51 protein-coding genes (1 of these 51 running past the window's edge) are annotated in these 57395 nt (G+C 60.8%); 23 read left to right on the forward strand and 28 right to left on the reverse strand.

The window, feature by feature from the left end:
- Nucleotides 1-118 carry the final stretch of a lipopolysaccharide kinase InaA family protein gene (locus J2W17_RS07720; RefSeq protein WP_307331743.1) on the forward strand. It extends 596 nt beyond the left edge of the window, so the window shows 118 of its 714 coding nt (coding positions 597-714); its start codon lies beyond the left edge, outside the window; its stop codon occupies nt 116-118.
- Nucleotides 119-120: 2 nt separating this feature from the next.
- A complete protein-coding gene (locus J2W17_RS07725; RefSeq protein ID WP_307331746.1) occupies nt 121-348 on the forward strand; it encodes a hypothetical protein in 228 nt (75 codons plus the stop codon).
- 185 nt (nt 349-533) lie between these two features.
- On the opposite strand, the gene J2W17_RS07730 is transcribed toward J2W17_RS07725, so the two are convergent.
- The 7 genes from J2W17_RS07730 to J2W17_RS07760 all read right to left on the reverse strand — a co-directional run bounded on the left by J2W17_RS07730 (nt 534) and on the right by J2W17_RS07760 (nt 12717).
- Nucleotides 534-3572 carry a multidrug efflux RND transporter permease subunit gene (locus tag J2W17_RS07730; RefSeq protein WP_307331749.1) on the reverse strand — a complete coding sequence of 1013 codons (3039 nt, stop codon included), beginning with the start codon at nt 3570-3572 and terminating at the stop codon, nt 534-536.
- A 13-nt stretch (nt 3573-3585) separates the two neighbouring features.
- Nucleotides 3586-4734, reverse strand: a complete 1149-nt coding sequence (locus J2W17_RS07735) for an efflux RND transporter periplasmic adaptor subunit (RefSeq protein ID WP_307331752.1) — start codon at nt 4732-4734, stop codon at nt 3586-3588.
- 330 nt (nt 4735-5064) lie between these two features.
- Nucleotides 5065-6165, reverse strand: coding sequence for a DUF1513 domain-containing protein (locus tag J2W17_RS07740; protein ID WP_307331755.1), 1101 nt, complete (start codon nt 6163-6165; stop codon nt 5065-5067).
- A gap of 14 nt (nt 6166-6179) precedes the next feature.
- Complete coding sequence (locus J2W17_RS07745) at nt 6180-7244, reverse strand: imelysin family protein (protein ID WP_307331758.1); 1065 nt, start codon at nt 7242-7244, stop codon at nt 6180-6182.
- A 27-nt stretch (nt 7245-7271) separates the two neighbouring features.
- Nucleotides 7272-8699 (reverse strand): di-heme oxidoreductase family protein, encoded by a 1428-nt coding sequence (locus J2W17_RS07750; RefSeq protein ID WP_307331762.1) that lies wholly within the window; start codon nt 8697-8699, stop codon nt 7272-7274.
- A 361-nt stretch (nt 8700-9060) separates the two neighbouring features.
- Nucleotides 9061-10413: an imelysin family protein gene (locus J2W17_RS07755; RefSeq protein ID WP_307331765.1), complete on the reverse strand. Its 1353-nt coding sequence runs from the start codon at nt 10411-10413 to the stop codon at nt 9061-9063.
- 240 nt (nt 10414-10653) lie between these two features.
- The gene (locus J2W17_RS07760) at nt 10654-12717 is read right to left on the reverse strand and encodes a putative bifunctional diguanylate cyclase/phosphodiesterase (RefSeq protein WP_307331768.1); all 2064 of its coding nucleotides are present in this window, start codon (nt 12715-12717) and stop codon (nt 10654-10656) included.
- Nucleotides 12718-14097: 1380 nt separating this feature from the next.
- Here J2W17_RS07760 and J2W17_RS07765 point away from each other — a divergent pair.
- Nucleotides 14098-14361: a DUF6124 family protein gene (locus tag J2W17_RS07765; protein ID WP_150785892.1), complete on the forward strand. Its 264-nt coding sequence runs from the start codon at nt 14098-14100 to the stop codon at nt 14359-14361.
- A gap of 277 nt (nt 14362-14638) precedes the next feature.
- Here the strand turns inward: J2W17_RS07765 and J2W17_RS07770 are convergent, their stop codons facing one another.
- The 3 genes from J2W17_RS07770 to J2W17_RS07780 all read right to left on the reverse strand — a co-directional run bounded on the left by J2W17_RS07770 (nt 14639) and on the right by J2W17_RS07780 (nt 16421).
- A complete protein-coding gene (locus J2W17_RS07770) occupies nt 14639-15235 on the reverse strand; it encodes a superoxide dismutase (protein WP_150798187.1) in 597 nt (198 codons plus the stop codon).
- Nucleotides 15236-15411: 176 nt separating this feature from the next.
- A complete protein-coding gene (locus J2W17_RS07775; RefSeq protein WP_307331774.1) occupies nt 15412-16014 on the reverse strand; it encodes a LysE/ArgO family amino acid transporter in 603 nt (200 codons plus the stop codon).
- A gap of 5 nt (nt 16015-16019) precedes the next feature.
- A complete protein-coding gene (locus J2W17_RS07780) occupies nt 16020-16421 on the reverse strand; it encodes an ACT domain-containing protein (protein ID WP_307331776.1) in 402 nt (133 codons plus the stop codon).
- Between the two features lie 90 nt (nt 16422-16511).
- Here J2W17_RS07780 and J2W17_RS07785 point away from each other — a divergent pair, with 90 nt between their 5' ends.
- From J2W17_RS07785 to J2W17_RS07795, 3 genes are all read left to right on the forward strand, one after another.
- Nucleotides 16512-17417: a LysR family transcriptional regulator ArgP gene (locus tag J2W17_RS07785; RefSeq protein ID WP_307332395.1), complete on the forward strand. Its 906-nt coding sequence runs from the start codon at nt 16512-16514 to the stop codon at nt 17415-17417.
- A gap of 96 nt (nt 17418-17513) precedes the next feature.
- Nucleotides 17514-18506, forward strand: coding sequence for an NAD-dependent epimerase/dehydratase family protein (locus tag J2W17_RS07790; RefSeq protein WP_307331779.1), 993 nt, complete (start codon nt 17514-17516; stop codon nt 18504-18506).
- 107 nt (nt 18507-18613) lie between these two features.
- Nucleotides 18614-19486 (forward strand): ATPase, encoded by an 873-nt coding sequence (locus J2W17_RS07795; RefSeq protein ID WP_307331784.1) that lies wholly within the window; start codon nt 18614-18616, stop codon nt 19484-19486.
- Between the two features lie 95 nt (nt 19487-19581).
- On the opposite strand, the gene J2W17_RS07800 is transcribed toward J2W17_RS07795, so the two are convergent.
- The gene (locus tag J2W17_RS07800; RefSeq protein ID WP_307331786.1) at nt 19582-21099 is read right to left on the reverse strand and encodes an MDR family MFS transporter; all 1518 of its coding nucleotides are present in this window, start codon (nt 21097-21099) and stop codon (nt 19582-19584) included.
- A 318-nt stretch (nt 21100-21417) separates the two neighbouring features.
- On the opposite strand from J2W17_RS07800, the gene J2W17_RS07805 reads away from it, so the two are divergent.
- Nucleotides 21418-22314 carry a helix-turn-helix domain-containing protein gene (locus J2W17_RS07805; RefSeq protein ID WP_307331789.1) on the forward strand — a complete coding sequence of 299 codons (897 nt, stop codon included), beginning with the start codon at nt 21418-21420 and terminating at the stop codon, nt 22312-22314.
- Between the two features lie 9 nt (nt 22315-22323).
- Here the strand turns inward: J2W17_RS07805 and J2W17_RS07810 are convergent, their stop codons facing one another.
- Together J2W17_RS07810 and J2W17_RS07815 are read right to left on the reverse strand one after the other, a co-directional pair.
- The gene (locus J2W17_RS07810; RefSeq protein ID WP_307331792.1) at nt 22324-22500 is read right to left on the reverse strand and encodes a hypothetical protein; all 177 of its coding nucleotides are present in this window, start codon (nt 22498-22500) and stop codon (nt 22324-22326) included.
- Nucleotides 22501-22787: 287 nt separating this feature from the next.
- On the reverse strand, nt 22788-23669 hold the full coding sequence (locus J2W17_RS07815) for a LysR substrate-binding domain-containing protein (RefSeq protein WP_307331796.1): 882 nt from the start codon (nt 23667-23669) through the stop codon (nt 22788-22790).
- A gap of 159 nt (nt 23670-23828) precedes the next feature.
- On the opposite strand from J2W17_RS07815, the gene J2W17_RS07820 reads away from it, so the two are divergent.
- From J2W17_RS07820 to J2W17_RS07845, 6 genes are all read left to right on the forward strand, one after another.
- Complete coding sequence (locus J2W17_RS07820; protein WP_307332398.1) at nt 23829-25466, forward strand: 5-guanidino-2-oxopentanoate decarboxylase; 1638 nt, start codon at nt 23829-23831, stop codon at nt 25464-25466.
- A complete protein-coding gene (locus J2W17_RS07825; protein WP_307331801.1) occupies nt 25463-26911 on the forward strand; it encodes an aldehyde dehydrogenase family protein in 1449 nt (482 codons plus the stop codon). Before J2W17_RS07820 ends, J2W17_RS07825 begins: the two co-directional genes overlap by 4 nt.
- Before the next feature lie 295 nt (nt 26912-27206).
- Nucleotides 27207-28310 carry an ABC transporter substrate-binding protein gene (locus J2W17_RS07830; protein ID WP_307331804.1) on the forward strand — a complete coding sequence of 368 codons (1104 nt, stop codon included), beginning with the start codon at nt 27207-27209 and terminating at the stop codon, nt 28308-28310.
- 193 nt (nt 28311-28503) lie between these two features.
- Nucleotides 28504-29412, forward strand: a complete 909-nt coding sequence (locus tag J2W17_RS07835; protein WP_307331807.1) for an ABC transporter permease — start codon at nt 28504-28506, stop codon at nt 29410-29412.
- Entirely contained in the window at nt 29409-30257 is an 849-nt protein-coding gene (locus J2W17_RS07840) for an ABC transporter permease (RefSeq protein WP_307331809.1), read from the forward strand. The genes J2W17_RS07835 and J2W17_RS07840 overlap by 4 nt, the downstream gene beginning before the upstream one ends.
- Nucleotides 30258-30413: 156 nt before the next feature.
- On the forward strand, nt 30414-31469 hold the full coding sequence (locus J2W17_RS07845) for an ABC transporter ATP-binding protein (RefSeq protein ID WP_307331812.1): 1056 nt from the start codon (nt 30414-30416) through the stop codon (nt 31467-31469).
- 152 nt (nt 31470-31621) lie between these two features.
- Here J2W17_RS07845 and J2W17_RS07850 read toward each other — a convergent pair whose 3' ends face one another.
- Nucleotides 31622-32551 carry an AraC family transcriptional regulator gene (locus tag J2W17_RS07850; RefSeq protein ID WP_307331815.1) on the reverse strand — a complete coding sequence of 310 codons (930 nt, stop codon included), beginning with the start codon at nt 32549-32551 and terminating at the stop codon, nt 31622-31624.
- 430 nt (nt 32552-32981) lie between these two features.
- Here J2W17_RS07850 and J2W17_RS07855 point away from each other — a divergent pair, with 430 nt between their 5' ends.
- Entirely contained in the window at nt 32982-33335 is a 354-nt protein-coding gene (locus J2W17_RS07855) for an antibiotic biosynthesis monooxygenase family protein (RefSeq protein ID WP_307331818.1), read from the forward strand.
- Between the two features lie 41 nt (nt 33336-33376).
- Nucleotides 33377-33607, forward strand: coding sequence for a hypothetical protein (locus J2W17_RS07860; RefSeq protein ID WP_307331819.1), 231 nt, complete (start codon nt 33377-33379; stop codon nt 33605-33607).
- On the opposite strand, the gene J2W17_RS07865 is transcribed toward J2W17_RS07860, so the two are convergent.
- From J2W17_RS07865 to J2W17_RS07890, 6 genes are all read right to left on the reverse strand, one after another.
- A complete protein-coding gene (locus J2W17_RS07865; RefSeq protein ID WP_307331821.1) occupies nt 33608-34237 on the reverse strand; it encodes a flavin reductase family protein in 630 nt (209 codons plus the stop codon).
- A gap of 266 nt (nt 34238-34503) precedes the next feature.
- On the reverse strand, nt 34504-34698 hold the full coding sequence (locus tag J2W17_RS07870) for a hypothetical protein (RefSeq protein WP_307331824.1): 195 nt from the start codon (nt 34696-34698) through the stop codon (nt 34504-34506).
- 109 nt (nt 34699-34807) lie between these two features.
- Nucleotides 34808-36127 (reverse strand): MFS transporter, encoded by a 1320-nt coding sequence (locus tag J2W17_RS07875; protein ID WP_307331827.1) that lies wholly within the window; start codon nt 36125-36127, stop codon nt 34808-34810.
- A gap of 321 nt (nt 36128-36448) precedes the next feature.
- On the reverse strand, nt 36449-37783 hold the full coding sequence (locus J2W17_RS07880; RefSeq protein ID WP_307331830.1) for a sigma-54-dependent transcriptional regulator: 1335 nt from the start codon (nt 37781-37783) through the stop codon (nt 36449-36451).
- Entirely contained in the window at nt 37777-39543 is a 1767-nt protein-coding gene (locus J2W17_RS07885) for an ATP-binding protein (RefSeq protein WP_307331835.1), read from the reverse strand. The genes J2W17_RS07880 and J2W17_RS07885 overlap by 7 nt, the downstream gene beginning before the upstream one ends.
- 222 nt (nt 39544-39765) lie before the next feature.
- On the reverse strand, nt 39766-41289 hold the full coding sequence (locus J2W17_RS07890) for a fumarate hydratase (protein ID WP_045058265.1): 1524 nt from the start codon (nt 41287-41289) through the stop codon (nt 39766-39768).
- Between the two features lie 352 nt (nt 41290-41641).
- Here J2W17_RS07890 and J2W17_RS07895 point away from each other — a divergent pair, with 352 nt between their 5' ends.
- From J2W17_RS07895 to J2W17_RS07905, 3 genes are read left to right on the forward strand one after another with little or no spacing between them, the layout of a single operon-like run.
- Entirely contained in the window at nt 41642-41797 is a 156-nt protein-coding gene (locus tag J2W17_RS07895; protein ID WP_307332423.1) for a hypothetical protein, read from the forward strand.
- On the forward strand, nt 41797-42738 hold the full coding sequence (locus J2W17_RS07900) for an iron-sulfur-binding ferredoxin reductase (protein ID WP_307331840.1): 942 nt from the start codon (nt 41797-41799) through the stop codon (nt 42736-42738). Before J2W17_RS07895 ends, J2W17_RS07900 begins: the two co-directional genes overlap by 1 nt.
- Nucleotides 42739-42760: 22 nt before the next feature.
- Nucleotides 42761-43510 carry an enoyl-CoA hydratase-related protein gene (locus tag J2W17_RS07905; RefSeq protein ID WP_307331843.1) on the forward strand — a complete coding sequence of 250 codons (750 nt, stop codon included), beginning with the start codon at nt 42761-42763 and terminating at the stop codon, nt 43508-43510.
- A 197-nt stretch (nt 43511-43707) separates the two neighbouring features.
- Here J2W17_RS07905 and pyk read toward each other — a convergent pair whose 3' ends face one another.
- On the reverse strand, nt 43708-45159 hold the full coding sequence (gene pyk, locus J2W17_RS07910; RefSeq protein ID WP_150798165.1) for a pyruvate kinase: 1452 nt from the start codon (nt 45157-45159) through the stop codon (nt 43708-43710).
- Between the two features lie 175 nt (nt 45160-45334).
- Here pyk and J2W17_RS07915 point away from each other — a divergent pair, with 175 nt between their 5' ends.
- Together J2W17_RS07915 and J2W17_RS07920 are read left to right on the forward strand one after the other, a co-directional pair.
- Complete coding sequence (locus J2W17_RS07915; RefSeq protein WP_307331847.1) at nt 45335-45709, forward strand: tetratricopeptide repeat protein; 375 nt, start codon at nt 45335-45337, stop codon at nt 45707-45709.
- Nucleotides 45710-45937: 228 nt separating this feature from the next.
- Complete coding sequence (locus tag J2W17_RS07920) at nt 45938-46297, forward strand: PilZ domain-containing protein (RefSeq protein WP_307331850.1); 360 nt, start codon at nt 45938-45940, stop codon at nt 46295-46297.
- A 184-nt stretch (nt 46298-46481) separates the two neighbouring features.
- On the opposite strand, the gene J2W17_RS07925 is transcribed toward J2W17_RS07920, so the two are convergent.
- Both J2W17_RS07925 and J2W17_RS07930 read right to left on the reverse strand, forming a co-directional pair.
- The gene (locus J2W17_RS07925; RefSeq protein ID WP_307331852.1) at nt 46482-47813 is read right to left on the reverse strand and encodes a DUF58 domain-containing protein; all 1332 of its coding nucleotides are present in this window, start codon (nt 47811-47813) and stop codon (nt 46482-46484) included.
- Nucleotides 47810-48811 (reverse strand): AAA family ATPase, encoded by a 1002-nt coding sequence (locus tag J2W17_RS07930; protein WP_307331855.1) that lies wholly within the window; start codon nt 48809-48811, stop codon nt 47810-47812. The genes J2W17_RS07925 and J2W17_RS07930 overlap by 4 nt, the downstream gene beginning before the upstream one ends.
- A 215-nt stretch (nt 48812-49026) precedes the next feature.
- Between J2W17_RS07930 and J2W17_RS07935 the strand changes: the two genes are divergently transcribed.
- Entirely contained in the window at nt 49027-49326 is a 300-nt protein-coding gene (locus tag J2W17_RS07935) for a hypothetical protein (RefSeq protein WP_307331859.1), read from the forward strand.
- Nucleotides 49327-49633: 307 nt separating this feature from the next.
- Nucleotides 49634-49879, forward strand: coding sequence for a hypothetical protein (locus J2W17_RS07940; protein WP_307331862.1), 246 nt, complete (start codon nt 49634-49636; stop codon nt 49877-49879).
- Nucleotides 49880-50081: 202 nt separating this feature from the next.
- On the opposite strand, the gene J2W17_RS07945 is transcribed toward J2W17_RS07940, so the two are convergent.
- From J2W17_RS07945 to J2W17_RS07965, 5 genes are all read right to left on the reverse strand, one after another.
- Nucleotides 50082-51002, reverse strand: coding sequence for an Abi family protein (locus J2W17_RS07945; protein ID WP_307331865.1), 921 nt, complete (start codon nt 51000-51002; stop codon nt 50082-50084).
- A 310-nt stretch (nt 51003-51312) separates the two neighbouring features.
- Entirely contained in the window at nt 51313-52476 is a 1164-nt protein-coding gene (locus tag J2W17_RS07950; protein WP_307331868.1) for a DUF4350 domain-containing protein, read from the reverse strand.
- On the reverse strand, nt 52473-53993 hold the full coding sequence (locus J2W17_RS07955) for a DUF4129 domain-containing protein (protein ID WP_307331871.1): 1521 nt from the start codon (nt 53991-53993) through the stop codon (nt 52473-52475). The genes J2W17_RS07950 and J2W17_RS07955 overlap by 4 nt, the downstream gene beginning before the upstream one ends.
- Entirely contained in the window at nt 53980-54957 is a 978-nt protein-coding gene (locus J2W17_RS07960; protein WP_307331874.1) for a stage II sporulation protein M, read from the reverse strand. The genes J2W17_RS07955 and J2W17_RS07960 overlap by 14 nt, the downstream gene beginning before the upstream one ends.
- Nucleotides 54954-55679: an RDD family protein gene (locus J2W17_RS07965; protein ID WP_307331876.1), complete on the reverse strand. Its 726-nt coding sequence runs from the start codon at nt 55677-55679 to the stop codon at nt 54954-54956. Before J2W17_RS07965 ends, J2W17_RS07960 begins: the two co-directional genes overlap by 4 nt.
- A 185-nt stretch (nt 55680-55864) precedes the next feature.
- On the opposite strand from J2W17_RS07965, the gene sbcB reads away from it, so the two are divergent.
- Nucleotides 55865-57295 (forward strand): exodeoxyribonuclease I, encoded by a 1431-nt coding sequence (gene sbcB / locus J2W17_RS07970; protein ID WP_307331879.1) that lies wholly within the window; start codon nt 55865-55867, stop codon nt 57293-57295.
- The last annotated feature ends 100 nt before the right edge of the window (nt 57296-57395 follow it).

Below are 57395 nucleotides of genomic sequence, written 5' to 3' on the forward strand. Positions count from 1 at the left end.
CGCGGCCGCGCACGACCTGAAGCAATTGCGTCGCCACTCGTCGTTCAGCACGACGGACTGGCAAAAACTCGTCTACTTTTATGAGAAGGCGTTTGGCAGCGCTATCAAGGGTTTATAGCAATGAAACTCGAAATTGCACGAGGTTTGTTTTTGATAGGAGCCTTGGCAGTTGCCTCACTGGCGCTGGCGGTTTGGGAGCAGCCTCGCCCGCGCGTCCTCAGTTCGATGAATGCTGATGCGCGTTGTCCATTGCCACGGGTCGCGAAGGAAACCGTGGTCACCCAACCCGATCATGATTTATTGCTGTTCATGTTCGGACTTTCTCAAGGACTGAGGCCAAAGAGTTGAACAGATTGAAGCCCAAATAAAAGGCCTCGCAAATGCGAGGCCTTTTTTATTCCCGTGTCTCAAGACTAGCGCCAAACCCTGTAGGAGCGAGCTTGCTCGCGATGGATTCAAGAACACCGCGTGTTATCCAGCAAACACGCGTTATCGTTGGCGACCATCGCGAGCAAGCTCGCTCCTACAAGGGGTTACGGGTGCTCTTCAGGTTTGTCGGGTTTTGCCAGCAGTGTGTACACGCACGGCAACACAAACAGCGTAAATAGCGTCCCGATCGACATCCCCGTGGCGATCACCGTGCCGATGTCGAACCGGCTGACAGCGCCCGCACCGGTGGCGATGATCAACGGCACCATGCCGAACACCATGGCTGCGGTCGTCATCAACACCGGACGCAGGCGAATGGCGGCGGCTTCCTCAACCGCCTCGCGGGCTGTCAGCCCTTTGTCCTTGCGTAGCTGGTTGGCGAATTCGACGATCAGGATCCCGTGTTTGCTGATCAACCCGATCAAGGTCACCAGGCCGACCTGGGTGTAGATGTTCATGCTCGACCAGCCCAAAAACAGCGGGATCAACGCGCCGCAGATCGACAGCGGCACGGTGACCAGAATCACCAGCGGATCGCGGAAGCTTTCGAACTGGGCGGCCAGTACCAGGAAAATGATCGCCAGCGCCAGGGCGAAGGTGATCCACAGCGCACTGCCTTCCTGGACGTATTGCCGGGAAGCGCCGGCATAGTCGAAGGCATAACCCACGGGCGCTTCCTCTTGGGCGATCTGGCGCACGGTCTCGATGGCTTCCCCCATGCTGACCAGCGGCACGCCGGAAAGAATGGCTGAGTTGAGTTGCTGGAACTGGTTCAGCTGCCGTGGACGCGCCCGGTCGGTCACGGTGATCAGAGTCGACAGGGCCAGCAGTTCACCCTGGGTATTCTTCACGTAATAGTTGTTCAGCCAGTCGGGGTTGTCCCGGAAAGGCCGCTCGACTTGTGCGATGACTTTGTAGCTGCGTCCTTCGATGGTGAACCGGTTGATCTCCGCTTCACCGAGCAGGGTTGCCAGAGTGCCGCCCAGATCCTGCATGGACACGCCCATCTGCGCGGCCTTGGCGCGATCGATATCCACCACCACTTCGGGCTTGTCGAACGCCAGGTCGAGGTCGACGAAAGCGAACTTGCCGGACTCCATCGCCCGCTTTTTCACCCGGTCAGACACCTGCAGCAGCGACTCGTAATCGTTGGCGGAGTTGATCACGAACTGAAACGGCAACCCCTCACCGGTACCGGGCAGGGAGGGCAGGTTGAAGCCGAAGATCTGCAGCCCGGAAATGCTCTCCAGTTTGCCCTGGACCTCGGGCAGGATTTCCATCTGCGTACGGCTGCGTTCGTTCCACGGCTTGAGCAGGAAGCCGCCGATGCCCGATTGCACCCCGTTGAAACCATTGATCTGGAACGAGGAGTAGTACTCGGGAAACGCCTTGAAGATGTCGATGAATTCATCCGTATAAGCGCTCAGATAGTCGAGGTTGGCCGTTTGCGGGGCATTGGCCATCATGAAAATGATGCCCTGGTCCTCATCCGGGGCCAGTTCCGACTTGGTGAACTTGAGCAATACCGGAATCAGGCACAGCACGATCACCGCGAACACCAGCACCACCGGCCGCGTATTGAGCGTGCCGTGCAGCAGGCGCTGGTAACGGCGCTTGAGCCCTTCAAAAATGCGGTCCAGGCGATGGGCCAGTCCGCTGGGGTTTTCGTCGTGGCGCAGCAAGAAGGCGCACATCATCGGCGACAGGGTCAGGGCGACAATGCCGGAAATGACCACCGCGCCGGCCAGGGTCAGCGCAAATTCCTTGAACAGTGCCCCGGTCAGCCCCGTCAGGAACCCGATCGGCGCATAGACCGCGGCCAGGGTGATGGTCATCGAGACCACCGGCATGGCGATTTCCCTGGCGCCTTCGATGGCCGCATCCAGCGGCGTCTTGCCTTCTTCGATGTGTCGGTGAATGTTTTCCACCACCACAATGGCGTCGTCCACCACCAGGCCGATGGCCAACACCATTGCCAGCAGGGTCAGCAGGTTGATCGAGTAACCCATCATCTGCATGAAGAACATCACGCCGATCATCGACAGTGGAATAGTCACCACCGGAATCACCACCGAACGCAGCGCACCGAGGAACAGGAATACGACCACGATCACGATCAGCACCGCTTCGAACAGTGTTTTCACCACTTCGTCGATCGAGGCCTGGATGAACAGCGTGGCGTCGTAGGCGATTTCACCCTTGAGGTTCGGCGGCAGCTGGGCCTCCAGATCCGGCATGATCTTGCGCACTTCCCTGATCACATCCAGCGGGTTGGCGCCGGGGGTGGCCTTGATGCCGATGTACACCGAGGGCGTGCCGCCGAAGGAGCTGACGGAGTCGTAGTTTTCCGCGCCCATTTCAACTCGCGCCACATCGCTGAGCAGCACCCGACTGTCGCCGTCGACCTTGAGTGCAATCGCGGCAAAGGCTTCGGCAGATTTGAGCTCGGTATTGGCATTGATGCTGGTGACCACGTACTCGCCTTTCACTTCGCCAGCGGCTGAAAGGAAGTTGTACTTGCGCACCGCATCGGTCACATCGCTGGCGCTAAGGCCGAAACCGGCGAGCTTCACCGGGTCCAGCCACAGGCGCATGGCGAACACCTGGTTGCCGAGAATTTCGGCTTCGGCCATGCCCGGCAGGGTTGCCAGTTTTGGCTGGATGACCCTCGACAGGTAATCGGTAATCTGCGGATTGCTCAACTCCTTGCTGAAGAAGCTGATGTACATCAGCGCCGAGGCGTCGGCGGCTTCCTTGCTCAGTACCGGGTCTTCGGCGTCCTGGGGCAACTGGTTCTTGACCTCGTTGGCCTTGGCCAGCAGCTCGGTGAACAGGCGGTCGCTATTGGCGCCGATGCGCGCGTAGATCGAGATCACAGAAAAATTCTGGCGACTGACCGAGGTCATGTAGTCGATGCCCTCGGCACTTGCCAGGCTCTGCTGCATCGGTTGGGTGATGTAGCCCTGGATCGTTTCGGCGTTGGCTCCGGGGTAAGCGGTGGTCACCGTGATCAGGGCGTTTTCCATTTGCGGGTATTGGCGCAGCGGCAGTTTGCTCCAGGCCTGAAAGCCCAGGAGCACAATCAACAGGCTGACCACGGTGGCAAGCACCGGACGGCGGATGAACGGGTCGGTAAACGCCATGGGGGTTCCTTGATCAGTCCGCGCGCGGCGGGCTGTTCTTCTCGGCTAAAGTCTTGTCGTCGCTGATGGCAATGTGGGCGCCGTTGTCCAGTTTGATCTGGCCGGCCGTGACCACTTTTTCGCCGTTCTGCAAACCCTTGATGATCATCACCTGCCCGTCGCGGCGTTCACCGGTTTCAATGAAACGCCGTTCAGCGATCAGGATCGGCTGGCCCTTGTCGTCTTTTTCGAGGCTGCCGTCTTCGGCTTTTTTCTGCGCGACGACGTAGAGCGAATTGCCGTATAGCGTGTAGGTGATCGCACTTTCCGGCACGACGATGCGCGGCTGAGGGTCGGGCAGCATCACCTGCAGGCTGGCGAACATCCCTGGCAGCAGCTTGCCATCGGGGTTGGCCAGGGTGGCGCGGACCTGAACGTTGCGCGTGCTGTTTTCGACTTTCGGGTTGATCGCACTGATGGTGCCGGGGAAGGTTTGTGTCGGGTAGGCCGCGACAATGATCTGCACCGGTTGGCCGAGGGCGATCTTCGGGATCGATTGCTCGGGTACGAAGAAGTCTACATAGAGGCTGCTGAGGTCTTGCAGGGTGGCAATCATGGTGCCGCTGGCGAGATAGTCGCCGATGTCCACCTGACGAATGCCGATGGTCCCGCTGAAAGGCGCGACGATGCTTTTTTTGCCGAGCGCGGCCTTGAGTTGATTGACCGTGGCCTTGCTCTTTTTCTGCACCGCCGAGAGTCGGTCGAATTCCCCTTTGGAAATGGCCTGGCTGCCGACCAGTTGGCTACCGCGCCCGTAATCGAGTTGGGCCAACCCAAGGTCGGCCAGCGCCGTTTCCAGCAAAGCACTTTCCACGGCGCTGTCGAGTCGCAGCAGTGGTTGACCGGCCTTGACCTTCTGTCCTGACTCGAACTGCAAGTCGATGACGGTGCCGTCGGTCTCCAGGCTCAGGTCCACGCCTTGCAATGCCTTGAGCGTGCCAACAGTGGGCAGGCGGGCTTGCCACGGCTGTTCGGTGGCCGTGGCCACGGCGACGCTGATCGGCGGTTTCGGCGCGGAAAAGCCCTGAATCATCGTGTAGATGGAGAAGGCTTTGTAACCGGCCAGGCCCAGCACGATCAGCAGTACAACACCCAACATGATCAACATGCGGCGACGCAGCATATTTCCACTTCCTTGGAGAAAATCAGGGCATATAGTCCGGCACATTACTCCGAGTGCGAGGGTGATTCCAATGGATGTTTCCGGGCTACCCCGATCCCCTGTAGGAGCGAGCTTGCTCGCTCAGAAGCTGAGAACACCACGAGGTGCCAGGCATCCAGCGTTATCGTTAACGTCCATCGCGAGCGAGCTCGCTCCTACAGGGGAATGCATTCCAATGTAGGAGCCGGCTTGCCGGCGAAGGGGCCGCTGGATTTTGCGGTGATCTGAAGATCGCCTTCGCTGGCAAGCCAGCTCCTACAGGGGAGAGCGTAAGCCCTGGGCGTCGTGGGCTTAGGCCATTAAATGCAGGTGGTTGTCCCAGAGCCCCGATGGCAGGTCGAGGGGTTTTGCAACCAGGTCTGTCTGGCGGCAATCGTAGTACCGACACCGTCCTTGACCCGAGGTCACGACAAACCCGTCAGCCACCGCGCCGACCCCGGCGCAATCGGGGAGTGGCGCATCCAGGCGCACCTCGCCACTGTCCAGGTCCCAGATGAAAAACCGGTTGCCCCGGGGCGCGGTCAAGGCGACCAGCCGCAGTTCGCCATGCACCGCGACACTGGCGGTGTAATGCCCCATGGCCTGCAACTGGTGCTCGGGCACCGGGAAGGCCACGAACGGCTGCCCCGGCCGCTTGATTGCCAGCAGCTCCGACGATTCGTGGGACGGGCCCATGAATTGCTGGCCGGCGACGATGGTGCCGTCGCTGGCGATCCCCAGGTGGCGCACGCTGTTCATCTGCTGGGCCAGGGTTTCCTTGCTCAACAAAGTGCCATCGCGTTGCATCAGCACCAGGCTCGGTTCCATGGCATCGAGGTTCATCTCGACCCGGCTTTCGGCCTCGGTACGGATGCCGCCGTTGGCCACCACCAGGGTTTCGCCATCGGGCATCCACGACACCTGATGCGGGCCGATGCCATGGGTCGACAGCTCGCCGCTGTGCACCAGCCGTTCACCTTCGAACCTGTACACGCCGAGCAAGCCACGTCCCGGATCGGCGGTGTCGTTTTCGGTGGCATACAGCCAGTCGCCGCTGTGGTGAATCACCGCGTGGCCGTAGAAGTGCCGGTTCGGCTGCGAAACCACGGTTTGCAGCAGCGTACCGTCGCGCAGGTCGATCAGGTAGCTCTCGGTGCCCGGGCGGCGGGCGACGAACAATGCAATCGGCAGCGTCGGGTGATTGATGATGTCGTGGCAGCGCTGGCCGACCCGGGTGGCGAACACCCGGGTGCCGTCCAGGCGAAAACCGACGGCGTAGTGCTTGCCGTCGCCATCGTCCCGCGCCGAGAGCAGCAGCGGGCTTTTGTCCTTTTGCCGGAACAGCGTCCAGCCGCCCAGGCTCACTGCTCCCAGCAGCAAACTACCTAACGTCAGCGCCTGTCGTCGCAGCATGGCACTTGCCCTCATCAGTCACCGTCGTTGGCGTTGAAGCCCAGTTGGATGCCCAGCGCCTTGGCCAGTTCGCCTTCGTGCAGGCGGTGGACGACGTTGAGGCTGTCGTAGATATCGTTGAGTTGCTGGCGCCCGGCATCGTCATTGAGCATTTCGGTCAACGAGCGCTGGTTGCTGGCGAACAGTTTCAGGGACGCGGCATAAGCGGCGTCGATCTTGTCGGCCAAGGGTTTCTGCTCGCTCGGCAACAGGCCGCGCAGGCCTTTGTTGTCGACGCCTTCCCACACGGTCCTGGCGGCGGCGAGGCTGGCTTCCAGGCCCGTCAGGGAAGACTGGCTGCGCCATGCATCGGCCTGGAACGGTTGCGGCACACCCTTGCTCTGGCGGCCCATCGGTGTGCCGAGCTTTTTCTTCAGGCTGTCGAGGGCGGTGACCTGCACCCGCAGCAAGTCGGCGATCGCTTCGTGGGAGTCGGCGTAACGCGGGTTCGGGAACTTGCTCATCTGCGCGAGCATGCCGTCGGTCGTGTTCCAGCCTTTGAGAATGTCTTCGGCCAGTTGTTTCTGATGTTCGCCAATCGCGATCAACAGTGGGCAGTAACGCGACTTCTGCGCGTCGTTGGCCACGTCGGGCTTGCTGTCGAACAGGATGTATTCGTAGGCGGAAAGGCCCTGGACGACGACGCTGGATTTGGCCAGCGCGGCGGCATCGATCTGCGGCTGCGCGGTGACCAGTTGCTCGACCTGACGGCCTACCAGGTTTTTCTTGTCCGGCCAGAACTGCACCGACCAGGCGCGATTGCCTTCGGCCAGCGGTCCGATCAGCAGCGGTTGCAGTTCGGCCCAGGCTTTTTGCGCGTGCAGGAAGTCGGCGCGAGCGGTGTCGAGGTCGGACTTGCCTTCGCAGTAGGCCAGGGCACTGACGGCCAGTTGGCGGTCGGCTTCAACCCAGCGGGTGTAGGTCGGCAGGATCACCGACTTGGCAATGGCCGCCGAGGTGACGGCCTGCGGGTCCTGGGGCGAACAGGCGCCCAGGACTAGTGCGGCAAGGCTGGTGAACAATAATTTGGGTCGGAACATGTCGGGCTCCCGCTTGAGGAATAGGTACTAAAGGGAATTCAGAAACGCCAGCAACGCAGCACGCTGCCCGGCATCGAAAGACAAAACCTGTTGCTGCGCCGCCTTGGCTTCGCCGCCATGCCAGAGCACGGCTTCGAGCAGGTTGCGGGCGCGGCCGTCATGCAAAAACTGGGTGTGGCCGCTGACTGTCTGCGTCAGTCCGATGCCCCACAACGGCGGCGTGCGCCAGTCGCGGCCGCTGGCCTGGAACTCGGTACGGTTGTCGGCCAGGCCGTCGCCCATGTCATGCAGCAGCAGATCGCTGTAGGGGCGAATCACTTGATTGGCCAGTTCAGGTTCGGCGGCGTTGGCGGCGGTGGTGTACCTGGGTGTGTGGCAGGATTGGCAACCGGCCTGGAAAAACAGGTTCTTGCCGGCCAGCACTTCAGGCGTACCGACATCGCGGCGCGCCGGCACGGCAAGGTTTCGGCTGTAGAACAGCACCAGGCGCAGAATGTTATCGCTGACTTCCGGCTCGCCCTCCGGGCCATTGCCATTGGGCGCCTGCTTGCAAGCGGTCTGCCCGTCGGTGCAGTCGTCGACAGGGCGCAGGCTGGTCGTCAGGCCCATGTCGCCGGAAAACGCGTGGGCATTCTGCTGGTTAAGGTTCGGCTGCCCGGCTTTCCAGCCAAAGCGTCCGAGGACGGTTTTCTGCTGCGCGTCATCCCAGACCCGGTTCGGGCGTCCGGCGATGCCGTTTTTCTCGCGGGCCTGGGCTTCGGCATTGGCCAGGATCGCCTCGTCGGGAATCGCTTCGAGCAAACCCAGGCCAATCATCGGCGGCGCCACCCTGGCCGAGAAACGGGCATCGGGATGCATCGGTCCGTAACCGAGCTGGGTGATCTGCAGCCTCGGTTTGCGCAACTCGACTTCGGTGCCGTCCTTGAAGCGGACCGGCACCGGCGTGTACTCGACCCGCACCTTGCCTTCCGGGACGATGCCGGGCACTGCCATGTCCTGGAATTGCCCCCCGTAGACCGGCTCCGGGACGACGCCGAGCTGCTCGATGACCCTGGCGTAGGCCGGCGCATCGGGAATCGACAGGCGCACCAGCATCGACACGGCATTGGGCGCGTCAGGCGCGGGCGGATGACCGCGGCCGTCCTTGATGTGGCAGTTCTGGCAGGCGTTGGTGTTGAACAGGGGACCGAGGCCATCCCGGGCGGTGGTGGTCGACGGGGCGATCACCCACGGGTTGCGAAAGAAGCTGTTGCCGACGCTGAAGTCCACGCGCCGGGAGGGCGGCAGGTTGGCGGAGGGCAGGGAGAATGCATTCTGATCGGTCTTGCGCACGGTCGCGCTGCCGCCGGACCGGGCTTCACCGGGTTCGGCCCGGGTGAACTTCGGGGCGTCATCGCAGGCACTCAGGCCCAGGGCCAGCAACAGTGCGGACAAGCGAAGAGGCAGCGAGGGCATCGGACATCCTGCAAACGAGCAAAACAAGGGCGCAAAGTCTAACAGGGCAGGGGGGATTGAATAAGAGGAATTATCGTTTGGTTGATGTGGGGCAGCGTTAACTTGAGACCGCGCCGAAGCCATCGCGTGCTTGCACCGAAGGACGGAATGCGCGTCGTGATCGAACTGCGTAGCGGCGAAGTACCAACGCCGCGTATCGGCCATGCCTGTAGGAGCCGGCTTGCCGGCGAAGGCGTCGTGACTGCCAACACATGTGTTGAATGTTCTACCGTCTTCGCCGGCAAGCCAGCTCCTACAGGGGGGGGGCCAGCAGGGACAAAAAAGGCGACCCGAAGGTCGCCTTTCGTTCAGCCAGCGTTGATCAGAACTCGTGATCGGCGTTGTCCGGGTTCAGGTCGCTGATCCCCAGTTTGCCTGCGGCGGCTTCGATCGAGCCGGTCTGCTTGACCAGGGAAGCGATAGCGTCACGCACGATCTGATTGCCAGCCGTGTTGCCCGCGGCGATCAGTTGGTCGTAATGCTCACCCTTGTTGGCGTGATCGACGATGACCTGCATCTTCGCTTCGGTCGCCGCCAGGTCGGCCTTGAGTGCGGTGTCGGCCGCCGGGTCGGCCTTGGCCACCAGGGACGACAGGCTGGCGCCGGCCATCTTGGTGCCGTCGACACGGGTGTATTCGCCCAGGTAGACGTTACGGATGCCTTTGGCGTCGTAGAACTGCGAGTTATGGGTGTTGTCGCTGAAGCAGTCGTGTTCGTCTTCCGGGGAGTTGGCTTCCAGGGAAACCTTCATGCGCTCGCCCGCCAGCTCGCCCAGGGACAGGCTGCCCATGCCGAACAACATTTTACGCAGGCCGCTTTCAGCCGGTTCCGCTTCCAGGGTGGCGCGGTAGTTGTCGGCCACGTTTGGCTTCCAGTTACCGACCATCTCTTCCAGGTCGCTGACCAGCAGCTGGGTCACCGATTTCAGGTAGGCGCGACGACGCTCGTTGTGGCCGCCGGTTGCGCCGGTGCCTTCCAGGTAGTCGGAAGCCGGACGGTTGCCGGCGCCAGGGCCGGTGCCGTTCAGGTCCTGGCCCCACAGCAGGAATTCGATGGCATGGTAACCGGTGGCGACGTTGGCCTCGGAACCGCCCAACTCGTTCAGGCTGGCGAGTTTTTCCGGGGTGATGTCCTTGACGTCGACCTTGTCTTCGCCGACCTGGACTTCAGTGTTGGCGATGATATTGGCGGTAGCGCCCGGGTTACCCAGTGCGTGTTCGTAGGATTTGTCGACGTAGTCGATCAGGCCTTCGTCCAGTGGCCAGGCGTTCACCTGACCTTCCCAGTCGTCGATGATGGTGTTGCCGAAGCGGAATACTTCGCTCTGCAGGTAGGGCACGCGAGCCGCGACCCAGGCGGCCTTGGCGGCGTTCAGGGTCTCGGCGTCAGGCTTGGCGAGGAAAGCGTCGACGGCGGTTTGCAGGGTTTTCGCGGTGGATTCGGCATCGCTGTAAACGGCGAAGACGATGTCGGCGTAATGCGCGACAACGGCTTTGGCAGCGGCTTCGTCGACTTTACTGGCAGCAGCGGGCGCAACAGCCGGAGCCGGCGCGGTGGTGGTAGCAGCTGGAGTAGGCGCTTGCGGAGCGGCAGCCTTGTCTTTGCCTTCGCCACAGCCGGCGAGGGAAATAGCGATGGCCAACAGACTGGCGGTAGCCAGAGGCATACGAATCATGGCGAACATCCTGCTTCGAGAGGGGGTGGAATGGCGCAACAAAGGCGCAAAACTGCGACATAATGCAAATCTTTCGCATTATGTGTAAAGGGTTGTACCTGGAAATATTTCTTATTCACGTAGGAGCAAGCTTGCTCCGGGCGGCGTTCCGACGATGGACGTGAACGATAACGCGTGCTGCCTGGAGGAACGCGTCGCCTGCAGGTTCTTCACGAGCAATCGAGCGTCGACCGGCTGCTCCTACAGGGTGATCCTGAAAATAGCCGCATCACTGCGCTGAGCCTGCTTGAGATAAGCGCTCAACTCCCGCGCCGGCAAGGGTTTGCTGTAAAGATAACCCTGACCTTCATGACAGCCCTCGGCAATGATGTAGGCCTCTTGCTCGGGGGTCTCCACGCCTTCGGCAATCACTTGCATGCCCAGGCTCTTGCCCAGCTGGATGATCGCCCGAACGATGGTCGCATCGTCGTCATCGTCCAGCAGGTCCTGCACGAAGCTCTTGTCGATCTTGATCTTGTCCAGCGGCAGGCTTTTCAAATAGCTCAGTGACGAATAACCGGTGCCGAAATCGTCAATAGCGATCAATGCGCCGGAGCGACGCAGGCTCAGCAGGTGTTGGGCGGCCGTGCTGATGTCTTCCATCAGGCCGGTTTCGGTGACTTCCAGCTCCAGGCTGCGTGGTGGCAGGCGGTACATCTGCATCAGGTTGTTGACCACCCGCGGCAGCTCGGCGTGGTGCAACTGCACCGTGGACAGGTTGACCGCCATGCGCAAGTCGGCGAACCCCTGGTCATGCCAGTCGCGCAATTGTTTGCAGGACTGATCCAGTACCCATTCACCGATGGCGATGATGGTGCCGTTTTGCTCGGCCAGCGGGATGAACAGCTCCGGTGGTACCAGTCCATGCTCGGGATGCTGCCAGCGAATCAACGCCTCGACGCCCACCACCCGATGATCGCGGTAGCTGATCTGCGGTTGGTAGACGAGGTAGAACTGGTTACGGGCCAGCGCATCGCGCAGGTCTTTTTCCAGTTCGCGGCGGCGCCGCATCTCGGTGTCGACACTGGCGATATAGAACTGATACCGGTTGCGCGAGCGGGTCTTGGCCAGGGTCATGGTCTGCTCGGCTTTTTGCAGCAGCTTCTCGGTGCTGTTGCCGTCTTCGGGAAACAGGGTGATGCCGATGGTGGCGCGCAGGCGGATCTCTTGATGATCGAGGGCGAATGCCGCTTCCAGGTCATCGAGAATGCTTTGGGCCAGCTCGGCCGCTTCGTAGGGCTGTTCGATATCGGCCTGAACCAGGGCGAACTGGTCGCCGCCCAGGCGGGCGAGGGCGCCGAGTCGACCGCTGTGGGCCCGCAGGCGATCGGCCAGGGCCAGCAGCAGTTGGTCACCGGTCTGGTAGCTGAACTGTTCGTTGATGCCCTTGAAATCGTCGAGGCCGACGCAGAGCACCGCGACCCGCCGCTGCAATTTGCCTGCATCGACCAGGATTTTGTCCAGTTGCTGCTGCAATTGCTGACGGTTTGGCAGGCCGGTGAGGAAATCGTACTGGGCCATGCGCAGCAGGCTGTTTTCCGCTTCGTGACGCAGATGGGTGTTGCGCTCGATGGACTCGAGCAACTGATTGGCGGTGTTGATCCAGAGCCCCAGTTCGTTTTTCTCGTGGCCCTTGAGCTGTGGGATCTTGTGCGCGCTGGGCCGATCCGGATTGATTTCGGTCAGATGCTCGATGATACGCGACAGCGGTTTGGTCAGCAGCCAGTGGTAGACCAGGTACAGCACCAGTGCCATGGCCAGGGCGCGCAATACGCCGGAAATGAAGATGATCACCGAACTGACGATGAACCCATGGCCGTAAGTCGCGGTGTCGAGGGTGATGCTCAGGTCGCCGTAATATTCGCTGTAAGGGCCGCGACCCACCAGCTGGGTGGTGAAGGTGCGTTCCTTGCCGAGGATCAAGTCGGTCAGCCAGCGACTGTTGGATTGCTGCAACTTACGGGACTTTTGCGCCAGCATGGCCTCGTTGGGGTGACCGATGGAAGCCTGGCGCACGGCGTCGTCCTGGAACAGGCCTTCAATGACCTGCATACCCATCTCCCGGTCCAGGCTGTAGACGGCCTGGGTCGAGGGGTCGCGGAACATGTCGAGGATACGCTGGGCATCGTTGGCTACGGCCTGACGGGTTTTATAAGCATCGAAAACGATCTGCGCGCAGCTCAAGACCACACCGACGATCAATGCCGACAGGAGCACGACCCGGAGCAACTTCACCGACAAGCTGTTCTTGAGTTCCAGCTTCAAAGAGTCATTCCTTGTTCCGTGCGGGTAGCATCAGGTAGCCATGAGTATTGGCAATCCGGTAATGGCAGTCAAAGGGACAATCAAGCACAGGGGCATTTGCCTGTGGCTTGGCCGAAATGCTGTTGTCGGGTGTTTTTTTGTCTATTAGTACTGTGTCGGTTGTTGAGTCCTTCAACTTTAGGGGGATTTTGACTTATTTTCCTTTTGGATGATGTTAGACGGCTGTGGCGTTGGGGCAAGGGGCTGAATGCTGGTTTCATTGTGGGAAATTGGCGTGGTTTTTTCCGATGGACGCGATTTTTTGGTCTTGGCGGCCTGGTAGCCGACCAGGTGCTTGGTGGTTGAGTACATATCCGTTGCTGCGGTAACGGCCGCTTACGGTTTCGCCCTGACGGTCGACTCCCTTTGGCAAACGCCCCAAAGGAAGCAAAGGTCTCGCCCCAGCGTCCGGCCCCTCGCTAAGGCTCGGGGTTCCTTCGCTCCGGTGTCCATCCGGGGACACTGCCCGCAGGTTGGCTTCGCTACGACCTACATGCAGCGTGTTCGACTGCGTCGAACGGCGCTGCGCGCCACTCCCCGGATGAACACCTCCACTCAGCCTCCCGAAGGGGCGGGTGGATCAAGATCAAGAGCTGCAGGCGAGCTAACGCTCGGCCTGATGAGTGGTGGGGAGCGGCGGTGTACGCTGATCCAGTGTAGGAGCGAGCTTGCTCGCGATGGTCGTTAACGATAACGCGTGTTTACTGGCTAAACGCGAGCGCTCTTGAGTCCATCGCGAGCAAGCTCGCTCCTACAATTTCCTGACCGGCATTGAGGCTTGCCTGCCGCACTGATCCTGCAGATGTACCCAAAACCCCTGTAGGAGCTGGCTTGCCAGCGAAGACGGCCTGACAGCCGACCTGATGTCACGGATGTACCCGGCCCCTTGTAGGAGCTGGCTTGCCAGCGAAGGCGGCCTGATAGCCAACCAATCAATTCCTGCTGCCCCGATTGATCATTCCCACGCTTGCGAGCGGGAATGCCGTCAGGGACGCTCCGCGTTCCGCTTTTACCTGTTTAAGTACATACAAAATTGCCAGACCTTTCCCACACAGTTTTCAGGTTGCCCGTCGGAAGCAGACTCAATAGCCTCTAACTGTCGCTGAAAACTCAGCGATCGGGCGTGAGAACCCGGAGGAATAATGTTAATTCAGTGCTATTAACACCATAATTGCCGCCAGCTTATCTGCTGCCTGCGATTACGTTATGGCGGCTGTGTGCGGGCAGACTTCGGTCTGGCCGGAATTATCCTCACCGGTTTCTCACTCCGCACACAGCTGCCACCTCTTCGTCCGCGTGAGAAACGGCAAGTGATGGTTTCGATTTTATGAGGAATGTCACTTGGATAAGTTAATCCCCGATCCCCCCGTCAACACCACCAAACCCTACAGCCCCAACACCCTGTTCATGATCGTCCCCGACACGGATACCGAATCCCTCCTCGCCCATGCCTGCGAATCATTAGCTTCAGCCAACGTCATCGCCAATGACTTCGCCACCTACCTGACCGGCCCCCAGCGCAGCACTGCGCTGGCCATCGCGCAGATCGTCATGCTGGCGGAACTGGCGGTGAATCGGGCGCTGGACAACATCGATCCGCAGTAGTCCGCAGGCTAACCGCATTATCGTTCTTCGCCGGCAAGCCGGTCTCGCTCCACAGGTGCAGCGTTGTCCTTGTGGGAGCGTGACCGGCTTGCCGTCGAAGGCGGTCCGAAAGCCGACCTGGATTTTACGGATTAATCCAGACTCTGTAGGAGCTGGCTTGCCAGCGAAGGCGGTGTCCCTGATCCACCGCGTCGTCTGGTTCGCCAGCAAGCCGGCTCCTACAAGTGGGCACAAAAAAACCCGGCTAAAAAGCCGGGTTTTCTGACTGGCATCGATCTTAAGCGGTGAAGGTTTTGCCTTCGAACTGCTCAGCCACGAACTTCCAGTTGACCAGGTTCCAGAACGCTTCGACGTACTTCGGACGAAGGTTGCGGTAGTCGATGTAGTAGGCGTGTTCCCAGACGTCGCAGGTCAGCAGCGGGGTGTCGCCGCTGGTCAGCGGGTTGCCGGCGCCGATGGTGCTGGCCAGGGCCAGGGAACCGTCGGCTTTTTTCACCAGCCAGCCCCAACCGGAACCGAAGGTGCCGATGGACGTCTTGCTGAATTCTTCCTTGAACTTGTCGAACGAACCGAACGAAGCATTGATTGCCTCAGCCAGTGCGCCGCTTGGCTGACCGCCGGCGTTTGGCGCCAGGCAGTTCCAGTAGAAGGTGTGGTTCCAGACCTGAGCGGCGTTGTTGAAGATGCCGCCCGAGGAAGTCTTGACGATTTCTTCCAGGGTCTTGCCTTCGAACTCGGTGCCTGGCACCAGGTTGTTCAGGTTCACGACATAGGTGTTGTGGTGCTTGTCGTGGTGGTATTCCAGAGTTTCCTTGGAAATATGCGGCTGCAGGGCATCGTGTGCGTACGGCAGCGGCGGCAATTCGAAAGCCATGATAATTCTCCTAATCAGGTCAGTTGCGGTGAGCGCAAGGCCGATCACGGGCGGCCAAACATGCGCCGGGGAGTTTGTACTCTTTGCGGCGCAGGGTTCGGATCATAGCACCGGGGGGGCGGCATAACCACGCAACAACTGTGTGGAATAGAGGTTCCAGAGCCTTTTGGAATAAATCACGCGGCGGTGATCAACTGGAACGCTACGGTAAACATCATTACCGCCACCAACAGGTCAAGAATTCGCCAGGTGCTAGGGCGCGCCAGCCACGGCGCCAGCCATGCGGCACCCAGCGCCAAGGTGAAAAACCACAGCAACGAAGCGCTCGCTGCGCCCACCACATAAGCGCCTGGTTCGGTTTGTTGGGCACCGAGGGAGCCGATCAGCAGCACGGTGTCCAGATAGACGTGCGGGTTGAGCAAGGTCACGGCCAGTGCGCTGAGCAGTACCGCGCGCAGTGAGCGTACGGTCTGGTTTTCGCCTTGTTGCAGGCTCTGTTTCGAGCACGCCCGACGCAGCGCCAGGCTGCCGTACCACAGCAGAAACGCGGCGCCACCCCAACGGGCAATAGCCAGCAGGGTCGGGTTCTGCGCCAGCACCGTCGCCAGGCCGAAGACCCCGGCCGCCACCAGCAACGCATCGCAGGTCACGCAGAGCGCCGCCACCGGCAGGTGATGTTCGCGCCGCAGGCTTTGGGCCAGTACGAAGGCGTTCTGGGTGCCGATCGCCATGATCAGCCCCGCGGCCACCAACAGGCCGTTCACATAGCTTTGCCACATAAGGTCTACTCCCCGTTGGCTGCCAGGTCCCGCAGCACCTGCATCGCCCGTTCGGCATCGGCCAGGCCGACGAACAGGTGATCGTGGTAGTAGCCGGCGACCACGTTGCAACTGATGCCGGCACGGCCCAATGCAGTGGCGAACGCGGCGGTCAGGCCGACGGCTTCAAGGGCCGAGTGCACGTTCAGGGTGATCCAGGCCGCGAGGTAGTCGAAACTGAAGCCGGCCTGCTCAGCGCGGGAGCGTTCGAGAATCACGGTCAGCCCTTCCTGTTCGCGGAAACTGCCGACGATCTCCAGGCCACCAGGCAGCTTGCCGTCGCGCAGGGTGCAGAACACATATTCGCCGGGATTGAGTTGCGGGCTCATGCTGTGCAGCAGGGTTGCCAATGACGTTTCGCCAGCCATGTCGATGTTCCTCATTCAAAAGTGCTTGCTGGCTATTCTCCGGTGCTACGTTGTATAAGAAAAACCAATATTGCTGATCGCTCATTAGGAATACTGATGTTCGACTACAAATTGCTTTCTGCCTTGGCCGCGGTGGTCGAGCAAGCGGGATTCGAGCGCGCGGCGCAGGTGCTGGGGTTGTCCCAATCGGCGATCTCGCAGCGCATCAAGTTGCTGGAGGCGCGGGTTGGCCAACCGGTGTTGGTGCGAGTGACGCCACCGGCCCCGACTGAAATCGGTCGGCGGTTGCTCAACCACGTGCAGCAAGTGCGTTTGCTTGAGCGCGATCTGCAGACCCTGGTACCGGCCCTGGACGAAGAAGGGCTGCCGGAACGCCTGCGCATCGCCCTGAATGCCGACAGCCTGGCCACCTGGTGGGCGGTGGCGGTGGGCGACTTCTGTGCGGAGCAACATTTGCTGCTGGACCTGGTGGTCGAAGACCAGACCGTCGGCCTCAAACGCATGCGCGCAGGCGAAGTGGCGGCCTGCGTCTGTGCCAGCGAGCGCCCGGTGGCTGGCGCGCGCAGTGTGTTGCTGGGCGCGATGCGCTACCGCGCGCTGGCCAGCCCAGCCTTCATTGCCCGGCATTTTCCCGAAGGTGTGCGTGCCGAGCGGTTGGCACAGACCCCGGCGCTGGTATTCGGTCCGGACGACTTCCTGCAGCATCGCTATCTGGCCTCTCTGGGTGTGGACGGCGGTTTCGAACACCATTTATGTCCATCGTCCGAAGGTTTTATCCGTCTCACGGAGGCCGGCCTGGGGTGGGGGCTGGTGCCTGAGCTGCAGGTGCGCGATCAACTGGAGCGAGGCGTGCTGCGCGAGCTTTTGCCAGATAAGCCCATCGATGTGCCGCTGTACTGGCATCATTGGCGCAATGGCGGTCAGCTGTTGGGGTTGCTCACCGATCAATTGGTGCGCTCATCGAAGCAATGGCTGGTGCCTTGGGAGCAGCCTTGAGCGTCAAGCTGCAAGCTGCAAGTAAAGCGCTTGTGGACCGTTTTTAGCTTGCAGCTTGTGGCTTGAAGCTTGCACCTGCATTTGTTGGAGCAATACATGAAGATTCTGGTTACCGGCGCCAGCGGTTTCATTGGCGGGCGCTTTGCGCGTTTTGCCTTGGAACAGGGGCTGGACGTGCGGGTCAACGGTCGCCGGGCCGAGAGTGTGGAGCATTTGGTGCGCCGTGGCGCCGAGTTCATCCAGGGCGACCTGAGCGACCCGCAGCTGGCGCGAGACTTGTGCCGCGACGTTGAAGCGGTGGTCCATTGCGCTGGCGCTGTCGGGTTGTGGGGGCGTTACCAGGACTTTCATCAAGGCAACGTCCAGGTCACCGAAAACGTGGTCGAAGCCTGCCTGAAACAGCGGGTTCGGCGGCTGGTGCACTTGTCGTCGCCATCGATCTATTTCGATGGCCGCGATCATCTTGGGTTGACCGAAGAACAGGTGCCCAAGCGCTTCAGGCATCCCTACGCGGCGACCAAATACCTGGCCGAGCAAAAGGTCTTCGGTGCCCAGGAATTCGGCCTCGAAACCCTGGCCTTGCGCCCGCGCTTCGTAACGGGTGCCGGCGACATGAGCATTTTCCCACGGTTGCTGAACATGCAACGCAAAGGTCGCCTGGCAATCATCGGCAACGGTTTGAACAAGGTTGATTTCACCAGCGTGCAGAACCTGAACGAAGCGTTGCTTAGCAGCTTGCTGGCGACGGGCTCAGCCTTGGGCAAGGCCTACAACATCAGTAACGGTGCGCCGGTGCCGTTGTGGGATGTGGTCAATTACGTGATGCGCAGCATGGACGTGCCACAGGTCACCCGCTACCGTTCCTTCGGTCTGGCCTACACCGTGGCCGCGCTCAACGAAGGCGCGTGCAAACTGTGGCCGGGCCGTCCCGAACCGACCTTGTCGCGTCTGGGCATGCAAGTCATGAATAAAAATTTCACCCTGGACATCAGCCGGGCGCGGCACTATCTGGATTACGATCCGAAGGTCAGTCTCTGGACGGCCCTGGACGAGTTCTGTGGCTGGTGGAAGGCTCAGGACATCCACTGAAAAAGCCGGTAATGAACCCAGTCCGCGGGTTCAGGGTCAATCGGTGCGGCAGTGGGGGTTATACTCGCCGCATCAAGCCATCACCGCGTTCCACAAAGGTTGACTCAATGTCCATGCGTAACGATGCCAACGACGACTTCGACGATGTACCGAGCCTGCGTGCAGACAGCCTCGACGACGATGATTTTGTGCCCACCACCCGCACCACGGTGCGTTCGCGCACAACGCCGGTGGTCAAGGTCAAGGGTCCGAGCACCGGCCCGTTGTGGGCACTGGTCGGCGCCTTGATTTTTGCCTTCGCCGGCCTTGCCTGGTGGAGCTTTCAGCAGATCTCGCTGATGGAACAGCAACTGGTGGCGACCCAGGAAAGCTTCGCCCGCATCAGCGAGGAAGCGGCGGGGCGCCTGCAGGACATCTCCGGCAAGGTGGTCGCCAGCCAGACCAACGTCAGCAGCGACAGCGAAGCCCTGAAATTGCAGATCAAACAGCTGGAAGGCAAACTACAGGACCAGGGCAAGCAGCAGCAAGGTGTCGCCGGCCAGACCTCCGAGCTGGACAAGCGCTTGGCGCAGATGACTGCGCAAACCACCGAGCTGGATAAGCGACTGGCGCAGATGACCACCCAGAACACCGAACAACAGAGCGCCAATACCCAATTGCAGGCGCAGGTCAAAGCGTTGGGCAATGAATTGGCCGCGCTGAAAAATGCCCCGACCGACACCAGCAAGATAGACGTGCAGCTGAAAAGCCTCGGGGCCGACATCGCCGCGCTGAAAAAGCAAGGCAACCCGAGCGCTGCCATCGATCGCCTGGAACAAGACATGCTTGTCCTCAAGAGCCAGCAGGACAACCGTCCGAGTGCGGCACAAGGCGCCACCACCGCCGAATTCGACGCCTTCCGTGGCCAGGTCACGCGCAACATCAACACCCTGCAGGCGCAGATTCAGACCCTGGCGCAGCAGCTGCGCGCCCGGCCATAAACCTCTGGCTGACAGCTACTTGGCGAGGGCAGCCCCCTCGCCACTGGCAAGCCGGCACCGCTGAGCCTGCTCGCGAATGAAGGCGACTCGGTTATCTACCGAACCCTATCCTCTCGCCCCCGCAACACCCTGTTCGGCATGGCAATCGCCGCCGCCAGCCCCAGCAGTGACACCGTCGCACTCACCATCAGCAAATGCCGGAAAGTCAGCAACAACTGCGCCCGCAATGCATCCTGCGCCTCCCCCGGGGCAGCGTTCAAACCATCCAGCAAGACATTCCCCGAACTGCCTTCGGCAACCAGCGACGAGCCCGACAGGTGGGCGAAACCGGAGTCCTGCAACAGCGCCAGCAACAGCGCCGACATCAATGCCACGCCCACGGCGCCGCCCAATGAGCGGAACAGGTTGGTGGTGCTGGTGGCCACGCCGATGTCCCGCTGATCCACTGCGTTTTGCGTCCCCACCAACGAAGTCGGGAACTGCATGCCTGAAGCGATACCGCTGAGCAACATGAACAGGCTGCTCAGCGCAAAGGCCTGTGGCGGACTGAACGCCATGCCCATGATCGAAACCGGCATCAGTACGGCACCGGTCAGGATCATCGGTTTGTAACGTCCGGTCACCGAGGTCCGGCGACCGGCGAAATACGCCCCGATCGGCAAGCCGATGGCCAATGGCAGCAGATGCAGCGCGGCGCTGTCGGCCCCGGAGCCGGTGACGCTCTGGAAGCGCAGCGGCATCAGCACAATCAGCGAGATCGCCTGGAAACTGGTGAAGAAAATCGTGCACCAGCACAGGACCGCATTGCGGTTGGCGAACAGGTGCATCGGCAGCAACGGCTCCCGCGCCCGACGCTCATGCCAGACGAACAGCGCCAGGACCACGATCGAGCAGGCGAGCAGGCCTGATACTTCGGTACTGCGCCAGGCATGGCCCTGGCCGACTTCGGTGATGCCCAGCAACAACGCGGTCAAACCGATGATCATCAATAACGTGCCGAAGTAATCGATGATCGGTTTGCGCTGGGGAACCGGCAGCCCCACCAGGGTGCGATGGGCCACCAGCCATGCGCCCAGGCCCAGGGGCAGATTGATCAGGAACACCCAGCGCCAGGACAGGTATTCAGTCATGTAGCCACCGAGTACCGGACCGGCAACGCTGGCGACCGCGTACATGCTGCTGAAATAGCCCTGGTAACGACCGCGTTCCCTGGGCGGCACGATGTCGCCGATGATGGCCTGGCTGACCGAAATCATCCCGCCGGCGCCAATGCCCTGGAAAATCCGCGCCAGCACCAGCTGCTCCATGCTCTGCGCCAGGCCGCAGAACACCGAAGCCAGCGTGAACAGGCCCATGCCGAACAGCATCAACCTGCGGCGACCGTACAGGTCGCCCAATTTGCCGTAGATCGGCACGGCAACGGTCATGGCCACCATGTAGCCGGAAATGACCCAGGCCAACAGGCTGACATCCTTGAATTGCGCGGAGATGGCCGGCATTGAAACCGCGACGATTGTCTGGTCCAGCGCGCCGAGAAATATGGCCAGCATCAGGGCGATCAGCACGCTGCGAATGGCCGGCTTGGGCATATCAGGCGAGTGGAGATTGGTCACGGTATAACCTGCGGGCAGTGATTTGACACCCGCCAGGCGCAAGGCGAGCGGGCAGTGCTCGCCAGTGTAAGTCGGTAGTAGGCTATTCGATAGCCTGATACGGAAGTCCGACGTCATTTACTGCAAGGATTTTTCGATCCGATACGGCGTAGACAAATCGTTCGAGCGCCGGCTCGGCCATGTCCGGATAATTTTTGTGGACCGAATGCTGCTTTTTTCACTTGCCGGTCGGCCAATTGAAGGTGAAAACTCAGCCGAACCCTGTACATTCTGCCAATCGATTATCGCCCGCCACCCCCTGAGGCCTGGATTGAAGTGATGAACAAGCCTGACCTGCCTTCGATTCCAGTGTTCAAGCTCTACGGTGAAAGCCTGGACTGGCCAACCCCGGACTTGCTGCACTGTGAAACCATTTCCAATCGCAGCCGCGAACACCAATGGGAAATCAAACCCCACCGTCACGCCGATTTATGCCAGTTGCTCTTCGTATTCAAAGGTCAGGCAGAGCTTGAAATCGAAGGCAAACGTGCGCAACTGACCGAACCGGCGATCCAGATCCTGCCACCGTTGTCGGTGCATGGCTTTCGGTTTTCCGAAGACGTCGAAGGGTTCGTGGTCACCCTGGCCGCGCCACTGGTTGCCCATCTGCAGGTGCAATTGGGCAACTCGATGAATGCCTTGGCCGAGGCTGAAAGATACCCGGCGGGCCAGGATGGCGAGTACCTCAACAGTCTGTTTGCCGCGCTGCAAAACGAGTACACAGGGCATCAACCGGCCCGGGAGATGCTCATGCATTCGCTGGTCAGCGTGATCATGGTATGGGTCAGCCGTCAGGTGATTCAACGCCGCTCCGCCAGCCAGCGCCCACAGCGAGCCCGGGAGTACCTCAACGGGTTTATCCAGTTGGTGGAAGAAACCTATCGCCAGCACGTCAAAGTCGAAGATCTGGCGCATCGGCTGGGAATCTCCGTGTCCCACCTCAACGGCACGTGTCGAGAGTTGGCCGGGCAACCGGCGTTGCAGATCATGCACGAGCGACAGTTGCTGGAGGCCAAGCGTTTGCTGACCTACACCAGCATGACCATTTATGAAATGTCCGACGTATTGGGGTTTTCCGATCCGACCAACTTCACACGCCTGTTCCGACGCCGGGTGGGGATCTCGCCCAAGGCTTTTCGCGACCGCTTGAAGGCCGATCAGGGCAACGAGACCTGACCCCCTTCGTTAACGGAGGGCGTTGAAGGTCGTGTTGTGGGGCATGCAGCGCTCGAAGTTGCAACTCGCCGCTGCACGGGGCAGTTGACGCAACTGCTCTACCCGCCAGGCTGCGGTGCCATACAGCGCAAGCGTCGCTGCACAGGTGATGAAAATGGCGAGGTACCTTCTTGTTCTGATGTTCATGGCGCTGACCTCTGAACGAATACCCTTGGGTATTACTTTGAGCATAGGTCAGCGCCAGTGAGTTGCCAGCAAAGCGGCTTTTGCATGTAACCCGGTATTCAGCACGCTGATGTCCCCTTGTGGGAGCGGGCTTGCTCGCGAAAGCGGTGGGTCAGTCGCCATCATTGTTGAATGATCGGAGCGAGCTTGCTCGCGATAGCGGTTGATCATTCAACAAATATGTCGACTGACCCACCGCAATCGCGAGCAAGCTCGCTCCCACAGGGTTGTGCGCCAAGCCTTCGGGCTCAGCGCGCCTGGGCCTGCTCCATCAACCACCCCATCAACTCGCGCAATTTCGGCGAAGGCCCAGGCTTGTCGGGGAAAACCAGGTAATACGCCAACCCGGTTTTCACCTTCAATTCAAACGGCATGACCAGCCTTCCGGCGCTCAGGTCGTCGCCAATCAACGACCAATCGCCAATCGCCACGCCTGTCCCCTGGGACGCCATCGACATCGCCAGGTCCAGCGTTTCGAAATGCTGCCCTTTGCTGACATTGCTTAATTGAAGATCCGCCGCTTTCAACCACGCGTTCCAGTCGCGCTCATCGCGGGTGGGGTGCAGGAGCAAGTGGTGTTGCAGATCGGCAGGTGTCTGCAAGGCCATCGGTCCTTCCAGCATCGGTCGGGAACAGACCGGCGTCAGTTGCTCATCGAACAGGTGATAGGAGGCCAGGGCGCTGTCGGGCGGTGCGCCATACATCACCGCCGCATCGAACTGCTCGCGATGAAAATCGACCCCATGCTTGACCGTGGTGGTCAACTCCACCGGCACATCCGGACGCTCTTTTTGCCATTGTAAAAGCCGCGGCAACAACCAGCGCATGACACAGGTCGGGGCCTTGAGTTGCAGGGTTTCGCGCTTCTCGCCTATCTGCTCCACCGCCTCGTCGATCAAGCGGAAAATCTTCTGGACCCGGGGCAGCCACTCCCGTCCTTTGGCCGTGAGATCGAGGCCCCGGGCCTGGCGAATGAACAATTCATAACCCAGATGATCTTCCAGCCCGGCGATCTGCCGACTGACCGCGCCCTGGGTGATGTACAGCTGCTCGGCGGCCCGGGTGAAGTTGCAGCACTGCGCGGTGATCAGAAAAGTGTGCAGCGCCGGCAGGGGAGGCAATCGTTTCATTGGGATCCAAGGTATGACGTGAGGACATGGCTAGTATGACTTTTTATCCATTGTTGCGGGTACGTGTCGCCCGTTCCAATGAGGCCATCCCTGGACCTGCCCGCTCATCATAAACACTGCGCAGGCCTGGCGTCTCAATCGAACAAGAAGGGCAACGACATGGCGACGTGCGGCGAAGTATTGGTCAAGTTACTCGAAGATTATGGGGTGAAGGAGGTGTTTGGCATTCCCGGGGTTCACACCGTGGAGCTGTACCGCGGGCTGGCCCGTTCGAGCATCAACCACGTCACTCCGCGTCACGAACAGGGCGCCGGCTTCATGGCCGACGGCTATGCGCGCACCAGCGGCAAGCCGGGCGTGTGCTTTATCATTACCGGCCCTGGCATGACCAACATCACCACCGCCATGGGCCAGGCCTATGCCGATTCGATCCCGATGCTGGTGATCTCCAGCGTACAGACCCGCCACCAGTTGGGCGGCGGTCGCGGCAAGCTGCATGAACTGCCGAACCAGAGCGCCCTGGTCGGCGGAGTGGCGGCGTTTTCCCACACCCTGATGTCCGCGTCCGAGTTGCCGGGTGTGCTGGCCCGTGCCTTTGCCCTGTTCCAGGCCGGTCGTCCGCGTCCGGTGCACATCGAAATCCCCCTGGACGTTCTGGTCGAAGAGGCCGATGACCTGCTCGCCAGCGTGCCGGTGAACATCGATCGCGCCGGTGCCTCGCCGAGCGCAGTCAGGCGCATGACCGAATTGCTCGCCGGTGCCAAACGCCCGTTGATTCTCGCGGGTGGCGGTGCCATCAATGCCGCCGCCGAACTGACTGAGCTGGCGGAACTGCTGGACGCGCCGGTGGCCCTGACCATCAACGCCAAAGGCATGCTCGAATCCAGCCATCCGCTGCTGATCGGTTCGACCCAGAGCCTGGTCGCGACCCGTGCCCTGGTGGCCGAGGCCGACGTGGTATTGGCGATCGGCACCGAACTGGCCGAGACCGACTACGACGTGACCTTCGCCGGTGGATTCGAGATTCCTGGCAAGTTGCTGCGGGTGGACATCGACCCGGATCAGACCGTGCGCAACTATCCGCCACACGTGGCGCTGGTGTCCGACTCGCGTCATGCAGCCCAAGCCTTGCTAAGCGCACTGTCCCATCAGTCGCTGGCCGAACGCCGCAACGATTGGGGCCAGGTTCGTGCCGCCCGCTTGCGCGAAGAACTGGCCGCCACCTGGGATGCGCCGACCCTGGCCCAGACCCGCTTCCTGGAAACCGTTTTGCACGAGTTGCCGAATGCCGTATTCGTCGGCGATTCAACCCAGCCCGTTTATACCGGCAACCTGACGTTCAACCCGGAACGCCCGCGTCGCTGGTTCAACTCGTCCACCGGCTACGGCACCCTCGGCTATGCATTGCCGGCAGCGATTGGCGCCTGGCTTGGCGGCAGCGTTGAAAAGGGCGCCCGCCCTCCCGTGGTATGCCTGATTGGCGACGGCGGCCTGCAATTCACTCTGCCGGAACTGGCCAGCGCCGTTGAAGCGCGTACCCCGGTGATCGTCCTGCTGTGGAATAACCAGGGCTACGAAGAGATCAAGAAATACATGGTCAACCGCGCCATCGAGCCGGTCGGCGTGGACATCTATACCCCGGACTTCATCGGCGTGGCCAAGGCGCTGGGTTGTGCCGCCGAAGCCGTCAAGGGTGTCGAGCAACTGCGCAGCGCACTGCGCGCCGCCACCGATCGCCAAGGCCCGACGCTGATCGAAATCGACCAGAGCCAGTGGATGCAGGCGGTGTCGAAATGAGTTTTCCTACGACGCTCGATGGCCTGTACATCAATGGCCAATGGTCGGCCGGCAGCGAACATCTGCGGGTGATCAATCCCGCGACCGAAGCCTTGCTGACCACCGTCAATGGCGGTGATGAACGCGCTGTCGAGCAAGCGGTCTGCGCGGCGACCGAAGCTTTCAAGGGCTGGTCGGGCACTACCGGCGCTGAGCGTGGCGCGATCCTGCGCAACATCGCCGCGGGCGTGCAGGCCGGTCGCGAGCGGTTGATGCACTTGCAGTCGAGCAACAACGGCAAGCCGCTGTTCGAAGCGGCCATCGACGTCGATGACGTGATCGCCACGTTCGAGTATTACGCCGGGCTGGCTGAAGGCCTCGACGGGAAACAGGACAGCGCGGTCGAGTTGCCTGGCGACGATTTCAGCGCCCGTCTGCGCCGCGAACCCTGCGGTGTGGCCGGCCTGATCGTGCCATGGAATTTCCCTATGGTCACCACCGCCTGGAAACTCGCCCCGGCGTTGGCCGCCGGTTGCTGCGTGGTGCTCAAACCCTCGGAAGTCACCCCGCTGCCGGAGCTGGAACTGGCGGCGATCATCGCCGGGGCGGGCCTGCCCAAGGGCGTGTTCAACCTGGTTTGCGGTACGGGCCTGGCGGTCGGTGCGCCGCTGTCGGCCGATCCGCGTATTGCCAAGATATCTTTCACTGGCAGCAACGCGGTCGGCGTGCAGGTGATGCAACGGGCTGCGGAAACGGTGAAGGGCGTCAGCCTGGAACTGGGAGGTAAATCCTCGCTGCTGGTGCTGGCCGATGCCGATCTCGAACTGGCCGTGGAAGTGGCCTGTGGCGGCGGTTTCTTCAACGCCGGGCAGATGTGTTCGGCCACCAGCCGCGTGCTGGTCGCCGATGAATTGGCCGATGAGTTCCTGTCGAAACTGAAAGCCCGCGCCGAAGCGATTCGCGTGGCGGATCCGTTCGACCCGAACGTGGAAATGGGCGCACTGGTCAATCAGGCGCAATACCAGCGCGTACTCGGCCACATCGATCGCGGTTTGAGTGCTGGCGCGAGGCTGGTGTGCGGCGGCAATCGTCCGGCAGACCTGCCGCGGGGCTATTTTTTGCAGCCGACGATTTTCACCGACGTGCCCCTGGACAGTGCGCTGTGGTGTGAAGAGATTTTTGGCCCGGTGATCTGCGTGCGCAGTTTTGCCAGCGAAGCCGAGGCCATTGCCCTGGCCAACGACAGCCAGTTCGGCCTGGTGGCCAGCGTCGTTACTCGCGATACCGAGGCTGCGGATCGGGTCGCCAATGCCTTGCAGGCGGGGCTGGTGTGGATCAACGCCCCGCAAGTGATCTTCCCGCAGACCGCTTGGGGTGGCTACAAGCAGAGCAGCATCGGCCGCGAGTTGGGCCCGTGGGGATTGCAGGCCTTTCAGGAAATCAAACACGTGATTCGGGCGCTCTGACGGCCCTCCTGTAGGAGCGAGCTTGCTCGCGATGGACGTTAACGATTACGCGGGCTGCCTGGATGAACGCGGCGCCCTCACGTTTTTCGCGAGCAAGCTCGCTCCTACAAGAGGCATGCACCGGCGTCATGGCTTCAATGAGTTTTTATCGATAGTCAGCTGTTTTGCACGACCTCAGGATGAAGCTGTCGGCGCCGCTCTTGCCCTTTGAAACCGGGGGCTTCAAGCAGATTCGACCGCGCGGATGCAAGGGTTGCGACCCACCTCATACTTACAAAAACAAAGGGAGTCCTTCATGGGCGAGCATGATCTGAACAGACGTCAATTCATCAAAACCGTGGGCGTGGCGTCCGTCGCCGCGGCGGCCATGAGCCTGCCCTTCGTCCGGGCCAATGCCAGCGACACGCGCTTCCAGGGCAAGACCCTGCGCCTGCTGACCTGGTCCGATGACACCGGCCTGGCTGCACTGCGCAATATCGCGGCAACCTTCGAGGACAAGTACGGTTGCAAGGTCATCGCCGACCGCACCGGCAGCACTTCGGAAATGGTCGCAAAACTCAAGGCCGCCGGTGATCGTCCGCAGTACGATGTCATCACCCTGGCCGGCGTCGGCGCCGAAGGCCTGGCTGCCGCCGGACTCCTGGAAAAACCCGACCTCAACCGCATTCCCAACCTGGTCGATGTGCCGGAGAAATATCGCACAGGCGCCAGTGGCCACGGCATTGGCTACCTGCTGTGGTGCAACAGTCTGGTCTACAGCACCCGCACCGTGAAAGACGCACCGGACAGCTACGCCGCGATGTGGGATGCGGACCTGTCGCCGAACATTTTCCTGCCGCCGCCAAACTGGACCGAGGCCATGGACCTGATCATCATTGCCGCCAAACTGGCCGGTGGTGACGAGCACAACATCGAACCTGGCTTCAAGAAACTCGCCGAACTCAAGGATCGCGTGGTGACCTTGGGGGAAAACCCGAACCAGATCGCCGAGTTGTTTCGCACCGGTTCCCTGGACATGGGCGGCTTGTACGCACCGGCGTTTTTCCCGAAACAGATCCGCGATCCGGCCTACGGTCTGGGCGCCACTTTCGGTATGAAGGAAGGCTTCTACACCGACCTGATGCTGTCGGTGATGCCGAAGAATCGTCCGGGCGATACCGACCTGGTCTACGCCTTCATCAACCACTCCCTGGACCCGCTGGTGCAGGGCAAGATGGCCGAGGACATTTACAACGGTCCGGTCAATGCCAAGGCAATCATCTCCGCCGAAGCGCGCAAGAGCCCGTACATCCTTACGCCGGAGCAGATTGCCGAGAAAGCGATCATGCACGACAACGCCTTCCTGGCCTCCGTGCATGACCAATGGATTCGTCGTTATACGGAAATCTTTTCTTCCTGATCGAGTGGCGAACACAGGATCTTCAACCACTGAAGATCCCCTGTGGGAGCGAGCTTGCTCGCGATTGCTGACTGTCATTCAACATTGATGTCGACTGATACACCGCTATCGCGAGCAAGCTCGCTCCCACAGGGGCCGAAGTGGTTTTGAGGGCTGTGTTCGTCAGCTGCTTTCCATTGACGAGACCACTGCTATGGAACACCAACCTCTGACTCACCCGGTGAGCGCGGCGCCAGTGCGCATCAACCGCGGCGTTTCGCCGACGACCCGCGCCTGGATCTTCCTCTCGCCGTCGATGCTGTTTCTGGGTGTATTGATCGCCGCCAGCCTGTTGGTCCTGCGCATGAGCGTCGGCACCAAGGGCGCGGAATGGACCGGGTTCAGCCTGGCCAGCTACGCCCAGCTATTGGAACCCTACTACCTGAAATCCTTGCTGCTGACCCTGCGCCTGGCCCTGATCAGCGCGGTGATCGCGGTGGTGCTGGCGATCCCGGTGGCCTACACCATGTCGCGGCTGACCTCGCCCTTTGTGCGACGGATCTTCCTGGCGGCGGTGCTGTTGCCGTTGCTGGTCAACCTGCTGCTGCAAAGCTATGGCTGGCTGGTGATCCTGGGGCCTGGCGGCATGCTCAACCAGGCGCTGATGGGCCTGGGCCTGATCAAGCGGCCGATCATGCTGCTGTACAACCAGAACGGCGTGCTGATGGGCCTGGTGCAGACGGCCTTCCCGCTGGCGGTGCTGCCGATTGCCAGCGCCATGCGCGGCGTCGCCCGTACCTATGAAGAAGCCGCTGCAACCCTGGGCGCGAGTCGCTGGCAGGTGTTCCGCCAGGTGGTACTGCCGATGAGCATGCCGGGGATCATCACTGGCGCAACGCTGGTCTTCGCCTACAACGCCAGCAGCTTCGTGGTACCGCTGCTGCTCGGTGGCCGGCGGGTGCCGATGCTGGCGGTGATGGTGCATGACCAGATCGCCCCGCTGATGAACTGGCCTGCCGCCTCCGCCGCCGGTGTGGTGTTGATTGTCACCACGCTCGCGATCATGACCTTGTCCGAATTCATCACAGGCCGTCGTCGGCGCATGCTTGAGGCTTCCCAATGAGCACCTTGATCAAGAAGCGTTACGGGCTGTTGCCCGGCGAGACCGGCAAGTTTGCCGGCATTCTGTCGGGCTTCATCCTGCTGCTGGCGGTGTTGCCGATCCTGACAATGATCGTGATGTCGTTCAGCGGAGCGTCGAACCTCGACTTCCCGCCGAGCAGCTACAGCCTGCAATGGTACAAGGCTGCCTGGCACACCTTTGTCTCGCCGGACTCCAGCGATGTGCTGAGCCTGGGCAAGGCCATGAGCACCAGCCTGATGGTGGCGTGCCTGACCATGGTATTCGCCACGATGGTCGCGGTGCCGGCGGCTTACGCGCTGACCCGTTGCGAGTTCCGTGGCAAGGCCGTGGCGCTGCAGCTCATGTCTTTGCCCCTGGTATTCCCGATGGTGGTGTTGGGGCTGGCGTTGCTGCTGGTGTTCGACAGCCTGCCATTCCAGATGACGACGTCGCGGCTGGTGATTGCCCACGTGATTCTGGCGTTGCCGTTCGTGGTGAAGAACTGCACCGCCGCGATGCTCTCCATCGGCAGCGAAGTCGAGGAGGCCGCGCAGATGCTCGGCGCCTCACCGCTGCGGGCGATTGTCGATGTGGTGGTGCCGTTGATGAAGTCCGGAATTCTGGCGGGGATGCTGCTGGCGTTCATCGTCTCGTTCAACGAATTCACCGTGACCTATTTTCTCTACACCATCGACGTCATGACCGTGCCGATCTGGATGTACAGCCGCACCGTGTCTTCGCTCGACCCAACCGTTTTCTCTTTTGCCGTGCTGATCGTGCTGATCGACTTCGTCCTGATCTGGGCGTTGGAGAAGCTGGTCGGTGAAGGCGGCGTTTCGTTCTAGCTTCTGCCTGGAGGTGCCTGCGCTCGATCATGCTGCGTTAAAAGTCAGCTCAGAATGCTCATTGACTAAAGTCAACTCCGCTTCTTCGCAGACTTTTGCCTTGCCTGATCATCGCTCGGCGACCTCCAGCCAGAACCATAATTACTGAGGTGATATATGTCTGGTCTGATTCTGGAAAACGTCGAGAAACATTATGGCTCGGCCTGCGCGGTAAAGGATGTGAACCTGCATTTGCCGGAGGGCAAACTGGTGTGTTTCCTCGGCCCGTCGGGCTGCGGCAAGACTACTTTGCTGCGCATGATCGCCGGGCTTGAAACCCTGAGCGGCGGCGAGATTCGCCTGGACGGTGAAGACATCGGTCACACCCCGGCGCACCAGCGCAATTTCGGCATGGTGTTTCAATCCCTGGCGCTGTTTCCGCACATGACCGTGGGGGAGAACATCGCCTATCCGCTGAAACTGCGCGGGGTCGGCAAGGCCGAGCAGCAGGCGCGGGTGGTGGAGCTGCTGCAACTGATCCAACTGCAGGAAATGATCGACCGTCCGGTGTCGAAACTCTCAGGCGGCCAACGCCAGCGCGTGGCGATTGCCCGGGCGATTGCCAATCACCCGAAAATACTGTTGCTGGATGAACCGCTGTCGGCGCTGGATGCCAAGCTGCGCGAATCCATGCAGGTGGAAATCCGCCAACTGCAACAGCGCCTGAACATCACCACCATCATGGTGACCCACGATCAGCGTGAAGCCATGACCATGGCGGATATCGTCGTTGTGCTGGGCGAACATCGCGTGCAGCAAGTAGGGACGCCGATTGAGATTTACCGCCATCCGGCCAACGAATTCGTCGCGGACTTCATCGGCTCGGGCAACATCTTCCCGGCCACCGCGCTGGGTAATGGCAGGGTGGGCTTGCCGGGTGGCGATGCGCTGCAAGTGCCGATCTGCAGCAGCATCGTGGTGGGGGAGAAGGTCAGGATGCTGATCCGCCCTGAAGACCTGCAACTGTCGCAGCCGCAAGCGACTGCGGGCAATCGCTTGCTGGGCAAGGTGACATTCGTGCGCGATATCGGCGCGACGATTGAAACGACGGTGGAGTGTTCGGGGGTGTCGTTTACCGCGTTGAGCACGCCGTGCCAGGGGTTTGGGTTGAGCATTGGCAATCCGGTGTCGGTGACCTTGCCGGCTGAGGCGTGTCGGGTACTCAGCGCCTGACTCTAAAGGTGGGTTGACTGTAAGGGCCTCTTCGCTGGCAAGCCAGCTCCTACAGGGATTATTGGCAGTCACAAAATTGTGTGAACACCGACGAACCCTGTAGGCGCTGGCTTGCCAGCGAAGGGGCCATCAGCCACACAGCAAATGCCGGATCAAACCGACAACCGCAACCGCGCCAAATCCCTCAACGGCGGCGCCCCGAACAACCGGCTGTACTCGCGGCTGAATTGCGACGGGCTTTCATACCCCACCCGATATCCCGCCGCCGAAGCCTCCAGCCCTTCGGCCAGCATCAACCGCCGCGCCTCCTGCAAGCGCAACTGCTTCTGATATTGCAACGGACTCATCGCCGTCATGGCCTTGAACCGATGATGCAAGGTCGACACACTCAGGTTCACTTCCTTGGCCAGATCATCGATGCGCAGCGGTTGCTCATAGTTGCCGTTGAGCCATTTGATCGCCTGGCTGATGCGATGGCTCTGGCTGTTGGCGATGGCAATTTCATAAAGCCGATGGCCCTGCTGGCTGCGCAACAGTCGGTAGAGAATCTCCCGCCGAATCAGCGGCGCGAGCATGGCGATGTCTTTCGGTGTGTCCAGCAACCGGGCGAGACGCAGCACGGCGTCAAGCATCGCCGTGTCTATCCGTTCGACATACAGGCCGCGCCCCGTGGGTCGTGTGGGCACGCCAAGCGGGCCGGCGTCGGCAATCAGGGCGGTGATTTCCGCCGCATCGATGTCCAGTCGCACGGCGAGGATGGGTTCTTCAGGGGACACATTCACGACCCGTCCGCTCAAGGGCATCGACACTGACACCACCAGGTAATTGAGCGGGTCGTAGTTGAAAAACTCGTCGGCCAGCCGCACTTCCTTGCGCCCCTGGGCCATGATGCACAGCGCCGGTTGCGCCAGTACCGGGGCAAATTCATGGGATTGGCTGTGGCGCGACATGAACAGCGAGCCGACGGCCGTGGCATACGTACCATCGTCCTGGGTATTGCGGCGGATGATGGCGGCCAGTTCCGTGCGCTGCTTCTCCATGTCGGCATTCAGCGGTGCCTGAAACTGATCGAGTGACGACATGCGGGCTTCCTCTTTGGGTATGTAGGAGCTGGCTTGCCAGCGAAGGCGGCGTGTCTGGCGACATCCATGTTGAATATGATGGCCTCTTCGCTGGCAAGCCAACTCCTACAGGGGGGGCATGGGTAATGAGCAGAGCTTAAGTTTGTGCAAGGCACAGCGGTAGACACATCCTGCGAAAAGCTTGCCTGATCCTGCACGGGCTGGGGAGGTCGCGCTGGCATGACCGTCCAGTGCCCGGAAAACTTGCTTGAAAGTCGCATGACAGCCCTGTGACAGGCTTTACACGTTATTACAGGTGCCGGGAGCAGCCGCGCAGGATTGTGCAACAAGCCGGCAGGAATCGACTAACGGGGCCGCGCCCGGGCGCTTAACCTTGGATCCTGTCGCAGCCCGTCCCACGGCTGCGGTCGACTACCTGGGAGGGTTGAACATGTCTACGCAGATCCCCGTCAGTCATATGGCCTTTGTCCGGGCGCGCGCCGGGCGTTCGGCAGAACTCGGCGTGCGCCTGAGTGCCTTGATCGAGCCGTCGCGCAGCGCACCGGGTTGCTTGAGCTTTGCCTTGCAACACTCGCAATGCGATCCCGATTTGTGGTTGGTGTCCGGATTCTGGATCAATCAACAGGCGATGACCGCCTATTTCAGCAGCCCGGCCATGGAGATTTTTGCCGAGCTGGTGCAGGAACTGGTGGTCAACAGCCTGGATTTCCATACTTTCAGGGACGTGTCGGCGGTCCAGGCGTTGGGTCACGCACAGGCACCGGTACACAAACTGGTCGGTTGAAGGTTTAATGGCGTCATTCTCCATTAGCCAGGATCCGCGACATGGCACGCAAAGCTTTTGAAACCTTCGAAGCCGTATCGGCCGTAGTGCCCCGTGAGGGCGGTTACTACGCCGCGATTGCCACCAAAGCAATCGGTGGCTCCGGTGCACCGCGCTTCAACAAACTGCTGGAAGACCAGACGTTCAAGACCGCCAGGGAAGCGGACGAAGCTGCCGCCCGGGAATTGACCCGCCTCAAGGGGGTCGGCGACGAGGGTGAGCTGATCTGGTAATTACTTGACCGCCCCCGGGCGGAACATCTTGAACAATGCCTCAGGCCCCAGCTGGAAATAATCCGCTGGCCCGCCCCCGCGCAGAATCGGTTCTGCCGCGGCGGTGTCGTACACCCCGTCCTTGAGCAACCATTTGGCGATATGCACGGCGACCACTTCGCCGAGGATCAGCCAGCTGGGCACCACGTTTGCGTCGGCCCGCTGCAACTGAATGATCTGGGTGACCTTGCACTCGAACGACACCGGGCTTTCCGCCACCCGGGGCACCTGAATGATTTTCGAGGCTGCCGGCGTCAGCCCGGACAGCTCGAATTCATTGACCTCAGGCGCGACCATGGCGCAGCTCTGGTTCATTTGCTCGGCCAGTGGCCGGGTGGCCAGGTTCCAGGCGAACTCGCCCGTCTGTTCGATGTTGTTCAGGCTGTCTTTACGCCCGATGCTGGAAAAACCAATGATCGGCGGGATGTAGTTGAAGGCATTGAAGAAGCTGTAGGGCGCCAGGTTCAAGCGGCCGTTGGCATCCTGTGAAGAAATCCAGCCGATGGGGCGCGGGCCGACGATCGCATTGAACGGATCGTGAGGCAGGCCGTGACCATTGGCGGGTTCGTAGAAGTGGATGTCGTCGGGCATGGAGAGGGTTCCTGGAGGCTGATTCGCGGATCGGGCCATAGTGCAAGGACGAGCGCGTTATTTCCAGTCGACTCGATCCCCTTGTAGGAGCGAGCTTGCTTGCGATGGTCGTTAACGATGACGCGGGTTGTCTGGTTAAACGCGGCGTTCTCAGGTTTTTCGCGAGCAAGCTCGCTCCTACAAGGGGAATCCGCTGATCCTGGAGTTTTGTGTTCCTCCAGACGTGAAAAAACCCGGCCGAAGCCGGGCTGTGAACCTTCCATCCATTATCCGTCGCTGGCTTCTGCGGCCCCGGCTTTACCGGAATCGTCAGCGACATAGGTGTCCGACTGGGTGCGTTGCGCAGGCGTATGGGCCTGGGCGGTGAAGGCGGCCGAGCCGGTTTTGTCGTAACCGTCGGCGGCGTAGGTGTTGGCGGCCAGAGCGGCAAGGATCAGGGCGGGGAACAGTTTGGATGTCATGGGGTTACTCCAGGTGCTTGTAAAATCAAACACCTGGAGGGTCCATGGAGGGCATTAACCAGCGATTAATCCGGTTGCCGGCTTGTGTGACAGTTTGTTTATGACAGGGTCAGTCCGTCTCGATCCGCGAGTGCTTGCGGGTGTCTTTCATGGTGATGTAGACCAGCAGCGACACGGCAATGCACGCAGTGACATACCAGTAGTAACCGGTTTCCATGCCGATGCTCTTGAACCACAGCGCGATGTATTCAGCGGTGCCGCCGAAGATCGACACGGTCAGTGCATAGGGCAGGCCAACGCCCAGGGCGCGGATTTCGGTGGGAAACAGCTCGGCTTTGACCACGGCGTTGATCGAGGTGTAGCCGCTGACGATGATCAGCGCCGCCATGATCAGGAAGAACGCGCCCCACCAGGTCGTGATGGTGTGGAGGGTGGTGAGGATCGGCACGGTGAACAGCGTCCCGAGGACACCGAAGGCAATCAGGATCGGCCGACGACCGACTTTATCCGACAGCCCGCCGATGATCGGTTGCAGGCACATGAACAGGAACAGCGTAGCGGCGGAAATGGTGGTGGAGTCGGAGATGCTCATGCCGACAGTGTTCACCAGGTATTTCTGCATGTAGGTGGTGTAGGTATAGAACGCCAGGGTGCCACCCATGGTCAGGCCGACCACGGTCATCAGTTCCTTCGGATGGCGCATCAAGGTGCGCATTGCGCTTTCCTTGGCTTTTTCTTTTTTGGTGAACGACTCGGTTTCTTCCATGCCACGACGCAGGTACAGCGCTACTACCGCACACAGCGCACCGATGGCGAACGGGATACGCCAGCCCCAGGCATACAGCTCTTCGGTGGTCAGCACGTTTTGCAGCACGATCAGCACGCCGAGCGCGATGAGCTGGCCAGAGATCAGGGTCACGTACTGGAAACTGGAGAAGAAGCCACGACGTTCCCTGGTCGCCATCTCACTGAGGTAAGTCGCCGATGTGCCGTATTCGCCACCGACCGACAGGCCCTGCAGCAAACGGGCAAACACCAGCAGGATCGGCGCGCCGATGCCGATGGTTTCATAGCCCGGGCTCAGGGCAATCAGCAGGGAGCCGAAGCACATCAGGTACACCGACGCCATCAACGCCTTTTTGCGTCCGACTTTGTCGGCATACAGGCCCATCAGCCAGCCGCCGATCGGACGCATCAGGAAGCCCACGGCGAAGATCGCCGCCGTATTCAGAAGCTGTGCGGTGGTGTCGCCTTTAGGGAAAAAGGCCTTGGCGAAGTACAGGGAGAACGCCGCGTAGACGTACCAGTCATACCATTCGACCATGTTGCCGACAGAGCCGCTGAAGATCGACTTGATGCGGCTGGAGGTGGTTCTTGCTTTGGCCGGCGCGGCAGCCGACCCTGCGGGCAGGGTATTGGAGTTATCCATTGAAGGATCCTTCGTTTAATTGTTTTTGTGGAGTGCGATTAAACGCAGCCTGCAGGGCCTATAGCAGGAGCTGTGCCAATTGGGGGAGGGCCGGTTTAGAGGGGGTTGCGGGGCTTGGTGAGCGGATTTCCGCTTATTCGGGATGGGTTGCGAGCGGAAAACCGCTTACAGGCTCATGGTATTGTTTGTCTGGACTGGCCTCTTCGCGAGCAAGCCCGCTCCCACAGTAGATCTGCTGTGAACACAAGATTTGTGACCGACAAAGTCTAAAATGTGGGAGCGGGCTTGCTCGCGAAGAGGCTGGTCCAGACACTGCAAAACTCAGCTTCCTTGCACAAACATCTCGCGCGTCAGCCCATGCCGCTGCATCTTTTCATTGAAGGTGCGGCGCGGCAGTTGCAGTTCTTCGAGCACCGCTTTCACATCACCTTTGTGCCGGGTCAACGCCGCGCGCAGGCAATTCGCTTCAAACGCTTCCTGCTGCGCCGCCAGCGACTGCCCGGGCTCGACGCCCGGTGGTTCCGGCTCGTCCAGTCCCAACACCTGACGCTCGGCGACGTTCGCCAGTTCGCGCACATTGCCCGGCCAGTCGTGGTTCAGCAAATGGCTCAACTGCGGCCCGCTCAAGGGTGGGAAGGTGCGCCCGAGTCGCTCGGCGGCGTTCTGCGCAAACCACTCGAACAACAACGGAATGTCTTCGCGACGATCGCGCAGCGGTGGCAAACGCAACTCTGCCACGTTCAAGCGGTAGGCCAGATCCTCACGAAAACGTCCGGCGCGCGCTTCGTCCAGCAAGTCGGGTTTGGTCGCGGCAATGATTCGCAAATCAACGTTGATGCTTTGATTGGACCCCAGACGCTCAAGCTTCTGTTCCTGCAACACGCGCAGCAATTTCACTTGCTGGGCCAAGGGCATGCTTTCGATTTCATCGAGAAACAGCGTGCCGCCATCGGCGTATTCGAGCTTGCCGATGCGCTTGCCCTGAGCACCGGTGAACGCGCCGCTTTCATGACCGAACAGTTCGGCCTCGAACAACTGCTCGGGAATCGCCGCGCAGTTCAACGCCACAAACGGCTTGGCTGCCCGTGGCCCGAAGTCGTGCAGGCAACGGGCAACCAGCTCCTTGCCGCTGCCGGTTTCACCGCGGATCAACACATTGACCGGCAGCGCCGCCAGGTCCAGCACCTGCCGGCGCAAGGTCTGCAACCCCCTGGACACGCCCAGCAGCGTGGCATCGAGTTTGGCGCGATTGTCCGCCTGCGCATGCAGGGCACGGTTTTCCAGGACCAGCCGGCGCTTGTCCAGCGCGCGACGCAGGCTGCCCAGCAGGGTTTCGGGGCTGAACGGCTTTTCGAGGAAGTCGTAGGCGCCATCGCGGATCGCCTCGACCGCCATCGGTACGTCGCCGTGACCGGTCAGCAGGATCACCGGCAGATCGGCATCGCGTCGCTGTACTTCGGCCAGCAGTTCCAGGCCGGTCATGCCGGGCATGCGCACGTCGCTGAGGATCACTCCCGGGAAGTGTTTCGGCAACTGCGCAAGGCATTCATCGGCACGGCTGAACAGCTGTACCTCGAAACCCGACAGGCTCAGCCATTGTTCGACGGCATCGCGGATGCTGCTTTCGTCGTCGACCACCATCACTGAATTCAGCATGGGCCTTGAGCCTCCAGGTCGATCGGCAAGGTGAGGGTGAACACCGCGCCCTTGTCGTGATTAGCGGCGCTCAGGCGTCCACCCGATTCGTGCACGATGGCGAAGGATACCGCCAGGCCGATGCCCAGGCCATCGCCCACCGGTTTGGTGGTGAAGAACGGATCGAACACCTTCGCCAGGTTTTCCTCGGCGATACCGCCGCCGTTGTCGATCACGCTCAGGCGCCACTGTTGTTCGTCTGCTTCGAGGCGGATTTCCAGACGCTTGCAGGATTTATCCTGCATCGCATCGATGGCGTTGCGCAGCAGATTGATCAGCACCTGTTCCAGGCGAATCGCATCGCCGCGCACCCGGGCCGGACGCGTCAGATGCAGCACCGTGCTCACCTGTTCATCGCGCAGACGGGTGTCGAGCAGTTGCAGGGATTGGTCCACCACTGCTGCCAGGTCCAGGCGTTCGCGCAAACCGCTGGGGCTTTTGCGGGCGAAGGTTTTCAAATGACCGGTGAGGGCGGCCATGCGTGTCAGCATGTCATCCACCGGTTTGAGCGCCTTGTAGGCGTCATCGATTCGGCCGTGATCGAGCAGGAGCCTAAGCGTGGCAAGCTGCATGCGCTGGGCGGTCAGCGGCTGGTTGATTTCATGGGCCAGCGCGGCGGACATCTGGCCGAGAGCCGCGAGCTTGGCCGACTGCACCAGGCCGTCCTGCGCCGTGCGCAGGTCGCGGGTGCGCTCTTGCACCAGCAGTTCGAGTTCTTCGTGACTGCGCTGGCGCATTTTTGCCAGGCGCCAGCGCTGGTTGAGGAACAGCAGCAGGAACACCAGCGTCAGCCACAATCCGGCAGCGGCCAGGGCCGCGTTGCGCACATCTTCAAAGGCCACTTGCGGACGGCGCAGCAGGTGCAGCGTCCAGCCTTCGGCGGCCAGCGGCAGGGATTCCCACAGGTAATCGGCCTCGCCGTCAGGGCCATCGACCCGGGTCAGATCGCTGTCGTCGTCGAAGCGGTGCAGGGTCTGGTAGTCCAGCAGCGTCAGGGGCTGCTTGTCGTACTGGCGGGTGGCTTTAAGTTCGGCGTGATCGCTGTCGCTCAGCGGTTGCAACAGGCGATAACGCCAGCCCGGCTGGTTGGCGATGAAAATAATACCGCGTGCGTCACTGACCAGCAGCGTGTCGCTGCCCTGACGCCATTCGCGCTCCAGTTCCGGAAACTCGAGTTTCACCACCATCGCGCCGAGGAACCGGCCATCGTCATCGGTGACCGCACTGGACAGGAAGTAACCGGGAATCCCGCTGGTCACCCCCACCGCGTAAAAGCGCCCGGTGCCCTGGGTGCGGGTCTGGCTGAAATAGGGGCGAAAACCGTAGTTGTGGCCGACGTAACTACTGGGCAAACGCCAGTTGCTGGCTGCAATGGCAAGGCCGGTGTGATCGAGCAGTTCCAGGGTCGAGGATTCGGCTGCACCGTTGATTTTTTCCAGCTTGAGGTTCAGCGCTTGCTGTTGCTCGGGGCTCAGCGGGCCCTTGAGTGCCGAACGCAATTGCGGGTCCAGGGCGAGCACGGCGGGCAGGGCGCGGTACCGCTCGATCAGCGTGTGCAACGACGTGGCGTACAACCCCAATTGCTGATGTGCGCGGGCGGTGTCTTCCACTTGGGCCTGATGCTCGGCATGGCGTATGGCCAGCGTGGCGGCCAGCAGTGCGCCAGCCAGGATAACAATGATGTACAGCGTCAGGCGCAGGGGGCGGGAAGACTCGAACATGCGGGGCATAACACAATGATTGCAGGGGGGCGCACCATACCATGTCCCCTTGCAGGCGCGAGCTTGCCAGCGACGGACATTAACCATAACGCGTCTTTATCCTGAATGAGCGCGTTGTTCTCAGGCCCTTCACGAGCGAGTTCACACCCGGCAGGGTTGCCCAGGCAATAAAAAAGGCGACAGGAGAATTCCCCTGTCGCCTTTGCTTGCCCGGTCGAAGCCTTACTGCACTTCTACCGCCAGGCTTTCACTGATCTTTTTCTGCCAGATGGCAGGACCGGTGATGTGCACCGACTCACCCTTGCTATCCACCGCAACGGTTACCGGCATGTCTTTCACGTCGAACTCGTAGATCGCTTCCATGCCCAGTTCGGCGAACGCCACCACGCGGGACTTCTTGATGGCTTGCGCCACCAGGTAAGCCGCGCCGCCGACAGCCATCAGGTACACGGCTTTGTGGTCCTTGATCGCTTCGATCGCGGTCGGGCCGCGTTCGGATTTGCCGATCATGCCCAACAGGCCGGTTTGCTCGAGGATCTGACGGGTGAATTTGTCCATCCGCGTCGCGGTGGTAGGACCGGCAGGACCGACCACTTCTTCGCGCACCGGATCGACCGGGCCGACGTAGTAGATGAAGCGACCCTTGAGGTCCACCGGCAGGGTTTCACCCTTGTTCAGCATCTCGACCATGCGCTTGTGCGCAGCGTCGCGACCGGTGAGCATTTTGCCGTTGAGCAGGACGGTTTCGCCCGGCTTCCAGCTCTGCACTTCTTCCGGGGTCAGGGTGTCGAGGTTGACGCGACGGGCCGACGGGCCCGCTTCCCAGACGATTTCCGGGTAGGCGTCCAGCGGTGGCGCTTCCAGCGAGGCCGGACCGGAACCGTCGAGCACGAAGTGTGCGTGACGGGTGGCGGCGCAGTTCGGGATCATGCACACCGGCAAGGAGGCGGCGTGGGTCGGGTAGTCCATGATTTTCACGTCGAGCACGGTGGTCAGGCCACCCAGGCCCTGGGCGCCGATGCCCAGTTGGTTGACCTTCTCGAACAGTTCCAGGCGCATCTCTTCGATACGGTTGGACGGGCCGCGCTTTTTCAACTCGTGAATGTCGATGGATTCCATCAACACTTCCTTGGCCATCACCGCGGCTTTCTCGGCGGTGCCGCCGATGCCGATGCCGAGCATGCCCGGTGGGCACCAGCCGGCGCCCATGGTCGGAACGGTCTTGAGGACCCAGTCGACGATCGAGTCTGACGGGTTGAGCATGGCCATTTTCGACTTGTTCTCGGAACCGCCGCCCTTGGCTGCCACGTCCACTTCCACGGTGTTACCCGGAACGATGGAGTAGTGGATAACGGCCGGGGTGTTGTCCTTGGTGTTCTTGCGAGCGCCCGCCGGGTCGGCGAGGATCGAGGCACGCAGGACGTTTTCCGGCAGGTTGTAAGCCCGGCGCACGCCTTCGTTGATCATGTCGTCCAGGCCCATGGTGGCGCCATCCCAGCGTACGTCCATGCCCACGCGGACGAAGACGGTGACGATGCCGGTGTCCTGGCAGATCGGGCGGTGGCCGGTGGCGCACATGCGCGAGTTGATCAGGATTTGCGCCATGGAGTCACGGGCCGCTGGCGATTCTTCGCGCAGGTAGGCTTCGTGCATCGCCTGGATGAAATCAACGGGGTGGTAATAGGAAATGAACTGCAGGGCGTCGGCAACGCTCTGAATCAGGTCGTCTTGCTTGATCACGGTCATGAGTCGCGCTCCTCTAAAAGACGGGAACATTCAATAAGGTGCTTGCAGCTTGGGTGCATCGGTCGGTTGCAAGCACCTTTCAAGGCACGCCGGGCAAGCTGGCGCGACGCTAAAAAGGCGCGGCAGTATACCGCGCCTCGGTGGCCTGCACACGCTTGGTCAGTCAAACGTTGGTCGCATGCGATATAAGGCCTGCCATGTCGGTTGTGTGAACGCGCGGGGACGGGGATGGTATTGATGTCGGTTTTATCCCCCCAGAATTGAATGGTCATTTATCTGCCGCCCCACTTAAGTGGCGTTCGGTCTGTAGAGTAGGACACTCTGACAACCCCCTCGCACGGTGAGTCAACGATTGCCCCATAACGCTATCCAGCGCCTCTTGCTAAAACGCTTTGCCCTCGCAGCCGGCACCTGCGCCCTGGCTTTGCTGCTGTGGCTGGCGTTTTTCACGGGCCACTTCGATGAGCCGTTGACCAGCGCGGCCGGCAGCGGCATGGGAGAACGTTGATGCCTGAGTTACGGGTCGGCGCGCGCCAATGGTCGGTTGCGGCCGGGAGCAATCTGCTCGATGCCTTGAATCGCAATGGTGTGTCAGTGCCCTACAGCTGCCGCGCCGGTAGTTGTCATGCCTGCCTGGTGCAGTGTGTACAAGGACTGCCGAGCGATAGCCGGCCCGATGCCTTGAGCGCGGAGCAGCGTCAGCAAGGCTGGCGCCTGGCGTGCCAGTGCCAGGTGGTCGAGGATTTGCAGGTACACGCCTTCGATCCGCAACGGGACGGACGACCGGCCCAGGTGGCTGCCGTCGATTGGTTGAGCGCCAGTGTATTGCGTTTGCGCCTGACCCCCGAACGTCCATTGCGCTACAGCGCCGGGCAGCATCTGGTGTTGTGGGCGGGCAACGTCGCGCGGCCTTACTCCCTCGCCAGCCTGCCGGAAGAGGACCGCTTCCTGGAGTTTCACCTCGACTGTCGCCAACCCGGGCAATTCAGCGATGCGGCCCGTCAATTGAGGATCGGCGATGCGATCAGTCTCGGCGAGTTGCGCGGCGGGGCGTTGCACTACGACGTGGACTGGAATACCCGACCGTTATGGCTGGTCGCCGCCGGCACCGGGCTGGGTCCGTTGTTCGGCATCTTGCGTGAAGCGCTGCGTCAGGACCACCAGGGCGCGATCCGTGTCATTCACCTGGCCCATGATGCCGATGAGCATTATCTGGCCAAACCCCTGCAAGCCATGGCCGCCAATCGGGTGAACCTCAGCGTCGAGCTGTGGACCCCGGCCGAGTTGCCCGCGGCTTTGGCGCAACTGCGGCTTGTTTCCCGGCAAACCCAAGCCTTACTCTGCGGGTCCCCCGACAGTGTCGACGCCTTTGCCCGGCGCCTGTACCTGGCGGGACTGCCGCGCAATCAACTGCGGGCCGATGTTTTTCTGCCCGCGATTGAACGCTGATTTTTTAAGACGCGAGACCTTCATGACCAACGCCATCCAATTTGAGCGCGAACGCGGCCTGCTGACTCTGCGTCTGAATCGCCCCGACAAGAAAAACGCTCTGACCCGCGCCATGTACAGCCATCTGGCCGAAGCGCTGAAACAGGCCGATATCGATCCGCAAATCAACGCCGTGCTGATCACCGGGTCTGCCGAGTGCTTTACCGCTGGCAACGACATCGCCGATTTCCTGGAGCAACCGCCGACCAGCCTCGACAGCCCGGTGTTCCATTTCATGCTCAGCCTGCTCGAATGCCGCAAGCCGGTGATCGCCGCCGTGGCCGGTGCCGCGGTGGGTATTGGCACGACGATGTTGCTCCATTGCGATCTGGTGTACATCAGCGCGGATGCGCGCTTGCGCATGCCGTTCGTCAACCTCGGTCTGTGCCCGGAATTCGGTTCCAGCCTGATCCTGCCGCGGTTGCTGGGGCAGGCCAAAGCGGCGCAATTGTTGCTGCTGGGCGAAGGTTTCAGCGGTGAGCAAGCGGCCGCATGGGGCATTGCGACGCAAGCCCTGGACAGTGGCGAAGCGGCGTTGGCCAAGGCGCGGGAGATGGCGTTGCGTTTCGAGAGCCTGCCACCTGAGGCGGTACGGATCAGCAAGCAATTGATGAAAGCCCCGGATCGGGAGTTGATGCGCAAGGCCATAGAAGAAGAGGGTGAATTGTTTACCCAGCGGCTGCGTTCGCCGGAGGCGATTGCGGCGTTGACCGGGTTTATTAACCGGAAATAAATCTTCGTTGACGGTGCCGGCCTCTTCGCCGGCAAGCCAGCTCCTACAGTTAGCCGCGTTGCAGGTAACGACCCGATCACCTGTAGGAGCTGGCTTGCCAGCGAAGAGACCCGCCCAGCCAATACATCTTCCGGATCAGCAACCAAAAAGCCCCGCCATTCACATGGCAGGGCTTTTGTTTTTCAGCAGCCGATCACTCAGACCTGCGGGTCGCCCACGTGCAGGATCTTCATCCCATTGGTGCCGCCGGTGGTGTGGTAGCTGTCGCCCTTGGTCAGGATGACCCAGTCGCCTTTCTCCACGACGCCGCGTTTGACCAGCTCATCGATCGCCTTCTGACTGACTTCGTGTGGCTCAAGCGAAGCCGGGTCGAATGGAACGGTGTACACGCCACGGAACATCGCTGCGCGTGCCTGGGTTTCGCGGTGCGGCGAAAACGCATAGATCGGAACCGAAGAACGGATGCGCGACATGATCAGCGGGGTGTAACCACTTTCGGTCAGGGCGATGATCGCTTTAACGCCCGGGAAGTGGTTGGCGGTGTACATGGTCGCCAGCGCGATGCTCTCGTCGCAGCGAGTGAACTCTTTGCCGATGCGATGGCTGGAGGTCTTGCCGGTTGGGTGCTTTTCAGCGCCGATGCAGATGCGGGCCATGGCCTGCACAGCTTCCAGCGGGTACAGACCCGCGGCACTTTCGGCCGACAGCATTACGGCGTCGGTGTAGTCGAGTACGGCGTTGGCTACGTCGGACACTTCGGCGCGGGTCGGCATCGGGTTCTGGATCATCGACTCCATCATCTGGGTCGCCACGATCACGGCCTTGTTGTGGCGGCGTGCGTGCAGAATGATCTTCTTCTGGATGCCCACCAGCTCGGCGTCGCCGATTTCCACGCCCAGGTCGCCGCGGGCAACCATTACCGCGTCGGAAGCCTGGATCAGGCCATCGAGGGTTTCGTCGTCGGCCACGGCTTCGGCGCGTTCGATCTTCGCCACCAGCCAGGCAGTGCCGCCGGCTTCGTCGCGCAGTTGACGGGCGTATTCCATGTCGGCGGCGTCACGGGGAAAGGACACGGCGAGGTAGTCGACCTGCATTTCTGCAGCCAGCTTGATGTCGGCCTTGTCTTTTTCGGTCAGCGCCGGTGCGGTCAGGCCGCCACCGCGACGGTTGATGCCTTTGTGATCCGACAGCGGGCCGCCGATGGTCACGGTGCAGTGCAGCTCGGTGGCCGTGGCGGTATCGACGCGCATCACTACGCGACCGTCGTCGAGCAGCAGCTCGTCGCCCACGCCGCAGTCCTTGACCAGGTCCGGGTAGTCGATGCCGACCACTTGCTGGTTGCCTTCGGTCAACGGATGGCTGGTGGAGAAGGTGAATTGATCACCGATCTTAAGCTCAATCTTCTTGTTGGCGAATTTGGCGATACGGATTTTCGGGCCTTGCAGGTCACCCAGCAGGGCGACGAAACGACCATGCTTGGCCGCCAGGTCACGCACCAGCTTCGCGCGAGCCTTGTGCTCGTCGGGAGTGCCATGGGAGAAGTTCAGACGGGCAACGTCCAGGCCAGCCAGAATCAGCTGTTCGAGAACTTCCGGCGAGTTACTGGCCGGGCCAAGGGTAGCGACGATTTTGGTACGACGGACGGACATGCAAAGACTCCTGAGTTCAAGCGCTGAGTGAGGCTACTATGCTCTGCAGGTGTAGTCATTGTTCGTGTGCACTACTTTTCGTGAAGAACTTTGTGATTCGCTTGTTTCTTTAAACGAACATTCCTGAAGATTTCCGATAACGGGTCGATACAGGGCTCAAGATAGGAGAACCCTCATGCGATTCGTGCTCATAGCCGCCCTTGCCCTCAGTGTCACGGGCTGTACCCGTTGGTCGATGAATCACCATTTGAATAACGCCTACAGCGCCTATGACCGCGGCAACTGCGAGCAGGTGATGCTCGAGCTGTCCAAAGTCGAACGCGCCAGCAGGGTGCGGCCTTATGTCTGGCCGGAAGTGTCGATGATGCGCGGGCAGTGCCTGGAGCGGCAGAAGCTGTTCATCGATGCGGCCCAGACTTACCAATTTATCATCGCTTCGTACCCGCAAAGTGAATATGCCTTTCGCGCCCGTGCGCGGCTGGACACCTTGCAGAGCCTGGGGCATTACTCGATTCGCCCTGCCGCCGTGGTGCGCCCGCCCCGGTTCTGATCGCGGCTGTCTTCAAAGTCTGGCTCACCGGCGACGGTGAGCTATAGTCGAATAGATCGGTTTGAGAGCCGTGCCTCTGAACCGGGGAAACACCTGTGATCGGCAAGAGCAGTGGCAGCGGTTCGAGAACTGTCGCACCAGGATCAGGGAGAGCGAGCGTTTAGGTACAAGGCCCGTTCCGAAACATTGGTGTGGCCCTGCTTGAGGGCCTTGCGTAGCGAATTCAGCATGTTCACCGTCCGCCGTATCGAGCGGCATCAACTGCCGTATTTTCTAAGAGTGTTCAACAGCGTTACCGACAGACCCATTGGCTTTCTGGGTAACGTCTCCGAAGATGGGCTCATGCTCATCAGCCAGCTGCCGATGATGATCGGTGCCGAGTTCGATTTGCGCCTGAAAATCCCCATGGCCGGAGGCTGTCACCAGGTAATCGACCTCAATGCCTGCTGCCTGTGGTGCCATGAAGACACGACCCCCCACCATTACGATGCCGGGTTCTGCCTGCAACGGGCACCGCCGGAGTATGGGCAACTGGTCGACGCGTTGAAACAGTACTTCAGTTTTCAGCCAATGCCGGCTTCGGCCTGAAGTTTGCGGCGTCCCCACTGTCGCCATCGCGGGCAAGCCCGCTTTTACAGTGGATTTGCTGTGAACACACCCTTTGTGATCACCACCAATCCACTGTGGGAGCGAGCCAGCTCGCGAAAGCGTCCGATCAGACATTGAAGATTGACCGTCGGACGCTCCCGATCCGCACACTGCATCACAGCCACTAAAACACCCCGGCCTTCTTCCATTCCAGGTAGCGCGTCACCAGCGCGGCACCCAACTCGACAGCGGTCGTATCCAGCACCGGCACCCCATGGGCATTCAATCGCTCATGAAGTTCGGCCCGTGCATTGAGGAAGTCCACGGTGCCGCAATAGGTCAGCGCTTCGGAAAAGGTCTGCACCGGCGTCTGGCGCAAACGGTCGAGCACGTCTTCGCGCAGGCTGGCGACCAACACCCGATGGAGTTTGCCCAGGCGCTTGACGGCAGTGAGCAGTTCTTCGTCGTCTTCATCCCGCAGGTTAGTGACCACCACCACCAGCGCCCGCCGTTTTTGCCGAACCAGCAGCTCGGTTGCAGCCGCCTGGTAGTCGGCGCTGCGTTGGCTGCTGTTCAGGTCGTAGACGTGGTTGAGCAAGACGTTGAGTTGGCCGGCGCCCTTGACCGGGGCGAGGTAGCGCGGCTGATCATGGGCAAAGGTGCAAAGGCCCACGGCATCGCCCTGGCGCAGGGCGACGTAGCTGAGCAGCAGGCAGGCATTGAGTGCATGGTCGAAATGCGACAGTTCATCGTCCTGACTGCGCATGCGCCGGCCGCAATCGAGCATGAACACGATCTGCTGGTCACGTTCGTCCTGATACTCCCGCGCAATCGGTGTGCGCTGGCGGGCGGTGGCTTTCCAGTCGATCTGGCGCAGGCTGTCGCCTTCGCGGAATTCCCGTAGCTGATGAAACTCCAGGCCCAGGCCGCGTCGTGGGCGCTGGCGTACCCCGAGCTGGCTGATCCAGTTGTCCACCGCCAGCAGCTGGCCGCCGTAGAGGCGGGCGAAGTCGGGGTAGACGCGGGTAGCGTCGGTCACGCTCAGCAGGCGTTTGTCGGACCATAGCCCCAATGGGCTCGGCAGCCTGATTTCGCAGCGTTCGAAGCTGAAATGCCCACGCTTGAGCGGACGCAGGCGGTAATCGACCTGGCTGCGCAAGCCGGGTTGAAGCTCGACCGACAGGGGCAGGTTATCGAAACTCAGGCCGTTCGGTACGTGATCGAAGAGCTGGATGTCCAGTGGCTGGACAAAGTCATGCTCGACCTTGAGTCGCACATCGCCCCACCGACCGAGCGCCAGGCTGCCGGGCATTTGTCGTTGCAGGCGGGGCGAGGGCAGCCGTTTGAGGCGGATGGCGTCGAGTATCGCCAGGGCCAGCAATGCAAGGAGCAATCCCCAGCTGATCGATGGCAGATTCGCTGGCATCGCGATGCCCAGTGCCCGCAATGTGCCCAGCACGATACCGATGACCAGCAGGATCACGAGCCAGGTCAACAGCAGGCGCGAGGGTTTCACAACCGCGGTGCCGGCACTTGATCGAGCAGCTGTCGCAGCACGTCATCGACCTCAAGCCCCTCGATGTCCAGCTCCGGCGCCAGGCGTACGCGATGTCGCAACACCGCCAGGGCGCACCCCTTGATGTCATCCGGAATCACGAATTCGCCGCCGCGCAGTAGCGCCCGCGCCCGGGCGCAACGCACCAGCGCGATGGAAGCCCGAGGCCCGGCACCGAGCGTCAGCCCGGGCCAACTGCGGGTGGTGCGGGCCAGGCGTACGGCATAGTCGAGGACCTGATTGTCCAGCGGCAAGTCGCTGGCGATGCGTTGCAAGGCCAGCACGTCCTTGGCCTGCAACACCGTGCGCAGTGGTTGCACGTCGAGCATATCGGCCCGGGTCGAGCGACTGACCTGGCGGACCATGTCCAGCTCCTGGTCGCCGTCGGGGTAGTCCATGCGGACCTTGAGCATGAAGCGATCCAGCTCGGCTTCCGGCAGCGGGTAGGTGCCTTCCTGTTCGATGGGGTTTTGCGTGGCGAGCACCATGAACGGCTGCACGATGGGCAGGGCGCGGCCTTCGAGGGTGACCTGGCGTTCCTGCATGGCTTCGAGCAGTGCCGCCTGGGTTTTTGCCGGGGCGCGGTTGATTTCGTCGGCGAGCAACAGGTTGGTGAACAAGGGGCCCTTGCGCAGCTTGAATTGCTCGGTCTGCAAGTCATATACCGCGTGCCCGGTGACATCGCTGGGCATCAGGTCCGGGGTGAACTGGATGCGTGCGAACTCGCCGCCGAAGCAGCGCGCCAGCGCCCGCACCAACAAGGTCTTGCCCAGCCCCGGCACGCCTTCGAGCAGCACGTGGCCGCCGGCGATCAGGGCCGTGAGCACATCGTCGATGACGTCGTCCTGGCCGATGACCGCTTTCTGCAGTTCGCCACGCAATGCCTGGGCCAATTGACTGGCGCGCTGGCGTTGCTGGATGGCGTGGTGCCGGGCGTCGGGCTCTATCTGTTCACTCATAAGTTCTGGAGCCTTGTTAACAGTTACATGTTCTTTATCTTCCATAATTCAATGACTTACCTAATTTAACTTTTTTTGAGTTTTGTTTCATGTGCGGAAGAGGTGAATAGGGGGGCTGCCGCTCCATGCGAACTGTATTTATGTGATCCCTGACGCCAGATCGACTTCCCTACGATCGTACATCTTAGCCTTAAGCACACGGATCTGACTTAATCATGCCTTATGGCAAATTTATTGACGCAAAGGCGACATCTGCGTTTTATAAGCCGATTAAAAAAGGACAAGCCATGCAAGTAGACGACTGGATCATTCACCCCTATAGCCGCATGGACCATGGTCAGCTAAAGGCGAAGCTGGTTGCCGAAGGCGCGGAAAGTCTAAGGAGAATGCCGGAGCTGTGCGAAGAGATCCGCGGGTTGCTGCAACGCCGTTACCCGCTTCATGTGCTTGCGGTTTTGGCAGGTTATGGACTGCAATCTACGGTTACTGCAGAGGGGTCTCTTCTGGACGGATAGTGTCAGGGATCGAGCAGCATCATGTCGAGCTATTGCAGGCGCTCACACTAACTGTATCGCGTGATCAATGGGGGCAACTCCCCGCTAAGGCTGACGAAATTCAGCGAATGATTGATAAGCTGGGAGAGCTCGCGGACGCTTTTTACCCCTCGCGTTTTCTAGCGCTAGCTAAGGAAGCTGATGCTGAGCAGCGTGCCGTGCTGTTGATTCAGGAGCGCTTGAGGGGACATACCCAGTTTGTGCGAAATTGGGGCTACCATGGCTCGGTAGTGGACTTACCCCTCGTGACGGCCAGTTGGAGATCAAGGTGGACGAGCAGGTCGTCGCGGACCTTTGTTATTGGAATGCGGGCTGGGGAGCTGCGCACCCGATGCAGTTCGGTGGTAACTGCGGTACCGCCCTCACTTCGCGAGGCAAGGGCTACCGGAAAGGGCTTGTGTTGACGGAAGCGACGGTGCGCTCGTTTTATCTTTGGCAGGTGAGAACGCTGCACCGAGACAACACCTTTGACAGGTTCAGCCAAACGCTGACGGTGGGCGCCATGTTCGTCTAGCTTAACGCCATCGAAAAATTGGTATCCGGAGCAGCCATTTGCCCGAGGCTGCTTTTGGTGCACCACTCCATGCAAAATCGATCTAGCCATGCGGCTTACTGGTGGTTAATGGATCGTCATCGCCCGGCCACCCAATCAAGGGGCAGCCGTGTAGCGTAGAAAGCAAACAGGGCACACAAGGCGGAACGATGCAGTCCACGGTTCAGGACCAGAAAGGGCGGGCTTCCCAGCCCGGGAGCAGACCGAGTTCTGCCGTAGTTAAACTAGCCTTGGTCAGCACCGCCGTTGGTAGGGTCGTCAATAGTTGCTTGAAACGCAGTTTCCAATCGGAGGCAGGATCGATCTTTGCGAGCAAAGCCTGGACCACCACCGCCCGGGCAAAGATCCGACCGCAGTTATTTTGGGAAGGAAACTCAGCCTTGATGACATTGGCGTACTTCGGCGCATCAGCGGTAATTGACGCGTTCCATAGCCGGCCATGATGAGCACAGACATTGCGCAGAAGGGTCAGAGTTTTCAACCAAGTGACCAGTACGGATTCATCATAGCCAAATTTAGCTGCGATGGTTTTACGATGATCCAGGTGCAAATCGCTGAACAGGCAGGACAACTGTCCAATAGTCATTGCTTCTAGCACTGTCCACGCTGGCGGCAAAGCCGGTGTGTTGTATGTACCGTAATAGTGCTTTACCGAAGCATTTCCTTTTTCTCGAAGGCCTAGCACCTGCTTTAGTAGGTCGCGGTGGGCCTGGCCATTTTTGAAGTGAATGGCATCCAGGTAAAAATGCGGGCCGCATGCTTTGTCCAGAGCCAGTGTGTTGATGATGGCCGAACGGAACGCGACCTCAATGCGGTCGATCGCATCCAGAAACACTAGGCGCAGGCGCCGATCGAAGTCATACAGCTTCAGAATATCGTCGAACTGGACGGTGGCAAAGAAGCGCTTCTGCGGATCCTGCAACGGTCGCATATAGATCAGTAACCGGTGATAGCCGATAAATTCCAGGGCCTGCAAGGCTTGGACTTTCTGTTTCTGTGTACCTAAGCCTTTTAGTTGCAGGTGACGCAGCAAGGCATTGGGTGATTTGGCAGGTTTGTGAAAATTGATGGGGGCATGCGGCATGCCATGGCATCCTGCGGGGCATTTTATGGGGGCAGAAATAACTAACCCCCTGGTGCGCAGTACAGGTCGTGGACCTGCCCGAGGCGTGGGGGCTATTCTTGGAGTCAATGCTAACACGGCCCTGGTGGTTGATCAAATTTGATCAGCCCGCCCGTTTTAACGGGTTGTTCGCTGATCTTGCCCAACTCTATAAGGGTAGCAAGCCGGCAGCTACAGCCGACAGCCTGTCGGCCCCGTCAGTCTACATTTTAGCAGCATGCCTCTGGGCTCCTAAGGGGCTGCTTATAATATGGTAGAGCCAAGTACCGGATCATAAAGCGTTCCTCAAGATTTGCAGGTAGGCGACCTGACGGCTGAATTCAACGCTGGAAAGCCGTTGCTTCGGTCGCGGGCTCATGACCTGGCTGATAGCGCGTGTGGATTGGCCGGTCAGGCGTGCGAGCACCTGCCATTGTTCGGCGACGCCCAGTTGTTCAAAGCCGGGGTGACGGCGCCGCACGCGGCGCTGGATGTCCTGTTGCAAGGCGTACAGCAGATGGTCCTGACCCTTGCGTCGCAACAGAAAGTCGGCGCTGGCGCGCAGGTGTTCCCGGAGTTGTCGGCGGGCCAGCGGCGCCGATTCCAGCACCGGGCCATGGCGCACGCCGACCTGCCAGAACCAGACACCGATCAGGGCGATGAGCGCTACCAGCGCCTGGGGAAAGTAGCGCAGCAGCAACGTCAGCAGGTTGTCGTGATCGGTGTTGAACAACAGGGTCACGTGGGTATCCGCGGTCAGGTACCAGAGCAGCCAGGCGTTGTCGTACTGGTCGATGGCCGGGGTTTTCCACAGGTCGGCGTCGGTGACCACGATGATCGAACCGAGCCCGTGATTGAGCTGCATCATATGGGTGGCCTTACTGCTGTTGGCCCAGGCCTGGGCGAGGTTCTTCGGGTCTTCCAGGTGGAAAGCGGTGTCGAAGCCGGCGAAGGCCGGCGCGTCCTCGTCTTCAAGGTACAGCTTGGTCAGCTTGGGGTAGGGATCGGTCCTGCTGTCGGGGGGCGGGCCTTTGAGATTTTTGCTCAGCAACTGATGCAGCTGCACCCGGTCGAGTAGCAGGTCATCACTCTGGCCGAGTTTTTCATTCCACAGCGACTGGGCCACGAATAACAGGCGACCGCCAGCCCGGGTCCAGTTCATCACTTGATCGATCTGGCGCGGGGTCATGTCGGACCGGTCACCGAGCAACAACAGGCTGTGCTGTCGCGGCTCGATCGACGGCAAGACGTCGAGACCGTTGGCATGCCTGACGGTCAGGCCCTGTTTGCGCAGGAAGTGCTCGGCGGCCAGATACGGATTGGCCTGGACCTCCGGTGAGGGGCCATGGTCGATCACTTGCTGGTAGGGCGTCGCCTTCAGGTACAGATAAATGCTCAGCGCGCCCAGTAGCACCGTGCCCAGGATACTGGCCGCAAGCCAGTGCCGTCGGTTCAAGGGACGGCTCCCTGGTCGAATAAGGCTCGCCAGCCGTCACAGAGCTCCTGTTGCGCGGGCGCGGGGGGGAGGCGATGTCCGTAGGCCATGTTCTGCCAGTGTCCGGTCAGTGTTCTACTGAAGGCCAGCAACTCAGGCTGCTGCAATCGTTCGACGCGTTCCAGTACCTGGCCTTCGGTGTCGGCAGGTTTCAATACCATGTTGAAGTCATGCAGCAAGTGGCTGAGCAACGCCCGATAGAGCAAGCCAAGGGCTTCGCGCGGCTGCGTCTGCCAGAGTTGTTCCGCACTGCTGGCGACGTCGGCGGGCAAGGTGTCGCGGTCGAGGGCCAAGCCGAACGCTTGTTGGGATGGCGACCTTGAGACTTCAACGCCCAACGCCGGGCGACGACTGACAAAGGCCTGCAACCAGTCCCGGTAACGCCAGATGCAAAAGCCGATGGCGCCGACCACTGTCCCCCACAACATCCCCTCGATCAGCCTGGTCGACAGGTTTAGCAGTGTCATGAGCCATTCAGGCGTTCGGCTACTGTTCGGGGCGGTGGCGGTCGGCGTGTCTTCGCCAAAACGGTAGCGGGTGACCGTTTCCTTGTTCTGGAATGGCGGCTGGTCGAGGATCGCCTTGATACTGTCCCGCGAGGCCTCGCTGGTCAGGGGCTGGTCCAGCAGACGCGGGCTTTCAGGTGAAGCGATCGGCTCGGCGGCCCAGACGGTTTGTGCGCTGGGTGCCAGCAGGAACGCCACCAATACGAGGGTGACCGTGGCGCTGCCCAGGCGTTGGCGCAGGCGGCGGAACGCCAGCTCGATATCCCACGCCTCCAGCACGGTGCGCCGGTTGAGGTAAAGGCTGAAACCGCACGCCACATAGATCGGTTCCCAGACCACCAGCACCAGTGCGTAGAACAGGTTGGTCAGGTGTTCCAGCCAGCGCCAGTCCTGTGTGGCAGCGGTGATCAATGTCTGCCAGCTCCAGTCGAGTTCTACCTGTTGCGGCAGGAGCAGGTAGAACAGCACCATCAGGCCGATCCACAGGGCGCCCTCCAGATGCACGCCGATGATCGTCAGCCACTTCGCGGCGCCGACGTTACGCTGCAACAGCACCTGCAAACGCTGCTCCCGCGCTTCACCCTTGAGGCCTTCAAGTTGCATCACCGGCATCAGGAAGCTGCGGCTCAGGCTCAGGCGTCGCCAGGTCAGGCTGGCCAGCAGCTGCGGCTTGAGCAAGCGCGGCCATTGGCGCAATGCCTGTTGCAATGTCGGTGTTTCGCCGAACATGGCTTTGGACAGAATGAACAGCGGCAGGCGTTCGAACGCCGGTTTCAGCCACCAGAAAATAAACACGGCGAGGGAGGGTGAATCCCATAGCAGCAGGCTGAGCAGGGCGAAGACCGGCAAGGTCACGATGGCCCAACTGGTCATCAGCAGCCGTCGGTGGCGCTGACTCAGCAGAACGCCCAGGTCCATGGCTTCCCAGCCGATGCGCGGGCGAATCACCACACTGGCGTCACTCAGGCGCATGGCGGGTCCTTCCGGCAAACAGCAGATACAGCGCCACCAGAAACCAGAGTGCCGCGCCGACCAGGTATTTGATGATTGGCGCGATTGCGGTCATCGATGACCAGTAGGCTTCGATAAATGCCGCCATCAGCAGAAACAGCATCACCCCGCAAATCAGCATCACGCTTTTGCGCGCCGCCACGCGCAAGGCCTCGGCGCGTCGCAGGCGCCGCGGTGCGATCAATGCCCAGCCCAGTTGCAGGCCGGCGGCACCCGCCAGGGCAATGGCACTGAGTTCGAAGGCACCGTGGCCGATCACGAATGACCAGAAGGCCTGGCCATAGCCGATTTGCGTCAGGTGTCCGGCCACCGCACCAATCATCAAGCCGTTGTAGAACAGGAAAAACGCGCTGCCCAGGCCAAACAGCAGGCCGCTGGCGAAAGTCTGAAAGGCAATGCCGGTGTTATGCATGATGTAGTAGCCGAACATGACCCAGTCTTCACTGGCCGCCCGTTCCGCCGAACGCCCCAGGTGACCGGCGTCGGGGTCGTACATGCTCTGCATCTCGCTGACCTGCTCGGCCGGGATCAGGTTGTAGACCAGGTCCGGAAACAGATACACCAGCAGGGCGATACCGATCAGGCTGCCAAAAAACATCAGGCCGGCCGCGAGTACGAAGGGCCACTGTTCACGCACCAGTCGGGGGAAGTCCGCGAGGATGAAACCCAGCGCCTTGGCACCCAGTCGGCTGCGATGCCGATAAAGCTGTTGGTGCCCGCGCAGGACCTGTTGCTGCAATGAGTCGATCAGGAAGCTGCTGTAACCACGCTCCCGGGCCAAGGCCAGGTGATGGCACAGTCGACGATAATCACTTGGGAAACTGGCGGCACGCGAGGCTTGTCTGTTGTGTTCCAGTCTTTCAAGCAGCAGGGAAAACTGTTCCCATTCGGCCTTGTGACGACTCTCGAAAAGACTCTGCTTCATGCGGGGCCCAATAGGCCGCGGGCAATCCCGTTGAGCTCGGCCACCGCCTGTGGCGCTGAAAGCTGCAAGGGTTGCGCGAGAATGGCTGCCAGTTCAACGACCCGCGCCTCGGAGAGTTCTCCCTGGCGTTCGGCAAACCCGAGGATGGCACGTTGCTCGGCCAGCGCCAGGGCAAAGGCCGGGCGCCGGGGTTCGGCGGCAGGTACCTGAGGCCGGGAAAGCGGTTGTTCGCGGTAGATCACCAGCGTGCCGGCGGCCAGGTCGCCGAGGCGCTTGAAGTTGGGATGCTGCAGGCAGCTGATGGCTCCAAGAAAATAGCCAAACGGCAACATGTCGACAAATCGCAGCAGGTTACGCAGCAGCGAAGCAGACCAGCCGACCGGCGTACCATCGTCATGGACCACCCGCAGCCCCATCCACTGCTTGCCTGGCGAGCGGCCCTGATTGAGCACCTCGAACAGCACCATGTACCACCAGCTCACCACGAACAGCAGAATCGAGCCAAGACCGGCGCCGAGCTTGCCGAGAAATGCCAGGACTATAAACAACAGGCCAAGGATCAGCCCGCGCAGGCCAAGGTCGATGGAGAACGCCAGCGCACGCACCATCAACCCGGCCGGGCGCAATGGCAAGTCGATGCCTTCGGGCGTCTCGATCTGGTACCGCGTATCCAGTGGCGGGGACAGCGTCGCTTTCCGTTGCAGTGCTGTGTTCTCGAGCATGGGCAACCTGATGATGTGGCCTGATCGGGAGTCTCTGTCCGTGGGATGCTAGCAGCCTCCCGGGGGAAAACGACATAACTATGTAATGCACTATGGGGTGGCCGAGGTGATTGAATGACAAGATGACTGGCCGGGGCGGGATATGAACGCCTAGACTTCGCCGATCTTCAGTTCAGGAACAGCCCGTGACCTCCATCTTCTGGTACGACTATGAAACAACTGGCATCAATCCCCGTTGCGACCGTCCGCTGCAGGTGGCGGGGATTCGCACTGACGTTGAACTCAATGAAATAGATGAGCCGGTCAACCTCTACTGCCAGCCCAGTGATGACATCCTGCCTCACCCCGCGGCGTGCGCGATCACCGGCATCACCCCGACTCAACTGGCCGGCCAAGGCTTGAGCGAAGCCGATTTCATGACCCGGGTGCATGCCCAACTGGCGGCGCCCGGCACTTGCGGGGCCGGTTACAACACCTTGCGTTTCGACGACGAGATGACCCGTTACAGCTTGTACCGCAATTTTTTCGACCCTTATGCGCGTGAGTGGCAAGGCGGCAACAGTCGCTGGGACCTGATCGATGTGGTGCGGGCGGCTTACGCCTTGCGCCCTGATGGCCTCGTTTGGCCAACGGACGACGAGGGGCGGGTGACGCTCAAGCTCGAGCGCCTGAGCGCCGCCAACGGAATCGATCACGGTCATGCCCATGAAGCGCTCTCGGACGTTCGCGCCACGATCGCCCTGGCGCGGCTGATCCGCGAGAAGCAGCCGAAGTTATATGACTGGTTGTTTCAATTGCGCAGTAAACAGAAGGTAATGGATCAGATTCGACTGTTGCAGCCGATCGTACATGTCTCCGGGCGCTTTTCGGCGGCGCGCAACTATGTCGGGGTGGTGTTGCCCCTGGCCTGGCATCCGCGAAACAAGAACGCCTTGATTGTCTGTGACTTGCACATCGATCCCCAGGGCTTGCTTGACCTGAGTGCCGAAGCCTTGCGCCAGCGGTTGTATACCCGTCGCGAGGAGCTGGCAGATGGCGAGTTGCCTGTTCCCCTCAAGCTCATCCACATAAATAAATGTCCCGTGGTGGCCCCACTGTCGGTGCTTCGTCCCGAAGATCAGCAACGCCTGGAACTGGACATGGCGCTCTACCAGGCGCGCGCGCTGCGACTAAGTGACGCGCAAACAGTTTGGCAAGATAAAGTTCAGGCCATTTATGCCAACGAGGATTTCACCCCGAGCCAGGATCCCGAGCAACAGTTATACGATGGTTTTATCTGTGATCGCGATCGGCGTCTTTGTGAGCAAGTCCGGGCGGCGGACCCGGCACAATTGGCGCAAGCGCAGTGGCCTTTCGATGATGAACGCTTGCCGGAATTATTGTTTCGGTATCGCGCACGTAACTTCCCCGATACGTTGAGTTCCGAAGAGCAACAGCGCTGGCGAATATTCTGTCAGAAACGTCTGTCGGCACCCGAGTGGGGGGCGCCCAATACCCTGGAAACTTTCGCAGCGGCCGCCGCCCAATTGAGCGCTACTGCTACATCCTTTCAGCAGGAGGTGTTGATTGAGTGGCACAATTATGTTCAGCAATTACGCAATCGTTTGAGTCTTTGAAAACGAAAATATCGCTGTCCTGAACGCCGGGCATAAAAAACGCCAGCATCTGCTGGCGTTATCTTTTGTCGCGGACGAGCCTTCGACAAAACGTTGCGGC

The organism is Pseudomonas lini, assembly GCF_030812475.1.
GTDB lineage: Bacteria > Pseudomonadota > Gammaproteobacteria > Pseudomonadales > Pseudomonadaceae > Aquipseudomonas > Aquipseudomonas lini_A.

Coding starts and splice junctions, on each gene's coding strand:
- J2W17_RS07725 (WP_307331746.1), top strand. CDS start 121: ATGAAACTCGAAATTGCACGAGGTTTGTTTTTGATAGGAGCCTTGGCA.
- J2W17_RS07730 (WP_307331749.1), bottom strand. CDS start 3,572: ATGGCGTTTACCGACCCGTTCATCCGCCGTCCGGTGCTTGCCACCGTG.
- J2W17_RS07735 (WP_307331752.1), bottom strand. CDS start 4,734: ATGCTGCGTCGCCGCATGTTGATCATGTTGGGTGTTGTACTGCTGATC.
- J2W17_RS07740 (WP_307331755.1), bottom strand. CDS start 6,165: ATGCTGCGACGACAGGCGCTGACGTTAGGTAGTTTGCTGCTGGGAGCA.
- J2W17_RS07745 (WP_307331758.1), bottom strand. CDS start 7,244: ATGTTCCGACCCAAATTATTGTTCACCAGCCTTGCCGCACTAGTCCTG.
- J2W17_RS07750 (WP_307331762.1), bottom strand. CDS start 8,699: ATGCCCTCGCTGCCTCTTCGCTTGTCCGCACTGTTGCTGGCCCTGGGC.
- J2W17_RS07755 (WP_307331765.1), bottom strand. CDS start 10,413: ATGATTCGTATGCCTCTGGCTACCGCCAGTCTGTTGGCCATCGCTATT.
- J2W17_RS07770 (WP_150798187.1), bottom strand. CDS start 15,235: ATGGCTTTCGAATTGCCGCCGCTGCCGTACGCACACGATGCCCTGCAG.
- J2W17_RS07775 (WP_307331774.1), bottom strand. CDS start 16,014: ATGTGGCAAAGCTATGTGAACGGCCTGTTGGTGGCCGCGGGGCTGATC.
- J2W17_RS07780 (WP_307331776.1), bottom strand. CDS start 16,421: ATGGCTGGCGAAACGTCATTGGCAACCCTGCTGCACAGCATGAGCCCG.
- J2W17_RS07790 (WP_307331779.1), top strand. CDS start 17,514: ATGAAGATTCTGGTTACCGGCGCCAGCGGTTTCATTGGCGGGCGCTTT.
- J2W17_RS07795 (WP_307331784.1), top strand. CDS start 18,614: ATGTCCATGCGTAACGATGCCAACGACGACTTCGACGATGTACCGAGC.
- J2W17_RS07805 (WP_307331789.1), top strand. CDS start 21,418: ATGAACAAGCCTGACCTGCCTTCGATTCCAGTGTTCAAGCTCTACGGT.
- J2W17_RS07810 (WP_307331792.1), bottom strand. CDS start 22,500: ATGAACATCAGAACAAGAAGGTACCTCGCCATTTTCATCACCTGTGCA.
- J2W17_RS07815 (WP_307331796.1), bottom strand. CDS start 23,669: ATGAAACGATTGCCTCCCCTGCCGGCGCTGCACACTTTTCTGATCACC.
- J2W17_RS07820 (WP_307332398.1), top strand. CDS start 23,829: ATGGCGACGTGCGGCGAAGTATTGGTCAAGTTACTCGAAGATTATGGG.
- J2W17_RS07825 (WP_307331801.1), top strand. CDS start 25,463: ATGAGTTTTCCTACGACGCTCGATGGCCTGTACATCAATGGCCAATGG.
- J2W17_RS07830 (WP_307331804.1), top strand. CDS start 27,207: ATGGGCGAGCATGATCTGAACAGACGTCAATTCATCAAAACCGTGGGC.
- J2W17_RS07835 (WP_307331807.1), top strand. CDS start 28,504: ATGGAACACCAACCTCTGACTCACCCGGTGAGCGCGGCGCCAGTGCGC.
- J2W17_RS07840 (WP_307331809.1), top strand. CDS start 29,409: ATGAGCACCTTGATCAAGAAGCGTTACGGGCTGTTGCCCGGCGAGACC.
- J2W17_RS07845 (WP_307331812.1), top strand. CDS start 30,414: ATGTCTGGTCTGATTCTGGAAAACGTCGAGAAACATTATGGCTCGGCC.
- J2W17_RS07850 (WP_307331815.1), bottom strand. CDS start 32,551: ATGTCGTCACTCGATCAGTTTCAGGCACCGCTGAATGCCGACATGGAG.
- J2W17_RS07855 (WP_307331818.1), top strand. CDS start 32,982: ATGTCTACGCAGATCCCCGTCAGTCATATGGCCTTTGTCCGGGCGCGC.
- J2W17_RS07860 (WP_307331819.1), top strand. CDS start 33,377: ATGGCACGCAAAGCTTTTGAAACCTTCGAAGCCGTATCGGCCGTAGTG.
- J2W17_RS07865 (WP_307331821.1), bottom strand. CDS start 34,237: ATGCCCGACGACATCCACTTCTACGAACCCGCCAATGGTCACGGCCTG.
- J2W17_RS07870 (WP_307331824.1), bottom strand. CDS start 34,698: ATGACATCCAAACTGTTCCCCGCCCTGATCCTTGCCGCTCTGGCCGCC.
- J2W17_RS07875 (WP_307331827.1), bottom strand. CDS start 36,127: ATGGATAACTCCAATACCCTGCCCGCAGGGTCGGCTGCCGCGCCGGCC.
- J2W17_RS07880 (WP_307331830.1), bottom strand. CDS start 37,783: ATGCTGAATTCAGTGATGGTGGTCGACGACGAAAGCAGCATCCGCGAT.
- J2W17_RS07885 (WP_307331835.1), bottom strand. CDS start 39,543: ATGTTCGAGTCTTCCCGCCCCCTGCGCCTGACGCTGTACATCATTGTT.
- J2W17_RS07890 (WP_045058265.1), bottom strand. CDS start 41,289: ATGACCGTGATCAAGCAAGACGACCTGATTCAGAGCGTTGCCGACGCC.
- J2W17_RS07900 (WP_307331840.1), top strand. CDS start 41,797: ATGCCTGAGTTACGGGTCGGCGCGCGCCAATGGTCGGTTGCGGCCGGG.
- J2W17_RS07905 (WP_307331843.1), top strand. CDS start 42,761: ATGACCAACGCCATCCAATTTGAGCGCGAACGCGGCCTGCTGACTCTG.
- pyk (WP_150798165.1), bottom strand. CDS start 45,159: ATGTCCGTCCGTCGTACCAAAATCGTCGCTACCCTTGGCCCGGCCAGT.
- J2W17_RS07915 (WP_307331847.1), top strand. CDS start 45,335: ATGCGATTCGTGCTCATAGCCGCCCTTGCCCTCAGTGTCACGGGCTGT.
- J2W17_RS07920 (WP_307331850.1), top strand. CDS start 45,938: ATGTTCACCGTCCGCCGTATCGAGCGGCATCAACTGCCGTATTTTCTA.
- J2W17_RS07930 (WP_307331855.1), bottom strand. CDS start 48,811: ATGAGTGAACAGATAGAGCCCGACGCCCGGCACCACGCCATCCAGCAA.
- J2W17_RS07935 (WP_307331859.1), top strand. CDS start 49,027: ATGCCTTATGGCAAATTTATTGACGCAAAGGCGACATCTGCGTTTTAT.
- J2W17_RS07945 (WP_307331865.1), bottom strand. CDS start 51,002: ATGCCGCATGCCCCCATCAATTTTCACAAACCTGCCAAATCACCCAAT.
- J2W17_RS07955 (WP_307331871.1), bottom strand. CDS start 53,993: ATGCGCCTGAGTGACGCCAGTGTGGTGATTCGCCCGCGCATCGGCTGG.
- J2W17_RS07960 (WP_307331874.1), bottom strand. CDS start 54,957: ATGAAGCAGAGTCTTTTCGAGAGTCGTCACAAGGCCGAATGGGAACAG.
- J2W17_RS07965 (WP_307331876.1), bottom strand. CDS start 55,679: ATGCTCGAGAACACAGCACTGCAACGGAAAGCGACGCTGTCCCCGCCA.